General features: G+C 50.4%; 33 protein-coding genes, 1 tRNA gene and 1 pseudogene (1 of these 35 cut by a window edge). 19 read left to right on the forward strand and 16 right to left on the reverse strand.

The window, feature by feature from the left end:
• Both JJD41_RS11235 and JJD41_RS11240 read right to left on the reverse strand, forming a co-directional pair.
• Positions 1–114, reverse strand: partial view of an RNA-guided endonuclease InsQ/TnpB family protein gene (locus tag JJD41_RS11235; RefSeq protein ID WP_234488593.1) — the 5' end (the start) only. Its footprint begins 1101 nt before the window's first position; 114 of the gene's 1215 nt are visible here — the first part of the coding sequence; it begins with the start codon at positions 112–114; its stop codon lies beyond the left edge, outside the window.
• A 218-nt stretch (positions 115–332) separates the two neighbouring features.
• On the reverse strand, positions 333–1406 hold the full coding sequence (locus JJD41_RS11240) for a tocopherol cyclase family protein (protein ID WP_200665990.1): 1074 nt from the start codon (positions 1404–1406) through the stop codon (positions 333–335).
• A gap of 237 nt (positions 1407–1643) precedes the next feature.
• On the opposite strand from JJD41_RS11240, the gene JJD41_RS11245 reads away from it, so the two are divergent.
• On the forward strand, positions 1644–3338 hold the full coding sequence (locus JJD41_RS11245; RefSeq protein ID WP_200665991.1) for an NAD(P)H-quinone oxidoreductase subunit 4: 1695 nt from the start codon (positions 1644–1646) through the stop codon (positions 3336–3338).
• Positions 3339–3617: 279 nt separating this feature from the next.
• Here JJD41_RS11245 and JJD41_RS11250 read toward each other — a convergent pair whose 3' ends face one another.
• Together JJD41_RS11250 and JJD41_RS11255 are read right to left on the reverse strand one after the other, a co-directional pair.
• Positions 3618–4562 carry a hypothetical protein gene (locus tag JJD41_RS11250; protein ID WP_200665992.1) on the reverse strand — a complete coding sequence of 315 codons (945 nt, stop codon included), beginning with the start codon at positions 4560–4562 and terminating at the stop codon, positions 3618–3620.
• Positions 4563–4640: 78 nt separating this feature from the next.
• The gene (locus JJD41_RS11255) at positions 4641–4814 is read right to left on the reverse strand and encodes a CHAT domain-containing protein (protein ID WP_200665993.1); all 174 of its coding nucleotides are present in this window, start codon (positions 4812–4814) and stop codon (positions 4641–4643) included.
• A 142-nt stretch (positions 4815–4956) separates the two neighbouring features.
• On the opposite strand from JJD41_RS11255, the gene JJD41_RS11260 reads away from it, so the two are divergent.
• The 4 genes from JJD41_RS11260 to JJD41_RS11270 all read left to right on the forward strand — a co-directional run bounded on the left by JJD41_RS11260 (position 4957) and on the right by JJD41_RS11270 (position 11104).
• Positions 4957–5508 (forward strand): GNAT family N-acetyltransferase, encoded by a 552-nt coding sequence (locus tag JJD41_RS11260; RefSeq protein ID WP_200665994.1) that lies wholly within the window; start codon positions 4957–4959, stop codon positions 5506–5508.
• Positions 5509–5545: 37 nt separating this feature from the next.
• A complete protein-coding gene (locus JJD41_RS24780; protein WP_234488594.1) occupies positions 5546–5698 on the forward strand; it encodes a hypothetical protein in 153 nt (50 codons plus the stop codon).
• Between the two features lie 723 nt (positions 5699–6421).
• The gene (nifJ, locus tag JJD41_RS11265; RefSeq protein ID WP_200665995.1) at positions 6422–9985 is read left to right on the forward strand and encodes a pyruvate:ferredoxin (flavodoxin) oxidoreductase; all 3564 of its coding nucleotides are present in this window, start codon (positions 6422–6424) and stop codon (positions 9983–9985) included.
• A gap of 102 nt (positions 9986–10087) precedes the next feature.
• Entirely contained in the window at positions 10088–11104 is a 1017-nt protein-coding gene (locus JJD41_RS11270) for a dihydroorotate dehydrogenase-like protein (protein WP_200665996.1), read from the forward strand.
• Between the two features lie 318 nt (positions 11105–11422).
• On the opposite strand, the gene JJD41_RS11275 is transcribed toward JJD41_RS11270, so the two are convergent.
• Positions 11423–12307: a sugar kinase gene (locus tag JJD41_RS11275; RefSeq protein WP_200665997.1), complete on the reverse strand. Its 885-nt coding sequence runs from the start codon at positions 12305–12307 to the stop codon at positions 11423–11425.
• 36 nt (positions 12308–12343) lie between these two features.
• Between JJD41_RS11275 and rsmI the strand changes: the two genes are divergently transcribed.
• The 4 genes from rsmI to JJD41_RS11295 all read left to right on the forward strand — a co-directional run bounded on the left by rsmI (position 12344) and on the right by JJD41_RS11295 (position 19604).
• Positions 12344–13198: a 16S rRNA (cytidine(1402)-2'-O)-methyltransferase gene (rsmI, locus tag JJD41_RS11280; RefSeq protein WP_200665998.1), complete on the forward strand. Its 855-nt coding sequence runs from the start codon at positions 12344–12346 to the stop codon at positions 13196–13198.
• A gap of 150 nt (positions 13199–13348) precedes the next feature.
• Complete coding sequence (locus tag JJD41_RS11285) at positions 13349–18499, forward strand: CHAT domain-containing protein (protein WP_200665999.1); 5151 nt, start codon at positions 13349–13351, stop codon at positions 18497–18499.
• Positions 18500–18728: 229 nt separating this feature from the next.
• Entirely contained in the window at positions 18729–19289 is a 561-nt protein-coding gene (locus JJD41_RS11290) for a hypothetical protein (RefSeq protein ID WP_200666000.1), read from the forward strand.
• 135 nt (positions 19290–19424) lie between these two features.
• On the forward strand, positions 19425–19604 hold the full coding sequence (locus tag JJD41_RS11295) for a hypothetical protein (protein ID WP_200666001.1): 180 nt from the start codon (positions 19425–19427) through the stop codon (positions 19602–19604).
• 348 nt (positions 19605–19952) lie between these two features.
• Here JJD41_RS11295 and JJD41_RS11300 read toward each other — a convergent pair.
• A tRNA-Arg gene (locus JJD41_RS11300) sits at positions 19953–20026 on the reverse strand.
• Positions 20027–20577: 551 nt separating this feature from the next.
• Between JJD41_RS11300 and JJD41_RS11305 the strand changes: the two genes are divergently transcribed.
• The 3 genes from JJD41_RS11305 (at position 20578) to JJD41_RS11315 (ending at position 23505) form a co-directional block, all read left to right on the forward strand.
• Positions 20578–21246 (forward strand): Npun_F0813 family protein, encoded by a 669-nt coding sequence (locus JJD41_RS11305; protein WP_168568721.1) that lies wholly within the window; start codon positions 20578–20580, stop codon positions 21244–21246.
• A gap of 130 nt (positions 21247–21376) precedes the next feature.
• Positions 21377–22345 (forward strand): hypothetical protein, encoded by a 969-nt coding sequence (locus JJD41_RS11310; protein WP_200666002.1) that lies wholly within the window; start codon positions 21377–21379, stop codon positions 22343–22345.
• A 242-nt stretch (positions 22346–22587) separates the two neighbouring features.
• Complete coding sequence (locus tag JJD41_RS11315; protein ID WP_200666003.1) at positions 22588–23505, forward strand: helix-turn-helix domain-containing protein; 918 nt, start codon at positions 22588–22590, stop codon at positions 23503–23505.
• Between the two features lie 94 nt (positions 23506–23599).
• On the opposite strand, the gene JJD41_RS11320 is transcribed toward JJD41_RS11315, so the two are convergent.
• Entirely contained in the window at positions 23600–27421 is a 3822-nt protein-coding gene (locus JJD41_RS11320; RefSeq protein WP_200666004.1) for a DUF2225 domain-containing protein, read from the reverse strand.
• Between the two features lie 1152 nt (positions 27422–28573).
• Here JJD41_RS11320 and JJD41_RS11325 point away from each other — a divergent pair.
• Positions 28574–29161: a gamma-glutamylcyclotransferase gene (locus tag JJD41_RS11325; RefSeq protein WP_200666005.1), complete on the forward strand. Its 588-nt coding sequence runs from the start codon at positions 28574–28576 to the stop codon at positions 29159–29161.
• Between the two features lie 75 nt (positions 29162–29236).
• On the opposite strand, the gene JJD41_RS11330 is transcribed toward JJD41_RS11325, so the two are convergent.
• Together JJD41_RS11330 and JJD41_RS11335 are read right to left on the reverse strand one after the other, a co-directional pair.
• Positions 29237–30022: an MBL fold metallo-hydrolase gene (locus JJD41_RS11330; RefSeq protein ID WP_200666006.1), complete on the reverse strand. Its 786-nt coding sequence runs from the start codon at positions 30020–30022 to the stop codon at positions 29237–29239.
• 297 nt (positions 30023–30319) lie between these two features.
• The gene (locus tag JJD41_RS11335; protein WP_200666007.1) at positions 30320–31000 is read right to left on the reverse strand and encodes a phosphatase PAP2 family protein; all 681 of its coding nucleotides are present in this window, start codon (positions 30998–31000) and stop codon (positions 30320–30322) included.
• A 384-nt stretch (positions 31001–31384) separates the two neighbouring features.
• On the opposite strand from JJD41_RS11335, the gene JJD41_RS11340 reads away from it, so the two are divergent.
• Positions 31385–32443: a M23 family metallopeptidase gene (locus tag JJD41_RS11340; protein WP_200666008.1), complete on the forward strand. Its 1059-nt coding sequence runs from the start codon at positions 31385–31387 to the stop codon at positions 32441–32443.
• 96 nt (positions 32444–32539) lie between these two features.
• Here the strand turns inward: JJD41_RS11340 and JJD41_RS11345 are convergent, their stop codons facing one another.
• On the reverse strand, positions 32540–33457 hold the full coding sequence (locus tag JJD41_RS11345) for a cytochrome P450 (RefSeq protein ID WP_234488595.1): 918 nt from the start codon (positions 33455–33457) through the stop codon (positions 32540–32542).
• 102 nt (positions 33458–33559) lie between these two features.
• On the opposite strand from JJD41_RS11345, the gene JJD41_RS11350 reads away from it, so the two are divergent.
• Entirely contained in the window at positions 33560–34756 is a 1197-nt protein-coding gene (locus JJD41_RS11350) for an RNA-guided endonuclease InsQ/TnpB family protein (RefSeq protein ID WP_200666009.1), read from the forward strand.
• 1 nt (position 34757) lies between these two features.
• On the opposite strand, the gene JJD41_RS11355 is transcribed toward JJD41_RS11350, so the two are convergent.
• A complete protein-coding gene (locus tag JJD41_RS11355) occupies positions 34758–35228 on the reverse strand; it encodes a cytochrome P450 (protein WP_168570416.1) in 471 nt (156 codons plus the stop codon).
• Positions 35229–35507: 279 nt separating this feature from the next.
• Between JJD41_RS11355 and JJD41_RS11360 the strand changes: the two genes are divergently transcribed.
• Positions 35508–37721, forward strand: coding sequence for a phosphoketolase family protein (locus JJD41_RS11360; protein ID WP_200666010.1), 2214 nt, complete (start codon positions 35508–35510; stop codon positions 37719–37721).
• Between the two features lie 233 nt (positions 37722–37954).
• Here the strand turns inward: JJD41_RS11360 and JJD41_RS11365 are convergent, their stop codons facing one another.
• On the reverse strand, positions 37955–40399 hold the full coding sequence (locus tag JJD41_RS11365; protein WP_200666011.1) for an inositol phosphate phosphatase SopB: 2445 nt from the start codon (positions 40397–40399) through the stop codon (positions 37955–37957).
• Between the two features lie 453 nt (positions 40400–40852).
• Here JJD41_RS11365 and JJD41_RS11370 point away from each other — a divergent pair, with 453 nt between their 5' ends.
• Positions 40853–41257 (forward strand): nuclease A inhibitor family protein, encoded by a 405-nt coding sequence (locus JJD41_RS11370; protein ID WP_200666012.1) that lies wholly within the window; start codon positions 40853–40855, stop codon positions 41255–41257.
• A 79-nt stretch (positions 41258–41336) separates the two neighbouring features.
• Here the strand turns inward: JJD41_RS11370 and JJD41_RS11375 are convergent, their stop codons facing one another.
• From JJD41_RS11375 to JJD41_RS11390, 4 genes are all read right to left on the reverse strand, one after another.
• Positions 41337–42308 (reverse strand): DNA/RNA non-specific endonuclease, encoded by a 972-nt coding sequence (locus JJD41_RS11375; protein ID WP_234488596.1) that lies wholly within the window; start codon positions 42306–42308, stop codon positions 41337–41339.
• A gap of 503 nt (positions 42309–42811) precedes the next feature.
• Entirely contained in the window at positions 42812–43891 is a 1080-nt protein-coding gene (gene psbA / locus JJD41_RS11380; protein WP_200666013.1) for a photosystem II q(b) protein, read from the reverse strand.
• Positions 43892–44108: 217 nt separating this feature from the next.
• The gene (locus JJD41_RS11385; RefSeq protein ID WP_200666014.1) at positions 44109–45773 is read right to left on the reverse strand and encodes a hypothetical protein; all 1665 of its coding nucleotides are present in this window, start codon (positions 45771–45773) and stop codon (positions 44109–44111) included.
• Positions 45774–45943: 170 nt separating this feature from the next.
• Positions 45944–46704, reverse strand: a protein-coding gene (locus JJD41_RS11390) for an IS5 family transposase (protein WP_200664346.1) whose coding sequence is annotated in 2 segments (ribosomal slippage) — positions 45944–46278 and positions 46278–46704 — 762 coding nt in all. Because the reading frame shifts where the segments join, the coding sequence is not laid out codon by codon here.
• 510 nt (positions 46705–47214) lie between these two features.
• Between JJD41_RS11390 and JJD41_RS11395 the strand changes: the two genes are divergently transcribed.
• Entirely contained in the window at positions 47215–47397 is a 183-nt protein-coding gene (locus JJD41_RS11395; RefSeq protein ID WP_234488597.1) for a hypothetical protein, read from the forward strand.
• Between the two features lie 212 nt (positions 47398–47609).
• Positions 47610–47731: pseudogene (locus tag JJD41_RS11400) on the forward strand (IS5/IS1182 family transposase); the annotation flags it as partial.

Raw genomic sequence — 47731 nt, forward strand, 5'->3', positions numbered from 1 at the left:
TAAACACAACCCGTGACCCCAATTGTAAGCATGACGCGCCACTCCCGCATGACGAGCGAGTTTTTGTCGTTGGGTAAGATTAACTTTAAGTTGTGTTTTAAACCCTAATAACATGGAGTTAAATGCTCTACGCTACCAATGGCGCCTAACTAGAGCTAATTTTACCACCACTGATGACTTTATTAACAATTCAGTTTCTAGAAATATTGGTCAATGCTCCGGGAATTTCTCACGATTTGAGTAAGATTGAGTAAGATTGGGTAAGTTTTCGGCTTCTGTAGTTAACCCTTGAACAGTATAAGAAGCTCGGCTGATTCTCGCCGTTCGCCCCGTCAGCCGATCCAGGTGTCCGTCCACGGTCCGCCGCCGACTTCTACGCCACAGGAGGAACTCGTCGCTTCGAGCAAGATGGTTCCGTCAAGGCGCGATCGCATTTCCAAGCGCAACTGACCCGCCATCGTATCGCGACAGACGTAGACCAAGCCTTCCCGCGTGGGCGCCCTTAATGGGGTTCCCGGTCGTGTGGTGGTGCCGACTAGTTTAACTTCGAGGTCGTCGTTGCACGCGGTCACGATCCATTTTCCCCACGGTTCTACGCGCCAATGGACGCGCGCGTTCCACGGTGCAAATTCGTAAAAGCGATCGCGATAATGAATCCCCACCAAGGCGACGGACTCCATCCACCACAAGACGCCGCGCCTTCCCCCGCCTGCGGTTAAGGCTAAATCGGGTTCGCCGTCGAAGCTATTGCAGTTGAGCCAAAACCATTTTTCCGGGAACGACCCCCCCCAATTTTTTTCGCCGTAAGCGGGGGCTTTGTCAAAGGTGTAACGCTTGTCATTCCATTCAATCCACCCGGTGGCCCAACCGTGAGCCATCAAAATTTGCCATCCGGGTTCAAAAATGGGCAAAAATGAGAGCAATCCGCCACTCGATCTCTGGACGTCGTCGCGATCGCCCCAGCCGTATATTGGCGCGATCGCATATTGCCAGCGACAAGATTTTCCCGTTCCGGGATCTTCGAGTTTACCTTGGTGCCAGGTTGCGGTTGCTTGATAGCCTTCGCGGACGTGGCGATCGAAGGTTTCCGGTTCTAACCATTGCGGTGTCAGGCTGCTGTCGTGGGCTTTCCAATGACCCAACCCCAAAGGATCCGCCGTCGCCCAAAATGATCCGACATCGGCAAAGGTCCGACAGAGATAGCCGTCATCGGGTCCGAGGATTTGGGCGCCGCCGCCACTGTAGGGCGACCCTCCGCCGGGATCTTCGATGGAGTACATGAAGGCGAAGGTCTGGTTAATGTCGGGAAGGGTTACCCGATAATACCAGCCTTCAAAAAAACGGCGATCGCTCCCGTCCCAGTGATAGCCGCTATGGGGGGTTTGCACTGTTTTCCAGTCAGACATGATTGAGGTTATTTCGATTTCTAAGCTGTTTCTCTTTTAAAATGCATGGTCGTCGTAAAATGCATCGTCGTCGGCAAATTTCACTAGGGTGGGCAATATTGCCCACCCTAGTAATTACTTTTCCGTGGCGGTCACAAAATTAATTTGGCGATCGCACGTTTAAGAAAACATAAAAACATGGATAATAGCTTCAAGGTTTTTTAAACCCGCCCATTGAATAACTCATACCTCATCCTAATGTTTGCGGATTCATTTCCTTGGTTAACCACCATTTTCGCCATTCCTCTCATTGCCGCCTGCGCGATCCCGATAATCCCCGATCGCGATGGCAAGGTACTGCGCTGGTACGCCTGTGGCGTGGCGATCGCCGATTTCGCCCTCATGTGCCTCGTTTTTTGGCAAAATTACGACCCCTTACTCTCCAGCTTTCAAATTGTCGAGAAATATAGCTGGATTCCCCAACTCGGGATTAACTGGGCCGTCTCCGTCGATGGAATCTCCATGCCTCTGGTTCTCCTCGCCGGATTCGTCACCAGTATGTCCCTGCTGTCTGCGTGGCAATTAGACCGCAAGCCGCGCATGTTCTACTTCCTCATGTTGGTGTTATACGCCGCACAAGTCGGGGTCTTCATCGCCCAAGACTTGCTGCTGTTCTTCATCATGTGGGAACTCGAACTCGTCCCGGTCTACCTACTCGTCTGCATTTGGGGCGGCCCCAAACGGCAGTACGCCGCGACTAAATTCTTACTCTACACTGCCGCCGCCTCGATCTTCATCCTGATCGCCGCCCTCGGTTTAGCCCTCTCCGGTGGCGGTCCGATCACCTTTGACATCGCCGAACTGGGGCTGCGCAACTTTCCCCTCGCCCTCGAAATTCCGCTCTATCTCGGGTTGGTGGTCGCTTTCGGCGTCAAACTCGCCGCTTTCCCTTTCCATACTTGGCTTCCTGACGCCCACGGCGAAGCTTCTGCCCCGGTTTCGACGATTTTGGCCGGAGTGCTGCTCAAGATGGGTGCCTACGGCTTGCTGCGTTTCAATATGGGCCTACTTGCCGACGCCCACGTGTATTTTGCGCCCGTGTTAGTCACCCTCGGCGCGGTCAATATCGTCTATGGGGCTTTAAGTTCGTTTGCTCAAACCAATATGAAACGGCGTTTGGCTTATTCGTCGGTTTCTCATATGGGATTCGTGTTGATCGGGATCGGTTCGTTCACCGATTTGGGGGTGAATGGGGCGATGCTGCAAATGCTGTCTCACGGTTTAATTGCGTCGGTGTTATTCTTCCTGACTGGGGTCACCTACGATCGCACCCAAACGATGACGATGAAAGATATGGGTGGGATCGGTTTGCTGATGCCGAAAGTTTTCGCCCTCTACAGTATGGGCGCGATGGCGTCGGTGGCGCTGCCGGGATTGAGCGGTTTTGCGAGTGAAGTGGCAGTGTTTATCGGGATTGCTACCAGCGATTTCTACAGTGTTAGCTTCCGAATGGCGATCGTGTTCCTCGGTGCAGTCGGGGTGATTCTCACGCCGATTTACATGCTTTCGATGGTTCGCCAGGTCTTTTACGGTTCTTTCTACGGGTCTCAGGAAATCCCCTCGTGCGATTTGACCGATCCCGAGTTACGCAAAGATTTCATGGAAAACCAAGCGGCGGTTTGTTTCGGGACGAATTGCGTTTTACCGGGAGAAGCCGGATTCGGAGACAGTCGCCCCCGCGAGGTGGCGATCGCCGTATGTTTCTTGGTGTTGAGTTTGGGGATCGGTTGTTATCCGAAGTTAGCTATGCAAGTGTACGATACGACGACCGTCGCGATTAACGGGCAAGTGACCCAAGCTTATACGGAATTCCGCCAGCAATCGGCGATCGCGATCGGCGATTCGTCCACGGCGCCATCGTTGAAAAAAGTGGCAGAATTCACCCTCGATTAAGGGTGTTTTTGTAAGCGTCATTCCCCCAGATTCTCCGTTATTTGTCCCGCGATATCGAGGACGAGGTTAGAGAATCCGGGGGTTTTTTTTGACGGCGATCCATGTTGAATTGCACCACAAAATCCCAATTCCAAACTGAATCGCAACAAAGCGGTTGAATTTCAGGGTGGAATTGGTAAATTAATTATGTATGAAAAGGCGATCGCCGTTCAATCAAGAAAATTGGCCGCACTACGGTCAATTCTTTGGGAACTGAAGATTAAAAGAGATCGCCAACAGCTAATTCAATAGTTCTGCATAAATTTCACCAATTTCTTGCTTGGTTAAATATCGCCCAAGTTGAGCCATTTTACGGCTAGCAATCATTTCGACTTTTTGTTGTAGGGATACCTTGACGTTTTTGTTATTATTGTTTTGTGCATACGTAAATAAGTCCATATTTTTGACCATGTTTAAAAAAGAATCATTAGCCGCTTGTCCTTCTTTACTGTGTGACAAAGTTTGAAAATCTGATTGAAACGCATAGCCTAATTGATTACTTTGAACAGCACTACTGATATCACCAGATTCAATCAAATTTCTTTGTGTCTCTCGATAACTTGATGAATTAAAGCCGGAGTCATCAAGTGTATTACTATTGCCCGTACCGATATGATTGCGGTGAGATGATTTAATTTCTTGATAGGCAGGTGCTTGATTTTCTAGTTCTTTCGCTCGACCTGCCGTACCTCTTTTGAGTCCAGAAGTTTGATTGAGAGGTTCAAAACCAATAGTATGTTCAGATTCATGGCTATCTCCAGAAATTTTTATATTGTAAAGGGAAGAAAGTCGTTTTTGTTCGGATTTTTTAGCTCCATGCATTCCGATTTTATATTTTTTCGTTTTTTGCGGTTTAGATATTTTTGGTTTCTTAACTCCATTATTAGTGGTTGAATTGACTAAACCAACCTGCTTTTTCGAGCGTTTTTGTTGAGATTTCTTTGGTTTGCTATGATTTCTTTGAATAATTGAGCTGGGACAAGTATCGATCTTTGTTTGTAGCGAATTAGTAGTCGAAGGCGGTGCAAAGGAAATCTGTTCGAGTTGATGTCCTTTGGATTCGACGTTTGCCCCCGGTTCGGTCTCATTGTGGGTGTCGGTTGGCGGGGGGAAAGGACGCGATCGCAATTGATTGGCGGGTGGTTGGAATGCGGCGGACGGGCGGGATAAAAATTCTCTCGGCATCGTGTTTTCCTCGGCTGAACTATCTTCATTTAAAGGTAACCGTTCTGCTCGTCAATGGCGATAGTGAAATTTGCTCACTTATTGCGCCTCACCAATCAAAGTGAAGCCCGCCCAAGCATAAGGATTCGGATATTTTTGCTGCGTTGTCAACATCGCGGTTTGCAAGGCTTGCGCTCGATCGCGGGATTGTTGCCAATTTCGATCGAACTCGCGCATCAAAATTGTCGTGGAATCGTCGGGAACGGATCGCATTCTCTTTATAAACTCTCGTTATAAGTTGAAGGATCCTCGATGGCAAATTCCCGGCAAATTTTGACCGCCGACTGGGAAATTACTTTTAAAATAAAAATGCTAGATTTTAAAGATACTTATTCGCTGGAGAAATCACTAATTTATGATGACCTTTAGGGAGGCGATCGCCGCCGATCGCGCGGCGATTATCGAGATTCACAATCAGAATGTGCGCGATCGCTACGGCGGGAACGATCGCGGTTTCCTGTTGACGACGATTAGTGAAGCGGAACTTTTAACCAAGATCGATGGCGGTACTCGCTATTTTACGGCGATTGACGAGGGCGATCGCGCGGTGGGCTTTTTAGCCCTTTCTCAACCGCAGATCCCCATTGAATTTTTAGAAGAAGTGCTTGAGGATAGCGCTTATCAAACCCCTATTCTCAGCGACAGGCATTTTTATATTCAAACGGTTGCGACGCGCATCGATAGGATGGGACGAGGAATCGGTCAATTTATTTATCAATCTCTTTACCGAGAATTTCCCCATGCTTTTTTCACGGCGTTTATTGTCACTAAACCGATGAGTAACGATCGCTCGATCGCGTTTCACCAGAAACAAGGATTTCAGCCAATTGGTTCTCTTCGGCGCGATCGTTTTCTGGATTGGGAAAACTACGAAAGTCTTCTCATGTTTAAAGCGATTGCCGAATAGAATAGGCTGAGGGAGGCGATCGCGCGATTTCTCACTTATGCTTATTTTTTGTGACTCAATGCGATCGCCGCTACTCCGTTGGAGTCGCTACGCGAACGCCCGCGCCCCGGAAAGCCAGCACGATGAGTTGGCGATCGCGATTCTTTACTCTATTTTTGAATTATTGGTACGACAATTAAACAAAATTTAAACAAGTTTTAAAGATTTTTTAAAAGATTGGTAACGATGACTCTGGTAGATGAGATGCATTATTTCAGACATAAAATTTTCTCTTTTCCCGCGATCGCCCGGGAAACGAAATAGAGATCGATCGCGACTTTCGCAACATAAAAGTTGAGTTAATATTTTCTTAAGAAAAACCCCGATCGATGAGGGGGCGAACAACTCCCTACGTATTATTACTGGTTGCCAAAAATTCCTCTAGCGATGGCTAATTATCCTTAAACTCTTTGCATGGCAAGGGTTTGAGGTGTTGCACTCTGAATTTAGCACAGTAGAAAAATCGAGAACGTGAAAGCCCTCAAGATCGTTAGCCTTAGCAAGGTTTACAGCGAGACAATCCGTTTTTTTGATGGCCGACCGGGGGCGATCGTTTGAATGTAATCCAGGTTACCTGAGTGGAGATGAAGTTAAGAAAGAATAAAAAAACTTCAGTCAAACGGACAATGGACTAAATTATAAATAGGCAGAAGCAACGGCTCGTTTATTCCTCAATAAATCAGTGTCATTACCAACGAGCTGAAGACGGTTGTAAAAACAACAAAGGAGTTGTTTAAATCGGCAAAGATTGCCTTGAAGTAATTGTTACTGAAACATCCAGCAGGTTTCGATCTGCATCCAAACCTGAGATTAAAGAATTTTGTCTTGCGTCCCTAAGCAAACAAGATGCAGCCACCGATAAAGGTTTACAGATATGTCTAAAAGAACCTTCGCAACGTTAGACGGAAACGAAGCCGTCGCCCGCGTTGCCTACAAGCTCAACGAAGCGATCGCCATCTATCCGATTACACCCTCCTCGCCGATGGGAGAATGGGCCGACGCTTGGATGTCCGAAGGACGTCCGAACCTGTGGGGAACGGTTCCCAGCGTCGTCGAAATGCAAAGTGAAGGGGGTGCGGCAGGAGCCATTCACGGAGCATTACAAGCCGGGTCGTTAACCACGACTTTTACCGCCTCACAAGGCTTGTTATTGATGATCCCCAACTTGTACAAGATCGCCGGGGAACTCACCTGCGCGGTTCTGCACGTAGCGGCGCGATCGGTCGCCGCCCAAGCCCTCTCCATTTTCGGGGATCACAGCGACGTGATGGCGACCCGCGCCACCGGATGCGGCTTGTTATGTTCCGCGTCGGTCCAGGAAGCCCACGATTTCGCTCTGATCGCCCAATCGGCGAGCTTAGAAGCGCGGGTGCCGTTCATTCACTTTTTCGACGGGTTCCGGACCTCTCACGAAGTCCAAAAGATCGAACTACTCGAAGAAAGTGACTTGCGATCGCTCATCAACGACGATCGCGTGTTAGAACACCGCCAACGGGGCTTAACGCCCGATCGCCCGGTCCTGCGCGGTACCGCCCAAAACCCCGACGTGTTCTTCCAAGCCCGGGAAAGCGTCAATCCCTTCTATAGTCAATGCCCGGATCTCGTCCAGGCGGCGATGGACAAATTCGCCGAACTCACCGGGCGTCGCTACCAACTGTTTGAATATCACGGCGCCCCCGATGCCGAGCGCGTCGTCATCCTGATGGGATCGGGCTGCGAAACGACCCACGAAACCATCGAAGCGCTCAACGCCGCCGGGGAAAAAGTCGGCGTGGTTAAAGTGCGCCTCTACCGTCCTCTCGACATGAAACGGCTGGTCGCCGCCCTACCGAAGACGGTCAAGGCGATCGCCGTTCTCGATCGCACTAAAGAACCCGGATCCAGTGGCGAACCGTTGTATCTCGACGTGATTACCGCCTTACACGAAGAATGGACCGGGGAGACCCTGCCGAAAGTGGTCGGCGGACGCTACGGCTTGTCCTCGAAAGAGTTCAACCCGGCCATGGTCAAAGGGGTCCTCGACAACCTCAGCCAAGCCAAACCGAAAAACCACTTCACCATCGGCATCAACGACGACCTCACCCAGACCTCCTTACCCTACGATCCGGCCTTTTCGACCGAACCGGATAACGTGGTGCGCGCCATGTTCTACGGGTTGGGGGCCGATGGTACCGTCGGTGCGAACAAAAACTCGATCAAAATTATCGGCGAAGATACGGACAACTACGCCCAAGGATATTTTGTTTACGACTCCAAAAAATCCGGCGCGGTCACCGTCTCTCACCTGCGTTTCGGCCCGCAGTTGATTCGGTCCACCTACTTGATCGATCGCGCGAACTTCGTCGGCTGTCACCAGTGGACGTTCTTAGAAAAACTCGACGTGCTCAAAGCCGCAGCCGAGGGCGCGACCTTCCTGCTCAACAGTCCTTACGGACCGGAGGAAGTCTGGGATCGACTGCCGATCGAAATTCAAGAAACGATCGTCCGCAAAGGCTTAAAATTCTACGTCATCGACGCGACCAAAGTAGCGCGCGAAAGCGGCATGGGCGGGCGGATCAACACGATCATGCAAGTCTGTTTCTTCGCCCTAGCGGGGGTTTTGGAGAAAGACGAGGCGATCGCCCATATCAAGAAGGCGATCGAGAAAACCTACGGCAAGAAAGGTAAAGAAGTGGTTCGCATGAACCTCAAAGCCGTAGACAACACCCTCGACAACCTCTTTGAAGTCAAAGTCGGTCAAGCCAACAGCCCGATTCACCGCCTCCCCGCAATCCCGCCGGAAGCGCCCCCATTCGTGCGCGACGTCGAAGGGAAAATGCTCGTCAAAGAAGGCGACGTCCTCCCGGTCAGCGTCCTGCCGTGCGATGGGACTTATCCCACCGGAACCTCGCAATGGGAAAAACGCAACGTGGCGATGGATATCCCGATTTGGGATCCGGACGTTTGCGTGCAGTGCGGCAAATGTATCGCCGTCTGTCCTCACGCGACGATCCGAGGCAAAGTCTACGATCCCTCGGCGTTGGACGGCGCCCCGGAAGGGTTCCCGTCGGCGCAGACGAAAGATAAAGCCTTTAGCGGCACTCAATTTACGATTCAAGTCGCCCCGGAAGATTGTACCGGATGCGGGGTTTGCGTCGATGTCTGTCCGGCGAAAAATAAATCGATGCCCTCGCGCAAAGCGATCAATATGGAACCCCAACCCGCTTTACGGGAACGGGAACGCGATCGCTGGAACTTCTTCTCTCACTTGCCGAGTCCCGATCGGCGATCGCTCGACTCGGAACGCCTGCGCCAACAACAGTTACAAGAACCCCTGTTCGAGTTCTCCGGCGCTTGTGCGGGTTGCGGCGAAACGCCCTACCTGAAAATGCTCAGCCAGTTATTCGGCGATCGCTCCTTAATCGCCAACGCTACCGGATGTTCCTCCATTTACGGCGGCAACTTACCCACCACCCCGTGGGCGCAAAACGCCGACGGTCGCGGTCCGGCGTGGTCGAACAGCTTGTTTGAAGACAACGCCGAATTCGGTCTCGGCTTCCGGATCTCGATCGACAAACACGCCCAATTCGCCCTCGAATTAGTGCAGAAATTGACCCCGGAAATCGGCGAAGACCTGGCGCGGGCGATCGTCACCGCCGAACAAAAAGACGAAGCCGACATCTGGGAACAACGGGAACGAGTCGCCCAGTTGAAACAAAAACTGCAAGGGAACGACTCTCCCGACGCCAAACAACTGCTTTCCCTCGCCGACTATTTAGTTAAAAAATGCGTCTGGATTGTCGGCGGTGACGGTTGGGCTTACGATATCGGCTACGGCGGCTTAGATCACGTCATTGCAAGCGGTCGCAACGTCAATATCTTGGTCATGGATACCGAGGTGTATTCCAACACGGGCGGTCAGTCGTCGAAAGCCACCCCACGCGGTGCCGTCGCTAAATTCGCGGCAGGCGGTAAACCCGCACCCAAGAAAGACCTCGGCTTGATGGCGATGACCTACGGTAACGTCTACGTCGCCAGCGTCGCCATGGGCGCCCGGGACGAACACACCCTCAAAGCCTTCTTGGAAGCGGAAGCGTATGACGGACCGTCGTTAATTATCGCCTATTCTCACTGTATCGCCCACGGCATCAACATGAGTACGGCGATGACTCACCAGAAAAATATGGTGGAAGCCGGACGGTGGTTGTTATACCGTTACAATCCCGATGCGGTGAAAGAAGGGCAAAATCCCTTACATCTGGATATGCGATCGCCCAAGAAAACTGTCGAGGCGTCGATGTATGCAGAAAACCGCTTCAAGATGCTCACTAAAACTAAACCTGCGGATGCCAAACGCTTGTTAGCAGAAGCGCAAGACGATGTGAGCAAACGCTGGGCAATGTACGAGTATCTCGCCTCCCGTCCAGTGAACGGCAATGGCGCCCATCAGGAGGAATAGGGAATCGGGAATTGGGGAACTTCAGTGCTTCCCCATTCCCTACTCTCTGACTGGCGGGCCTCTTGCCCGCACTACGGAGGCTTATACTAAGGACAATTAACAATGGATCTGACCACCACATATTTAGGCTTGACGCTGCGATCGCCTCTCGTTCCTTCCGCAGCCGCTCCTTTAACGGAACATATCGATAATGTCAAAAAAATGGAGGATGCGGGGGCAGGCGCGATCGTCCTTCATTCCCTCTTTGAAGAACAACTTCTGCGCGAAAAATTCGAGCTTCACCACCACTTAACTTACGGAACTGAAAGTTTTGCCGAAGCGTTAACCTATTTCCCCGAACCGGACGAGTTTCACGTCGGCCCGGAACTCTATTTAGAGCATATTCGCGAAGCCAAAAGTGCCGTTTCTATTCCGATTATTGCCAGTTTGAACGGTTACAGTCCGGGCGGTTGGGTGGAATACGCCCAATTGATGCAAGAAGCGGGAGCTGATGCGTTAGAACTCAATGTTTATTACGTTCCCACCGATCTGAATATGTCCGGCGCCGAAGTCGAGCAGAATTATCTCAATATTTTGAGGGAAGTTAAAGCCGAAGTTTCGATTCCCGTTGCCGTAAAACTCGGGCCGTATTTTAGCAATATGGCCAATATGGCCAAACAACTCGACGATACCGGAGCCAATGGGTTAGTTTTATTTAACCGTTTCATGCAGCCGGATATTAATTTAGACGAGCTGGAAGTCGAACCTCACGTGTTGCTGAGTACGCCCCAAGCAATGCGCTTGCCGATGCGTTGGATCGCTATTTTATACGGCCATCTCCAAGCCGATCTCGCCTCTACAGGTGGCGTCGGTAAAGGTCACGATGCCATTAAAATGTTGATGGTCGGTGCGAAAGCGGTGCAGATTTGTTCGGTGTTATTGCGTCACGGTATCGAACATATTAGCGTTCTCGAAAACGAAATCAAACATTGGATGGAAGAGAACGAATACGAGTCCGTCGCGCAAATGCAAGGGGCGATGTCTCAACGTCACTGTCCCGACCCGAGTGCATTCGAGCGATCGCAGTACATGAAAGCGATTGAAAACTATCATTACGAACCGCATAAGGCGATCGTTTGATTTTGTTTTTCGATTGGTTTTCTTAAGTTTGGTTTTCTTAAGTGTTGCATCGGAAATCCGGTTTCTTTTACCAGAGCATGGGATGAGAAGCCGGGTTTCTGTTATGGTATTTCTACAGCATTTTCCTCAGCTATGCAAGACATTTAGATCCCCCTAAATCCCCCTCGCCAGGTAGGGGTTTGGTTACCCAACCCCTACTTTCCTCGTTCCCCCCGAAATCCCCCCAACCCCCCTTTCAAAGGGGGGTTGGGGGGATAGGGGGATCGGCACTGTACCTCATCGGACGCCCGAGTGCTGTATGATATTTCTATGGTATTTCTAGGTTCCCCATTGTCGATAAGCCGCGATCGCGCGATCGATGCGATCCTCGCCAAAAAATCGGCACGCTTGCGCTGCAATTTGCGCCGCCGAGGTCAAGGCTTCGATAAATTGTTCTCGCAAGATAAAGAAATAAAAGGCTCCGTGAAAAATATCGCCTGCCCCCAAAGTATTGATGGCGTCCACGGTCGGAACCGGGATTAAACCGCGTTTTCCTTCACTCAGATATTGAATGGCTTTCCCCCCGTGAGTGATGGCAATGTGGGGAATTTTAAAGCTAGAAAGATACTCGAAAACTTGTTCGTGAGTGCTACAATCCGGCGGAAAAAAGTTAGCGGAACAAATGGCATAATTGACATGGGGTAAAACGTTTTCAAATCCCGGTTTCCAACTGCCCCCATCGATCGCCACCGGGATGTTTTTAGGGTTGGCGATCGCCGCCAGTTTAGCACTGAGTGCCATTTGGTGACCGTCGATCGCTAGTAAATTTATTTTATCTAAATCTGCCTCGGAAACGCGATCGCTCGCGATCGTCGTCTTCGTCGCATTAATCGAAATGACCGCGCGATCGCCCGTTGCTTCTGTCACCACAATTGAGGACACTGGGGGCGATTCCGTGCGATCGCCGTCCAAATCGTGCAGATCGACGCCGTAACGCTCTAAATCCGCCCGAATTAAGGCTGTTATCGGGTGTTTTCCCACGACGGAGAGCAGTTTGGCGCGATCGCCCAACCGGGTAAAGGCGATCGCCGCATTCGTGACCGGACCGCCGGGGGCGATCGTGGATTCTGACGCCACAACTTTCTGATTTCGTGACGGATAACGGGGGGTTAAATAGAGCAGATCGATCGTCGTCAGTCCGACAAATAAACCCTGATATTGCATAAAATAAACTCAATCCATTTGCGTCAATTTATTCCGATGCCTACTGAATGCACAGCCAGTACCCTTTATCTCGTCGGCACCCCGATCGGCAATTTAGAAGATATCACCTTTCGGGCGATTCGCATCCTCAAATCCGTGGATCTCATTGCCGCAGAAGATACCCGACATACGGGAAAATTATTGCACCATTTTGATATTAAAACTCCACAAGTTAGCTATTACGAACATAACCAACAACAACGCATTCCCGAATTATTAAACAAACTCGAACAGGGGCGATCGATCGCCCTCGTCACCGATGCGGGAATGCCGGGAATTTCCGATCCGGGATACGAATTAGTGAAAGCTTGCATCGATCGCAGCTTCGATGTCGTGCCGATTCCGGGGGTGAGCGCCTGCGTCACCGCCGTGAGTGCGTCGGGACTCCCCAGCGATCGCTTCGTATTTGAAGGCTTTTTACCCGCAAAAGGCCAAGACAGACAAAACCGCCTGGAAGCTTTGGTCGTGGAAACCCGGGCGATCGTCTTGTACGAGTCGCCGCACCGCTTGCGCGAAACCTTGCAGGATTTAGCAAAAACTCTCGGCGGCGATCGCGCGGCGGTGTTGGGGAGAGAGTTGACGAAATTACACGAGCAATTTTGGCGGGGGACCTTAAATGAGGCGATCGCCTATTACGAGTCAGAAGTGCAACCGCAAGGAGAATTTACCCTCGTGATTGCCCCGGGCGATCGCGAGGAACCGATTTTATCTCCCGAGGCCATTAAAGCAGAATTACAAGCCTTATTGCATCAGGGAATTTCGCGATCGCAAGCGAGCCGTCAACTAGCAAAAAATACCGCTTTATCTCGGCGAGATATCTATCAAATTGCCTTGAGTTTAGAAACCGATTGAGAAGAAGTTGCCCCCGATTTACAGGCATAAATCATGATGAGATCGCTTTGAAAACGAGATCGTATTATTGAGTATTTTAACCCTGGACAAACTGCGGCGATCTCGTTTATTAAAGAAAGAGAACGATCGCCTCGATGGGGAGTTGGAATTTTGGGCAATTTAATCGCGAAAGGGCAACTTTTTCCCCTCTTCCTAGGAGTGGCGATCGCCGGATCGGCAATGGCGAGTGATTCCCGCGTCAACATTGCCCCCGATTCCCCACTCGGACCGCCATTAACGGCGATCGCCCAAACCCAAACCCCCTCGGAGACGCCGACCGAGGAACCGCGCGTTTTAGTCTCGGAGGTCGTCGTCGAAGGCGCGGACGGCGACCTCGCACAATTGGTATACGACACGATCGAACTCAAACCCCAGGGAATTACGACGAGATCGGGATTGCAAGACGATATCAACGCGGTGTTTGCCACCGGGTTTTTCGCGAATGTGAGAGCCGTTCCGGAAGATACGCCCGTAGGGGTACGGGTCACTTTCATCGTCGAACCCAATCCGATTCTGAAAACAGTGCGAGTCGAAGGAACCCAAGTGCTACCCCAAGCCGTCATCGAGGAAATTTTTGCGCCTCAATACGGCAAAATCGTCAATTCTAAAAAGTTGCAAGAGTCTATTGTTCGCCTGAGCCAATGGTATCAAGAACGGGGTTATGCGTTGGCACAAATTAACTTCTCGGAACTGTCGCCGGATGGGGTCTTCAGCTTAGTTGCGGCGGAAGGGGCGATCGAAACGGTACGAGTTCGCGTGGTAGACGACCTCAATCCAGACAGCAATATTGACGAATTTATTACCTTAGAAAGCTTAATTGACAATCCAGAAACGAGAGCGGGTTCTGTATTTAATAAAGAGACGGTGACGCGGGATCTTGAGCGATTGGAGAACTTAGAAGATTTCGATCTGGCAACTATCAAGTTAAGCCCAGGAAACAATCCGGCGCAAGCGATCGTAACCTTTGAGGTGAAACGCATCGAAAATGACGTACTCGCTTTAGTCAAAGCTGCCGATCGCGAAGTTAAAGAAGCTCCATTTTCCGAAAGTGAATTATTGAGACAACAAGTTCTTCCTAAATACGAAAGAGCGGCTAATTTATACGCAAACAATGGGGAATTTCTCAAACAAGCTGCTGTCTTGAGACGGATGGGCAATCTGTTTTCAAAAGCAGTAGAAAATTGGCTCGACCAAAAGCCCAAAGCACCTCCCCTATCGCCTTTAGTTAATGTATCCAAACAGCCGGACGACATTCTCGGGTTGAGCGAGCTTTTTAAGGAACCGGATAGTTCGGAGTGGGAAGCAGAAAAGCTAAAAAAGGAAGAGGAAGCACTCGCCTATTTTAAGGGGGCGATCGCCATTTATAAAGAGCTGGGAGATGAGTGGGGCAAGGTTCAAGAAGAGTATCATCTCGGGAGACAATACCGACTGTGGGAAGAACCACAACAGGCGATCGCCCAATTCGAGAAAGTAGTGGAAGCGTGCGATCGTCTCGATGTGGCTGGATGTGGTTGGCTGCAAGTGGCGAGCTTCAATGAATTAGCTGCAATCTATCAAGAATTAGGAGAGGTTGAAGGGGCGATCGCCGCCTATAAAAATACGATCGCCCGTATTGGAAATTTAAACCCGGAAGACATTCCTAAAGGTAACCTGGGGTTCTCGCTCGGTTGGAATAAAAAAAGTTATGAAATTCAACCGACATTCAAATACGAATTCAATATAGAAGTTCGGGGAGAAGATGGGGGATTGCAAGATGAGATCGATCCGGAGAATGAAACATCGATCGACTCGAAAGAAGAAGCGAGACAGTCCCTCAAACCTTTTGTTTTGGGAATGTCTTTAGGGAAACTGGGGCAATTATATCGCACCTTGGGGAACAGTCGCGCCCGGGAAGAAGCGTTAACGAGTGCGATCTCCCTCCTCGAACGGGAAATCGAACTCAGTCGCGCGGACGATCGCACCTTTTATTCGGAAGCGGTGTTTATGGGTGCAGCCGCCCTGGCGTATGTAGAAGCGGGGGATTATACAAGTGCGATCGCCAAACTCGAAAGTGGACTCGAACTGGCGAACCGTTTGGAAAAACCGGAATGGGGGGTTTCCTTCCTGCTGGGTAGCGCCTGGGCGGCTTATTCCTTCGGCGAGGGCGATCGCACCCGAGAACTGCTCGATCGCGCGGACGAGGCGATCGAAGGGGTGAAAGTCCCGGAAGCCTCGGCTGGCTTGCGTTTGGTCGCTGGATGGTTGGCTTACAAACTCGATCGAGACGATCGCGCCACGGCGAAGGTCGCCAGTGCGTTTTCTCAAGTCGAAGCGTTGCCCGACGATCGAATCAAAGTGCTACTATTGCTCGCTGCGGGATTGGTCTTTGACGATCTCGACGATCGCGACCGCACGTTCGGCGCGGTAGGTAAAGCATTCGAGCAGATCCGTCAAGGTATCACGCTAGAGCAGAAACAAAGTGTTCTCTCTTTTCTCCCTTTGGTGCCTGAAGTGTTGCAGATGTTCGATAAACCCAACTTGGCGATCCCCGTTTACGAACAACTCGGCGAATTTTACGAGCAAGAAACAGACGATCGATCGCAAGCGGCCAATTTTGCCCTCAAAACCGCTCAACTCTATGGCAGTCAAGGGAAACGGGAAACCGCGATCGCCAAATTCGAGCGGGCGCGATCGCTGTATCGCGAAGCGGGCGATCGATCGGGAGAAGGCAACGTCTTGCTCGAACTCGGGGACTTTTACCGACAGTGGGGAGAATACCAAAGGGCGATCGAAGCGTTGCAACAGGCGACTCGGCAATTAGAACAGTCCGATCGCCCGGAATTGGCGACCTTAGCCCTCAACGGGATCGCCCAACTCTACGACACCCTCGCCGAACCCCAACAAGCCCTCGACGCTTACGATCGGGCGATCGCCTTAGCCCGTAAAATCGACGATCGCGACCGCGAAATTACCCTATCGATCAATTTAGGGCAATTTCACCGCGCTTGGGGCAATTACGAACAGGCGATCGAAGCTTATACAAATGCTCGAACCGTCCTCAAAAAAGCTACCGATTCCGAAACCAGTCAAGAACAGCTCGAACGGGCGCAAACGGCGATCTCGTCTCTGCTGTCTCAGGAAGGATTTTCGGAATTTTTGCAGACGTTCGTGCAAAGCGAATCGGAAGCGGTGATTTTGGCGAAAATGAGCTTAGTTTATGTAGATATGGGGCGTAAAAATGAGGCGATCGCCGCGTTTCGAGAAGCGGTAGAACTGGCGAGCGCCCAAAAAGCGATCGATGTCAAACAGCGATTGTTTTTACAAGGAGCGATTCTCTACGAAGCTCTCGGCGAGTGGGAACAAGCGATTTTCTACTTAGAACAAGCCCGACAAGGAGCCAGTGGCAATAACGCCGCGAACGCCAAAGATCGGCTCGCCGAAACCGATATTTTGTTATTTTTAGGGCGCTTGCGGGCGCGCGGCGATCGCCCCGCCGAAGCCCTCGAAAACCTCGGCCAAGCGTTAGATCTAGCCCGAGAACTGGGTCGACCGTCAACGGAAATCGAGACCCTGTACGAAATTGCAAAGATCGAGCGCGATCGCGGTAACTTAAGTGAGGCGCGCGATCGCGTGGAACGGGCGATCGGCATTTTAGAATCGTTACGCAGCAAAGTCGTCAGCCAGCAATTGCGAACCTCCTTTTTCGCCTCGAAACAAAGTTACTACGAATTTTATATCGACCTGTTGATGCAGTTGCACCGCGAGCAACCGGACGCCGGGTATGACGCCCAAGCCCTCGCCGCCAGTGAAGCCGCCCGCGCCCGGTCTTTGATCGAACTGCTCGCCGAATCGGGGACGGAGATTCGCAAAGATGTAGACCCGGCACTGGTCGAACGGGAGCGCACCTTGCAAGAACAAATCGATCTCACTGCAAGCCAGCAAATCGAGTTACTCTCCGGGCAACATACCCCCGAACAAGCTGCCGCGATCGCCGAGAATCTCGATAACCTGTTGCGCGAGTATGAAGACGTGCAAGCCCAAATCCGCGCTCAGTCCCCGCGTTACGCGGCGTTGACCCAACCGCAACCCCTCGATTTTGCTCAAATCCAGCAACGAGTTCTCGAAGAAGGAACCTTATTGCTGGAATATTATTTCGGCGCGGAACGCAGTTATTTGTGGGTTGCCTCTCACGACAGTCTCACAAGTTACGAGTTGCCCCCCCGGGAGGCGATCGAAAAAGCCGCCCGAAATTTCCGCGACGCGATGACCGATCCGAAAATTCGCTACAATGAAGTCCGCGTTGCCGGGGCTGCGCGCATTCTCAGCGACATGATTTTAGGCCCGGCGGCCCCTCTACTCGAAGACCGTCGCTTACTCGTGGTTGGCGATGGCGCCTTGCAATATATCCCGTTTGCGGCCCTGCCAATTCCCGAAGATACGCCGGACGACGATCCCCGAGGAACGCCACTGGTGGTCAAACACGAAATTGTCAACTTACCCTCGGCTTCGACGTTAGCTATCTTACGTGAGGAAAATCGCGACCGCCCGGGGGGTAAAACCCGGGTCGCCGTCCTCGCCGATCCGGTGTTCGCCGCCGATGACGGGCGTTTGACGGGACAACCTGCCGCATCAATTTCCGAAAAGGCGTCCGATCTGCGCGATGCGGTATCGAGATCGGCGGGGGAAGTCGGCGTCGCCATTCCACCCAGTCGATTGCCATTTACCCGCCAAGAAGCCGAGCAAATTTTAGCCTTAGTTCCCGAGGAAAATCGCTACATTGCTTTGGATTTTGAAGCCAATCGTCAAACAATTTTAGGCGATCGCCTCAAAGATTACGCGATCGTTCATTTGGCAACTCACGGCTTTCTCAACAGTGTCAACCCAGAATTATCCGGTTTAGTGCTTTCCCTGGTCGATGAAAACGGAAAAACCCAAGATGGATTCTTGCGGTTGCACGAAATTTACAATCTCAATTTACCTGCAGAATTAATCGTCCTCAGTGCTTGTCAAACGGGTTTGGGCGCGGAAATTCGAGGGGAAGGTCTGGTCGGATTGACCCGAGGGTTTATGTATAGTGGCGCGCGTCGGGTTCTCGTTTCTTTATGGAATGTTAACGATAAAGGAACGTCAATTTTAATGACGAAGTTTTACAAAAAGATGCTGCAAGATAATTTAACGCCCACTGCCGCTTTGCGTGCGGCACAATTGGAAATGTGGGAAAGCGAAGAGTGGAAATCTCCTTACTATTGGGGGGCATTCGTGTTGCAAGGGGAATGGCAGTAGGGGGATTTTTGATGGTTGATGGTTGATTTTTGATTTTCGATCGAGAGATGATTGAGAATGAATGACGATCGCGGGTCAAGCTGCCACCGATCGTCCATTCTTTCTCATTATTTATTTCCAATTAAGTAGGAATAAGTACGAATAATCGATTAAACATCTAAAATAGTTTCCAAAAATGCTATAACAACAGCGATCGCCTCTTTTATACTCAGGGAAATTCAGTAGGGTTATGGAAAAGAAAACACCATCAATTCATTGGCTTTTATTGATTTATCTGTGTTTGCCGTTTAAAAGTCCGATCTTGACTCAAATTATTTTATGTCAGATTCAGGGGAGTTTTTTCGTGCATCGGGCGACGAAAAAACTCCAATCGGAGGATCGTGAGTTTGAAGAATTGTTTCCCGACTTGTGGCGATCGCTATGGTTCGATCCTAATAATAATGCCGCTACTGCCTATTGGGGAATGATGAAACTCGCTCCAATTTTTATCACTTACCAAACAGGCGATCGCCTTTCCACTCCTGGATTTACTTTGATTGGTAAAGCCGTTCCCGAGGTAGCCGTTCGTTTGACTATTGAAGGGAAACTCTCTCGCTATCATTTCTTTTCACCTGCGATCGTCTTATTTCAAGGAATCCTTATGACCGACGAATCGGGAGAATTCAGACTGGAATTTAGACCAGAACCGAACCAATTACCGATCGCTACTTATGAAATAAGCGGTTTAATCGAAACAGAAACCTATACGAGCGAAATTGGTCAAATCAAGCTCATTCAAGGGTCAAATTAAAGAATGAACGAAAAAACTCCTGCTGAAACTCGCTCAAATCCCTCTAGATCTGGGGATATATTTTAAAGTCGTCGTCGAACAAACAGGCGCCGATATTGTTCTATTTTTCTCTGCTTATCCGACTTAGACCGTCAAATGATTGCCGTATCGGACAGTTCCAACTCTCTCGAAAGGAAAGAACCAATTTCGGAAATTACCGACAAAGAAGGGGTTTATATCATCGAAATTCATCCCTTCGATATCGTCGAATTCGACGCCGAATTTAACTACACGATCTCGATCGCGCGGTTGTCGAAGCAGAACGGGTCTTTATGAAAAGGATAAGAGCTTTTCTACCGCCGCATGAATTGACCGTTCAATCCTGTTTAAGGTGGAATAGACCGATGGCTGCTGTGCTATCTACCCAGTATCGCACAATAGCTCGTCAACGAGCCATTCTGTTACGAGGGGGGGACTGGAAACTTTGCCCTCCAATTGGGAGAATCTCACAGCCACCGTAGAGAATGCTTGTTATCGAGATCGTCCGTCCTCTATTGCCCATCCTATGCGAACTCTTCGCGGAAGGGCGATCGCCGATTAAGTCAAGATAGCATCACCTGTTTTTAACCCTTCTCGCCTTTGCACAGAGGGGTTTTAGTAATCTTGGCGATCGCGGTGGTTTAACGGGTGCGGCAGGACTCGAACCTGCGACCAACGAATTAGAAGTTCGCTACTCTATCCAACTGAGTTACGCACCCAGGCTCCCACAGGGAGAGGGGTAGTGACGCTTAGCGCGGGGCGAAAAACCCGGCTCGACCCCTAAAAGAAATAAGGGGGTGACTAAACGCCAGTCTATCGTAGCAAAAAATTGAGTGAATCTACCAGTCCAATTTAAGCGAATTTTGCAACGATCGCCCCTTGGGGGCAGACAACAGCTAACCTCCCCCGATCGAAATCGAATCGGACGTCAGTCAGAACCCTGGGCCGTCCAAATGCTGGCGGCAAAATTTTTTAGAAAAGTCAGCAAATCAAGGCGCAGACCGGATAACAGTTAGGGAAGTCCGAGGTTTTGGAGCAGCATCCTCTTGATACAGTAAGATAGGGTGTTAATCAGCGCGTTAGATAGGTGGTCAAAAAAAGGCGCTTCGCTCATCGCGAAGTCGTTGACAGCGCGACTCAGCCAACGAACTGCGCGATCGCGGCTCGACCTAACTCTAACCCCATCCGGCTGATGTCGAGACTCTCGCCTAAGTCATTCTGTATTTAGCCGACAGTACCCCCAGGCCACGAGGACTCAATTGGCAGTGTCATGTTTATTCTGAAACGGCAGGACGTTGAAATCTCTGGAATCGTACACCCGAAAACGGGTCAACAGATTCCAATCCTTAATTATCAGGGTCAGACCTTTCGCCTGATTAACGTGTTTAGCGCACAGCAGGCGGAAGAAGCTAGAGCTTTCTGGAGAGATCTGACAGATAACCGTGGCAAAGCTTGCGTGCTACTCGAAGAACCCGATCGATATAGTGTTTGGGGCAAAATTCGTTTAGATCAAGCCGACGATCCTCAAAATAGTGGTGTTGCCGCTTCCCCTTTATATACCCAAGCCTGTCTGCTGCTGTTGCAGGCGGTTTATTTCGATATTGAAGATTTACTCGGAACTCGACAGGCGGGGTCATTTGAGAAAGAGATCGGTCAGGTCTTTCAAAAATGGCGCTTTCCTCAAGCCGACTCTACGGCAAGCGTCAATAATTTACTCAATATGGATCCTCTGGGGGGGGCGCAGGTGCCTTCTTGGCAAGAACACCATCTCAATACGCTGTTACAAGAACTCCACCGTCTCGGTAAAGAGTATTTTGGGAACGAAAGCTTTACCGAACGCGCGATCGATGTCCTGCAAGACATGCCGGATAACGAGCGCAAGCAATTCACCGAATGGCTCAATCAGTCGCCATTAGGCCAGCTTTGGTCAACGTCGTGAGCGACAATCGCAACGGGTTCCCCCATCGGTGATTCAGACCGGGGAGAACCTGCAGCCCTCGGAGCCGTTGTATTTTTAAGCGTATCCTTGACGGATTATTCAATGCCCAGTTACCTGTTTGGCTACTGCTATGCGCACGACATCAGATAAGCTCTCAACTTCTCAATTTTTGCTTTCCGCTCAAAACCTCGTTGTAGGTTCGATTTCATGGGCGGTTTTTGCCCTTTTGTTTTTTCTATTGTTTAGCGTTCCTCAAGAAGCCAAGGCGGGCTTACCCTTGTGGTACTCGATTGGCACCTTGATTTTTGAACTGGCGGCCTTTTCGATCGCAGGTCTACTCTGTTTTAGAAATTGGCGTTCCAATCAAATTGTAAGCGGACGCAACGTTTGGCTGGCGATCGGGATTGGCATGATCGCCTATTTCCTCGGCAGCGTCATGTTTGGGTTGTGGGAACTGTACTGGCAACTCGAACCGGACGTGTCTCTGGGTGATTTATTCTACGCCGTCACCTATGTCGCCTTGACCGTCGGCATGGTTCTGGCGGTGTCGTCTCGCAAGCTGAATTTAGAACCGTGGCAGTGGGGCGTCCTTTTGGGGATCGCCGTTTTCGGCGTCGCTTTTGCGGTTTGGTTGTCTTCTCCGGCAGACTTGTTCTCGTTCCCCGGAACCGAATCGGCTCCGGCGACGGCGGAAGTGGCCGCAACCGCCGCAGAAACTGCCGTAGATACCAATGCCCCCCCATTTATTGTGGCAATTGACGACTTTCTCAAGCCCTTTAGCAATTACGTCAGCCTGTTTTACGTGGTGATGGACGTGGTTTTGCTGATTTTGGCAACGGCATTGCTGCTGGCGTTCTGGGGCGGTCGTTTTTCTCAGTCTTGGCGGATGATTGCTGCAGCTACGTTTTCGCTCTACATCGCGGATATGTGGTTCAAATATGCAGAAACCCGAGTCATGGACTACCAAAGCGGTAGTTTGTTGGAAGTCTTTTGGGTATTTAGCGGGGTATTATTCGGAATTGGAGCGGTGTTGGAATACGATATTTCGACCCGATCGCGATCGCGCGGACGCCGACGCGGTGGGGGAGGGGGCGACTAATTCCCCCCTCGGAGGAGTACGAACTTTTTGTCAACTCCACCAATTCCAGCACGCTCACAGTAGTATGGGTACAGGGCCTGTTTCGATCTGAGGTTCTGTACCCTTTGCGATCGCGGCTGAGAATTAAATGGTATCTTTATCGAGCGGTGTCCGATTGTCAATTGAGGAAAACGTCAGCGCTTTTCCCGGTCGGATTTCGCCCAATCGCTCTCGATCTCTAACCACAGCATCCTTCGTGCGGCATGACTTCTCGAAAACTTTCTGATTCTGACAAACAGGATATCCTCGAACTCTACCGACAACCGGGGGAGACCACCTTGACGTTGGCCAGTCGTTACGGGGTCAGCAGTTCGACGATCAGCCGCATTCTCAAAAGCAATTTGTCACAGAAAGAATACGAAGCGCTCATCCAGCAAAAACGTTCCGGGCGCTCTTCTCAAAATAATGCGGCCAGTTCGAGTGAAGGGACGAGCCGGGAAATGCCTACTTCTAGCCCGACACGCCGGGGGTCGAGTCCGTCTCTACGCAAGGACGCCCCTATCGATCGACGCATCCGCAAACGCACGACGGTCGGCGCGGAGGAGTCCGACGACGATCGCCATTTGGGAACCCAATTAGAACTCGATAGTCTGTGGAGCGATCGCGATGATGACGAATCCATCGATCGCTATTCCGACAGCGAAACCAGTACCCTCAAAGAAATGCTCGGGGAAGACGTTCTCGATGACGACGATCTCGACGACGACGACGACGACGATCTCGACGACGACGACGATGACGACGAGGATTTAGAGGAGGATTACGCGGAAGAACTCCGCTTGCGTCAACGACACGATCGCCCGCGCAATGCGTTTGTCGAAGTCATCCCCCTCGCGGAAGCCCAATTGCCGAAAATTTGCTATCTCGTGATCGATCGCGGCGCCGAGTTGATTACCCGACCGTTGAAAGATTTTTCCGAATTGGGCAATATCCCCGCCCAGGAGGTACAAGAAAAAACCCTCCCGGTATTCGACAATCACCGTGTCGCCCGTCGCTTTTCCGCCCGCAACCAACGGGTGATTAAGGTTCCCGACGGTAAGATGCTGCAAAAAACGAGCAGTTATTTGCAAGAAAAGGGAATCACCCGCTTGTTATTTGACGGACAGGTTTATTCTCTGTGAACGATCGCGGCGCGATCGCACTGAAAGTAGGGGCAATTCATAAATCGCCCCTAGTGAAACATCTAAACTCTAAACTCTCAAGTCTCAAATCCCCTCACTGCCATTCTCCTTGCAACACGAACGCCGCCCAGTAAAAGGGCGATCGCCATTGTCCGTCATTCCACATTTCCAATTGAGCGGCCCGTAACGCTGCTGCCGGAGCGAGCTTGTCGGCAAGCATTTTTTGATAGAATTTCCCCATTAAAACGGAGGTGCCTTCGTCGTTGACACTCCACAACGAGACGACGACACGCTGCGCCCCCGCATACATAAACCCTCGGGTCAAACCGACCATCCCTTCCCCGCGAATATCTTGCCCCAATCCCGTCTCGCAAGCGCTCAACACCACCATTTCTACAGGCCAGTTGAGATTGTAAACATCGTGCAAGCGCAAAAAACCATTCTCCGGTTCTCCCTCGGGGTTGACCAGAGACAGGATCAGCCCGGATAACTCGGGATTGACACTGTTGAGAAAACCGTGGGTAGCTAGATGAATGATACGATAGTCGGCGAGGCGATCGCTGGCGACGGTCTCCCGGTTCGCTTCAAAATCTAACGCCTGATAGCTTTCCGATTCCGGGATCAGTGAAAGTATCTTGTTAACTTCGTCTCTTGTATAAATCAAACGGGACGGGGGGAGACTGATGCCGACCCCATTCGCCGATCGCGTCAGTACGGCGAGATCGGCGCTGGCTAGGGTCTCGCTCTCTTCTTCGGCGGTCAGGGTCTCCGGGTTTAAGCGTGCGTCGTCTAATGCAAACACCGGATCGGCGATCGCGGCGATCGTCTTCGTCGGACGGGGGCGATCGCCCGCCTCCCGGCGCAAAATCGAGAGGGTAGATGCCGAAGGCAAATTGACGATTTCATGTTCCACCAGTAACGGCGTCCAGTTCGGCGGATCGATCGCCCGTCCCGGAATCGGCAATGCTGCGAAAGGCACGTATTGCAAAGCTCCGTCGGCGACGACGAGCAAGCGTTGTCCCTCCAGTTCGGCGGCGATCGGGCCGAGAACGATCTCACTAAGCTCTAAAGCAGCTCCCGCGACCCGGGCCTCGTTGTGCCGAATTTTAGGATCGATCGCCGCTTTGCGGAACTCCCGTGCTGCCTCTTCAATCTCGTTCCGAGAGGGTAATATATAAGTTTTTAATTCGGTTTTGCTCACAACCCACAGATAACTGCGTTCGGTACCGAGGGCATATTCTAATAACAAGGTCTCCTCATCGAGGATGTCGCGCTGGATTTGTTCGAGGGTCAGGGTTTCCGGTTGGGTAAGGTCGGCGTAACGCGGACTGGTCGCGCGGATTTGCGCTTGTAGGTCTTTGTATTCTTGAACCAGCCGATCGAGTTCGGCGGCGATCGCGGCGGCTTGTTCGCGGGTATGTTCCCCGGAAAGTAACTCGACTTGAGTTTGCGCGGTGAGATCGATCTGGGATTGTAACTCTCGCTCGCGATCGAGCAATTGCGGATCGACCCCTTGGCGGATATCCGTGTTCGCTTCCGCCAGCAGCTCGATCAACGATCGCGCCCGGGCCGCTTCGCTGATGGCGAGGGCTTGGGCGTCGTATCCCGCCTCCGGTTGCTGGCGGTGCAGTTGCATCAAAACGTCGATATATAATTCATAATATATTTGCTGCGAGGAAAAGAACGTGGTTCGTAAATCCTCCGAGGCGATCGTGGCACGACGATTTTCGATGAGGGCGATCGCCTCTTCAATCGAAGTTAACCCTTGTTGGAATTGACCCCGTTGCAGTTCTAAAGAAGCTAAATTATATAATGCTACTCCTTGACCGGAATCGACCCCCGTTTGACGGTAAAGGGCTAAAGCTTCTTGGTGGTATTGAATGGCGCGATCGAAGTCTTTGAGGTAAACATTATGAATATAGCCAAGGTTATTCAAGATCGTGGCTTCGCTGTAGAGATCGCTCGTTTCCCGGGCTAACGATAGCGATTCTTCGTAAACCGCCAACGCTTTCTCCCAATCGCCTAACCCATCGTAGACCGCCGCGATATTATTCAACGTTGCGGCTCGATGCTCACGGGATCCATCGCTCGCCAAAGATTGATGGTAATATTCGAGGGCTTTTTCGTATTCTTGCAAATCGGAATAGACTTTACCGATCCCGTGCAGCGCTAACGATTCGATGTCGGAATAGTTGTGGCTCCGGGCGATCGGCAGCGATCGCTCGTAGTATTCTAGAGCCTGTTCGTGGGCTCCCAAATCCGAATAAACGGCGCCGATTCCGTGTAGAGTCAGGGCTTGGGTGAAAAAATCTCCTGCGGCTTCGGAGAGGGGAAGCGCTTCAGTGAAATAGTCCAGGGCCGTTTGTGAATCGTCTAAATGAGAGTAGGCATTTCCAATATAGTATAAACTGAGCGCTTCGGCTTTCCCGTCTTCTAATTCGCGGTAAATCTCTAAAGCTTGATTAAACTCTTCAAGCGCCCGTTCGTATTGAGTAGAAGACGAGTAAGCGGAACCGAGATTGTTTAAAACCAGCGCTTGCGAACGTCGATTGCCTAATTCTCGGTAAAGGTCTAAGGCTTGGGTGTAAAAGGCGATCGCGCGATCTCCTGTTTTTAAATCCCCTGCTGCTAAATCCCCTGGTTCTACATGGTAATAAATATCACCAATCCGATTGAGTAACAAAGCTTCCCAATCGCGATTGTCCAAGTTTTTAGCGATCTCTAAGGCGTCATTATACGCGACGAGCGCCGCTTCGGGTTCTAAAGCATCACGGTAAGCGTCACCTAAATTTCCCAAAATAATCGATTGTCCCTTAAGATTTTCTGATAGACGCTCGATCTCTAATGCTTGTTGATAATAAGCGATCGCTTGGCGATAGTCTTTCGAGCCAGCATAAGCTAAAGCGGCATTATTCAGGGCGATCGATTGTTGTTGGGACTCGCCAATTTCTTGAAAGATCGCGATCGCTGTCTCGTAACGCTCGATTGCCCCTTCGTAATCTTTTAATTGCCTGAACGTATCGCCGAGATAGCGCAAGGTCAAGGCTTCTGACGCGCGATCGCCCACTTTTTGCCATAAATCTAGAGCATTTTGATAGCTTGAAATAACTTCGGAATAGTTTTCTTGCTGTTCGTACATCCAAGCCAGACGGGAGAGTAAATCGGCTTGCTCTTCGATCCGATTGAGTTGTTGGTAAATTGATAGAGAGGCTTGATAGCGCTCGATCGCTTCGTTGACTTCCCCTAAGTTATCGTGGCGATCGCCGATTAACTGCAACAAAAACGCGGCGGTTTCGTAATCTTCAATCTCTCGATAAACAGTTAATGCTTTTTCCCATTGCGCGATCGCCTCTCGCTGAGAGGTTTCATCCGCTTCGAGATGCAGTTGATTCCCTTTCATAAAAGCCCGTTCTGCTTCGACAACTGCGCGATCGCGATCGGTCGCCGTTCGGTAAGCTTCGAGGGCGATCGTGTAGTTAAAATCGGCATCGGATTCGACGACATCGAAGGGATGAATTTCGATAATATAAACGCCTTTTTTGTCTGCAATTCCCGAGATCGGTTCTTTTCCTTCGAGATAGTTGGGACTGTCCGATACGGCAATAATTGAACGTTCTAAATCGGATAGGTAGAGAACAACATCGGCGCCTTGTTGTTCGACGACGACTTTAAAATACATCCCCGGATCGAGCCGGATTTGATAGGCGTGAATTTCATTCCCTGCAAGACAATCAGCGATCGCTTCACCCAGCTTGAGCACTTGACTTTCGGGGATGACTAAATCGCGAGGATTAGGGTTATTGTTAGTATTTTCGGGACAACGGGCTACCGCAGGAAGGGAGATCGATGCAGATGTGGCGATCGCGAGTAATCCTTGAGCCGATTTAAGTAGGAGTTTCTTAACTGTTTCGTTCATTTGTCAATTTGGCTTTCTAGCCTGAGCATGATAAATTCTTAAGAGAAATGTCAGTTTAGTCAGACTCTTTCTCTAAAGCTATTAAAGTTTTTTAGCCCACCCGCTTGTCTTTTGATTAACTCGATCTGGTCGATTCCCCCCAATACTCTATTGTTGTTTGTTTGTCAAAATAAGTCAATGTTTTATCTATCGGTTAATTATTTGGCAACTTTTAGGTGGAATTTATAGGCTTTTTCTGTCCAATCTAGTATTTGTCCAATCTAGTATTCATAAAATGCTTGATAGCGTTTCTCAATTAGATATACGACTAAGGCGGTATCCCCGTGTCCGCCGCTACTGGGGCAAGCACGGGGGGATTGCCCTTACGGGGTTTTCATGAATTAATTAATGTAGGATACACTATATTGTATAAACATTTAAATAAAGAAGAGCTTTAAAGCGATCGATAACTTTCTCAAAATCGATCGCTTTTGTATAACACTTTCCTCTGCTATGCAAGACATTTAGATCCCCCTAAATTCCCCTCGCCAGGTAGGGGTTTGGTAACCAAACCCCTACTTTCCTCGTTCCCCCCGAAATCCCCCCAACCCCCCTTTGAAAGGGGGGCAAAGGGGGGTTAGGGGGGATCGGCGTTCCCTCCTTGGTAAGGGGGGATAGGGGGATCGGCGCTGTACCTCATTAAATCGCCCGAGTGCTGTCATCAAATGAAGTAAGTAATGAATTAGATGGTATTTTATTGATTCTCCGATTTTGGGTGCGATTTTTTGATTTTATTTCTATAACAATAAAGATTACCTAACCCTTTTCAAAAAAGAAATTCCAGCATTCTGTATTGAAAAAGAACTTGATAAAATACCATTTTTATGTATTAATCTAACATGAACACTCTGGAAGAGCCACAAAAAAACTTGTATGGATTTAGCTTAGTTTTGGCAATTTTGGACTCGGTCAAGGAAGGAGATTTTACTATGTTTGGGGAGTCAATGTACCCCAACGCTCAACTGAAAATTTTTGAGGGGTGACTTATGGCTCCCCAAATCCATCAAAAAGTTAAAGATTTTATTAATCTACGGTTTATCGGTCGGGATTGTGTTGTATTATCGGAGCGATCCTGTTACAATCCTCTTCGTTAGATAACACGACTCAGCCGTTATGAAGGTTCACGCCGGACAGTTTCACGCTCTACGGACTCAACAGACTCAGCGCGATGCGCATTTGGGAACCTTACGCGCCGTTGCGAATCCCGAACCGACATTTTTATATTTTGCTTACGGATCGTGCATGTGTCCGGTAGATTTGAAGCGATCGCTCGGCGAGAGAACCCACGCTTACGCGATCGGTCCGGCGACCTTGAAAGGTTATCGTCTGGCGTTCTACGCTTATTCCTCGTTGAGAAATTGCGGCGTTCTCGATGTGGTCAAAGACCCGAATGCTGCCGTGGAAGGGGTGCTTTACCAGTTACCCTGGCGGTTGAGCGATCGCCTCGACGAACGCGAGATCGGTTATCATCACGAAACCGTAGAGGTGCGATCGCGGGGTAAAGTCTACCCTAATGTCAGAACTTATACGGCGATCGACAAACTCCCCGAAGAACTCGCCCCCAACGACTGGTATTTTAACGTCGTCCTGCGCGGTGCCATTACCTGCGGACTGCCGGAACAGTATTGCTGGCGGCTGTTCGACCACATGCACCAATTGCAACAACGCCAGTTACAGCCTTGGGAACGGCGATCGGCATGAGGAAATTGTAGATTGTAGATTGTAGATTGAGAGCTACGATGAGGGAATCGGCAACCGCTCCCCTCATCGTAGCTCTCACACGGCATTGGTGCGGCGATCGGCCAAAGGAATTTCAAGGCGCGCACCGGGTTTAACTTCGATTAACTGAGTGGAAAGCTCGTTTTTTGCCAACATCGAGCGAAAGTCTTCCGCACTCCCACTGGCGCGCAATGCCGCATTTAACATCCCCTCAAACACCACGTCGCCTCCCGCCGCCGTCGGTAACATCACCTGCGGTCGCAACCAACGCGCCACGTCCAACGCCGTTTGTTTGCCTTGAATAATCGGACCGAGAATCGGTAACGTTAAATCGACGATCGGGGTAATCGCCACATCCACCGGGGCGATCTCTTTCAACGAGGGCGACGGATAGCCGTGGGGTTCGTAATACAAACTCGTCCCCGTTTCTAAATCTTTGAGAACGTAAGCATTTTCCGTTAACAAAGGGCCGATGGGCGCCCCGGGAAAGGCTTGAATTTCTAATCGAGCGTCCAGATTGAAAGTTTGAGAGTGGGGAAGTTCGCGCACCTGCTCGAATCCGAGATCGCGCGCTACCCGCGCCGCATTGACCGAAGCGACCACCGGGAGGGCGCGATCGAGTAGTTTGAGGGTTGGAGGATGGGCGTGATCTTCTAACCCTTGGGAGAGTAGAATTAAATCGATATTTTCCGGAATCGGGCGATCGCCGCCGTGGCGTTCTCCTTTAAATAACCACGGTAAATTACCGAAGACCAACGGACCGACCAACCACGGATCGAGGAGTATCCGCTTTCCCGCCAGTTCGATCAGCCAGGAATTACTATCAAACCAAGTTAAATGCATCGAATGTGTTGAGGATAACGCCTCACCCTATTTTAAAAGCCGATCGCCCTACTTCTATCGCGAGGTTGAGAAGATCCCGGGACTTCAGAGACTGTTTATCAAGAAAATATAAAAAAATTATGTAGGGGTTTGGTTGCCAAACCCCCACTTCTCTAGGGTTTGGCAACCAAACCCCTACAGGGCAACATAGAAACGCTCAGAGAGTTGGGGTAAGCCGATGGCCGCCCTGTGTCTTTGATGCTGCGGCGATGGCTTCCTGGCAAACAGGGCTGTTAATGTTTATTTTATAAACAGTCTCTACAAGTTCAACTCCTGCGAACTCGCTTTAGCGCTGCGATAGATCCGCCAGACTTGTAAGCTGAGGATGCAGGTCACCAGCCAAACGATGCCCGCCGTATATCCTGCAATCACGTCCGTGGGCCAGTGAACGCCTAAATAGAGCCGACTCAGACCGATCGCGCCGACTAGAACGATCGTCAATAGGGCGATCGCGACGCGCCACTTGGGAAAGCGAGTCGCCATCAAATAACCGAGAATGCCGTACATGACCAGGGAAACCATCGCATGACCGCTTGGAAAACTGTAGTAACCGACATCGACGATGCGATCCCACAAGGCAGGTCGGCTGCGGCTGAAAATACTTTTGAGAATGTAATTTAACAGTGCGGATCCTCCGGCGGCGATCGCGATCGTCGTCGCCTCGGCCCGTCGTCCTTGCTTCCACAAGATCCCCCCAAACAGCAAGCATAAACTAAGAATCGAGATCGGTTCCCCGAGAAAGGTAATTCCGGTCATGATTTGGTCGAGTAGGGGACTGTGTAAGTTTTTGAGCGCGAGTAAGATTTGAGTGTCTAAGGTCGTTGTTTCTTGTTCGAGAACTTCATCGGCAATTTCGGCAAATAACCAAATTGAGAAAGCGGCGGCACACAATCCGAGCAGGCGAATGGTTGAAAGTAAGGAGAGTAGTTTGGATCTCATTAGGATGGAAAAATTAATGTATGTAGCAAAGTCAATTGAAGCTTGACTGACAACGATCGCCCCCCATTGTTCGATCGCCCCCGATCGATGTTTTATTTTATCCGAACGGCGATCGGCTTTTCTCCCAACCGAGTTTTTCTCCCTTGATTTTTCAAGCTCGCTCACTTGAAGCGTCGCTTTTTAAAAGTCTTTTGTATTTACAAAAATAATGTCTTTCTCTTTCTGAAATAACTAAGATAGTACGCACTTAATTTTTGAAAAAACACTAAACTAGATAGAAAAAATACGATGTTTCTTGGGCGATCGCCCGTCATTTGACGAAACTGCGATCGCCACTTTTGCGTCTGAGATTATATTGCAACCCCCACAAATTCTACGATCGCCATGCACCGCAAATATTTAATCCCCTTTCTGCTGACCTTGATGCTGGTGAGCATTCCCAGTTATTTACGTTCGGAACAAAACCTCGATACCGAACCGCAAAAAATCGAACAAACAGGGGCGATCGCGACCAACTTTAGCGACAATCCCCGCTTTGCACAGCCGATAGATTGCACCCTCGGCGAAGATTGCTTTATTCTGCTCTATCCCGATCGCGACCCCGGCCCGCAAGCCGTCGATTTCGGCTGCGGACGCCAAACCTACGACGGACATAAAGGCACCGATTTCGGCATTGCCGACGAAGTGACGATGGCGCAAGGGGTCAACGTCCTCGCTGCCGCGCCGGGAACGGTTTTGCGCGCCCGCGATGGGGTGGGCGATCGCCGCATTACCGACCTCGAACAGCGCGAACAAGTCGAAGGCATCGAATGCGGTAACGGTTTAGTCATCGACCACGGCGGCGGATGGGAAACCCAATACTGTCACCTCCGTCAAGGGAGTCTCGCCGTCGAGTCGGGCACCGAAGTTAAAACCGGGACGGTCTTAGGTCAGGTCGGCACCTCCGGCGCCGCCTCCTTCCCCCACGTTCATCTCAGCGTCCGCTACAACGGTGAAGTGGTCGATCCCTTTGTCGGCCCCGATGCCGGATCCGGTTGCCAAGTCGATCGCGAACCGATTTGGGCCGAATCTTGGGAGTACACCCCCACCGGACCGATCCGCGCCGGATTTTCCGTGCAAGGCCCGACGATGGACGATTTGTGGGACGGTAAATTTAGAGAAACGACCTTTTCCGAACAGGTTCCCGCCTTGCTATTTTGGGTGCAAACTTACGGCGTTCTCGCCGGGGATGTCGGTCACTTCAAGTTAACCGGACCCGATGGCAAAGTTTATGCGGAACACGAACAGGCGATCGAACAACCCAGCAAAACCTGGATGGGTTATGTCGGCAAGCGCAACACGGAAGAACGCCCCATTTTGCCGGGGGTCTGGCGCGGCGAATATCGGTTGAGTCGAGGCGATCGCACGTTATTTGAAATGAACCGCGAGGTAGAAGTGAGGTAAAGCGTAGCTTTGCAAAAACCCGGTTTCCGAGGGGTCTGGAAATCGGGTTTTTTGGATGGAACGGGCGATCGGCGATCGCCCCCACTGTACTCTCAATTACACCGGAGTTGGAACCGAAGCCGATCGCGATCGTTCTCCTTTCACCCGCATCGCAATCCCCCCTTTCGGCGCCAGCAACACCCCGCGCCGTTGCGGGACGACCGGATCTTCTTCGGCGATTTCGAGTTCCCAGCGAGACAAAATTGTTGCTAACACTAGCTTCATCTCGTAGTTCGCTAACGCCAGACCGATACAGCGACGGCTTCCCCCGCCAAAGGGGATGAACTCGTAAGGGGAAAATTGACGCTCTAAAAAGCGTTCGGGTTTGAATAAGTGCGGTTCCGGGTAAAGATCTTGGCGCTGGTGAGTGAGATAGACGCAACCGAGGACAACCGTTCCCGGTTCTAAGGTTTGTCCTCCCAGTTCCACGGGACGTTCGACCACACGCGGAAACGTTAACATGGCGGGGGAGCCGATCCGCAAGCTTTCTTGAGCCACGGCGGTGAGGTAAGGTAAGCGGAAAATCTCCATCGGATCGGGGTTTTCGCCGAGTCCGTCGAGTTCGGCGAGCAGTTTTTGGCGCACGTCCGGACATTGGTGGATCCAGTATAATGCCCAGGCTAAAGCGGTGGCGGTGGTTTCGTGTCCGGCAAACAGAAGGGTGACTAATTCGTCGCGCAATTCGGTATCGCTCAACCCTTCGCCGTTCTCGTCGCGGGTGGAGAGTAAAAGGTTGAGAATATCGACGCGATCGCTGTCAAAATGGGTACGGCGATCGCGAATTAATTCGTAGATGGCCTCGTCCATGTGCCGTTGTTTTTGCATAATCCGACCCCACGGACTCCACGGTCCCCAGTCTTTCTGCAAAAAGCGTAGGAACAGAAAAATGGCTCCGAAGGGATTGGCACTGGTCATTTCGATGCGATCGACCAAACGGCGTTTCAGTTCTTCGAGGCGCGTACCTTCATTTAACAATGGGAGCGGGAATTCCCCGATTCTACCGAAGGTGAATCGTGGGATGAAAGCGACTCTTCGGCAAATCAGTTATAATCCGATCGTCTGGCTATATCGGCGATAATGTTCAAGGCGTACAAATACCGCATCTATCCAACCCCCGAGCAACAAGCGACTTTAGCCAAGAGCTTTGGTTGCTGTCGTTGGTATTGGAACTATGCGTTAAATTTGTGCCAAGAGACTTATCGATCGACCGGAAAAGGTCGATCGAGGGGTTATCTTCAGGGATTATTACCTACCCTCAAAAAGGAATACCCTTGGCTTAAAGAAGATGTCTATTCCCAATGCTTGCAAGTCGTGGCGTTGAACTTATCAACCGCTTATCGAAACTTCTTTGAGAACCGGGCAAAATTACCCCGATTCAAATCCAAGCAGGGAAGGCAATCTATCAGTTATCCTCAAAATGTTAAGGTTGAGGGAAACTACATCAAACTGCCTAAAGTTGGGTTAGTGCGTTGTCGTCAGCATCGAAGTTTTGAGGGAAAAATCAAAACTGTAACCCTCTCCAAAAATCCAGATGGTAAATATTATGCTTCAGTTTTGGTAGAGGGTAAAAAAGAACCTCCCCTTCTCTCAACTGAAGGAAAAGCAATTGGCATTGATTTAGGGTTGACCGATTTTGCGATTACCAGTGAGGGGTCGAAATATAATAATCCCAAGCATTTTGATAAACACGCGCGAAACCTAAAAAGAAAACAGCAAAAACACGCTCGAAAAAGGAAAGGCAGCAACAACCGCAATAAATCGCGGGTAAAAGTTGCCAAGATTCACGCCAAAATAAGTCGCTGTCGTGAAGATTTTCTCCACAAGCTATCCCGTAAGATAGTGAACGAAAACCAAGTGATTGTGGTTGAGAATCTCAATGTTAAAGGCATGGTTCGGAATCACCAACTCGCCAAAGCGATTAGTGATGTCGGTTGGGGGATGTTTTGTACGATGTTAAAGTACAAGGCCGAATCAGAAGGAAAAGTTTATCTAGAAGTCGATCGATTTTTTCCTTCCTCTAAAACCTGCCATGTATGCCTCAATCAAATCAAAAGCCTGTCTCTTGATGTGAGGAGCTGGACTTGCGAACATTGCCAAACCCATCATGACAGGGATATCAATGCCGCCATCAATCTCAAAAATGAAGGCTTACGGATATTAGAGTTAGGAACTCGCTCTACTGCCCTTGGAGGGGATGTAAGACGATGTGGTAGAACTTCAGTTCTATCTAGCGCAGTCCCCAGTGAAGAGGGAAGCCGCTATTGTAATCTTTGATTCAATAGCGGTAGTTCACGCCAAACACGACTTGCAAAATGACATCTAAGGTGATGTCTTGCATGAGATCCCGGGCAAGAAAAGCGGTATTCTGATTCCAAGAATAGGTAATTTTATCGGCAATGTTGGCGATCGTCTCTCCATAATTTCGCATTCGTTCGCCGTGGAAAGGAGGCATCAGTAATTTACGGCGCTTTTTGTGGCGATCGCCCCCCAATAAAATGACCGAATTGTCTCCAAGTAAAGGACGGACAATATCGTTGACTTCTCCGGGGGCGCCGATTTCAGGCGCGGCGAGCATTGTTTCTAAATCTTTGGGATTGCTCACCATCACAAAGGTTCTCGCACCGAAGCGCGCGGTAAACAAATCACCGTAATTGTTAACAGATTTGTGTAAGTATCCCAACGGATCGCCAATCCATTGAAAAAGCTGAATCCAGGGAGACTCTTTCGGACCTGCAGGCAGTGGCATAATTGTAAATTCTTATCGTTAGTTAAAGTTTAAACAATGATTGAGGCGTTTAGAGTTTAGAGTTTAGAGTTTAGAGTTTAGATTTTAGATGGACCGATTGGGCGTTGGAATATCGCTGAGATTGTGGATTTCACTCGTGCAAGATCCGATCGCGTCGGGGGTGGACAACCGACCCGCACTCCTGAATTGCTGCTTACTAAAACAACCCTCAAGTTGCATAAGTTCTAAAATAATTGTTAAATCGATCTAGTAGTAAACTCAATCCGGTGGAGAACACGCATGACCCCAACCAGCCCAGTTGCTCCCGCAAAAGCGCCCGATTTTTGCGAAGGCATTCAATATTTTGGCGAGCTGTGGCCGGAGTTTGCCAGCCATGGTCAAGAAGCGGCGATCGCCCCCGGAAAAACCGCGATCGTCTCCCCTTCCGATCCGTCTGCCGTCTTCCAAACCCTCCTCGCCGCCGACGCCCTGCGTTACCTCACCCTGCAAGTCACTGCCAGTAAAGCATCTGGGCATCCCGGCGGGTTTGCCAGCATTGCCGAGGCGATCGCCTCCTTAGTCATGCTCGGCCACAAAAACATCCTCACCGAAGTCGGACACCACGCCCCCGGCTTCTACAGCAGCATGTTCCTCGATCGCTCCCTCGAAGACATGGGCATCCATACCGTGCAGCAAATGCGCGAAAGGTTCCGCGAACACCAAGGACTGCTCGGCCACCTCTCCGGCCAAATTCCCGGACTGCTCAACCCCGCCGGACCCCTCGGACAAGGGCAACACTTCGCCATGTCCGGCGCCCTTCTCCACCGCGATACCCTCTTCCCCGTCACCATCGGCGATGGCGGCATCGGCGAACCCTACGTCATGAGCAGCATGGCGCACTTCCACACCGCCTATCCCGAAGTCACCAACTTCCTCCCCATCCTCGTCTGGAACGGCTATTCCCAAGAACACCACAGCATGGTGTCAACCAAACCCAACGAGGAAATGATCGAATATTGGGAAGGCAACGGCTTCCAAGAAGTCATCCTCGTCAACGCCAAAGACTTCGACGACACCAACCAAAGCGGCGATTACGTCGATAGCACCGCCTTCTCCCTCAAACAGCGTCTCGCCTTTACCCAAGCCGTCCTCGAAGCCACCGACAAAGCCGCCAAATCCGCCCTCAGTGGCAAATTGACCGTTTTAATCGTCAAACAACTCAAAGGCGCGGGCGTCCACGATCGCGGCGCCAAATCTCACAACCTCTACGGCTACCACACCCTCGATAACGAGGCGATCGTCAGCGCCCTCCAAGAACGCGCCCTCCCCGCCGAAGGGTGGCAACTAGTCCGCACCAACTTCGAGCGCGCTGCAGGCGGTCCGGCGTCCCACCACGTCGTCACCGAAAAAGAACGCCCTCTCCCCGAACTCGGTGCGCTTCCCTTAAACGAATACCCCATCCACGGCGAGAAGCAAGTCGCCACGACCGCAATGGGAGAATTAATCGCCCACGTCGGCCAAAAAGACCCTCAATTTATCCTCACCAACGCCGACGGGAACGCCGCCTCGGGGATTAACAACGTCAACCAAGCCCTCAAAATCGTCCACCCCACCCCTGACGACCTCTATTTCCAAGGGCCGCAAGGGCAAGTTTACGAACCCTTGAGCGAGGATGCCTGCGCCGGACTCGCCGCCGGATTGGCCTTATTCGGCGCCCGTACCTTGTGGTGTTCTTACGAATCATTCGCCATCAACGGCTTGCCGATTTGGCAGACCGTCACCCAAGCAATGGCCGAACTGCGCCGTCCCACCCCCTCCACGATTACCCTGTTTACCGCAGGAGCTCTCGAACAAGGGCGCAACGGCTGGACTCACCAACGTCCGGAAATTGAAAACTATTTCGCCGCGATGATGCGAAATGGCAATATCTTCCCCTTGTTCCCCACCGACGCCAACAGCATACAAGTGTGCTACGACTGGGCGCTGACGACGAAAAATAAAGGGATTACAATTACCGCGAGTAAGTCGCCGTTGCCGATTCGCACCACCTTCGAGCAAACGAAACAAGCCCTCAAAGATGGCGGCGTCGTCATCCACGAAAGCGAAGGAAAACAAAAAGTCGTGTTTGCCGTGATTGGCGACATGACCTTAATTCCGGTGTTCGATGCGGCAGTGCGCCTCGAAGACGAAGGCATCGGCGTGCGGATTGTCTCCGTGGTCAGCCCCCGCCGCCTCTACCGTCCTGACGATACCGCCTGGGAGAGCTGCGCTCAACCGGACAGTCACTTCCTCGACGATGCAGGTTTCGATCGCCTCTTCGGCGGCGATGCCTTAATCGGGGTCACCGGGGGTTCCTCGGCAATGCTCGAACCGTTGATGTTGCGTTCTACACTCAAGCGCGATCTGTTCGCCTGGAAACGCGGCGAAACCGCATCTAGTGCAGGTCAAATCATGGCCCTCAACGGATTGACCGCCGAAGCCTTATCGACCCGCGCCGAACAATTACTCGCCTAGCGTTCGTGGCTTCATGCCAATACTCCGTAGGGACACAGCACTGCTGTGTCCTTTCCTATGTTTCGAGACTTTGTTAAGCTCTTGCGGGCCAGCCTGGCCGTTAACTTCAGATCGAATAAGTTCTATAATTTTTCCAATTTTCTAGATCGTTTCAGCGCAACTCTTGACATACTCCCCCGTTTAAAAAAACGGGAGATTCTCCGGTCAAACAGCAACCACAGGCACCACCCGTTTTACTTCGCCTCCCGGTTCGGCGGGTACATTTGTTTTACATCAGTATAGTCTGCCGCTAATCCTCGCGCTTGATTCAAAACATCTTCTCCTAATCGTTTTGCCAGGTTTGGTGTTTTGACTTTATATCCTGCAAAACCAGTATTGTATTTTTGAACCTCTAAATTGCCACTTTCAAAGACCATCGTTTTTAATGTCTTTTTATCCTCTTTACTTAACGAATCTGTATAGTGAGGGACAAGCTGCCGATCGCCTTTTTTGGCTCGATCTTCCATTTGATAGGCTAAGAATTTAGTTTCAACATCCGCCATTCCCGTCCGATCCTTTCCACTTTTACAGTTATAATGAACCATGGAACCGATTAAAAAAGCTAGATTCGAGATTAAGGCTGGCATCTCGTAATCTACATCACCCCCTCCTAACTTTCCTCTTTCCTGAATCCGTTTCCAGAGCTGCTCTATTTTTTTAATATCTTTTTCGATTTTGGTGAATTGTTGAGAGTATGTTTTTATTAAGTCGGAACATATTTGTGGATCTTCATTTATATTTCCCTTTTGAATCAATGACAATTTAGTTTGAGCGCCACTGATATACCGCATTAAATTTTTCTGTTCAAATTCCATATCCCGGACTGCTTCTTTTTTGGCCTCCTTTAATCGATCTAAGCTCTCAGAGTTGAGTTTACGCCATTGCGTATATTTGCCAAATTTTGCATTTTGATTGACTCCATAGTTAAAAGCGATAATATTAAACTCCACACTGATAGGCTGTAAACAGTGGTTTACATTTATTTTTCTTCTGTTATTTTTGAATTCATTGTTAGCATCTTTTAAAGCTTGAATATGCCTATCTAGTTTCCCTGCCTCATCCGCTCCTTTATCTGTAGCGACGGGGGTCAGCAAGGCTGTCGTTACTAATGGAATGCTGACCTTGTAGTTAGCATTTTCCAATTCATCATTTGTTTTTTTGCTTAGGTATTTAATGGCGATCGCAGTTAAAAGTTGTGCTGCTTTTTCCTTATTTGCTTCCCGCCGTTTCTTCGGATCTTTAATACCGTAGTCATCTAAAACGCCACTTCGGAAAGCTGAAAAAAGCGCTTCATCACTATTCTCTGCTTTGAATTCGGTATACCATGCATTCGTCGTTCGATTACGTTCCGGTTCCGTATCTTTCTCAGAGTCTTCCGTTAAGCGGGGAGACATACTGGACAATCCCGTGCTTCCGTAAGATTTAAAATGCTGGGAATCGAATTCTTGATTGAGAGGTGTAAAACTACTGGTATAGGTATCGCCACCAATTTGCATTGATTTAGAAATCGTTTTCCATTCAACCTCTTTATTTAAATTCTGAATGTAGAGATCCTTGAGTTGAGTTCTAATCTCTCCCCAGGTTATTTTTGATTTTGAATTTGATGTTTTTAAAGCATCAAAAATGCAAAGCGACAGCCAATCCGGGAGCTCTTTGTCTAAATACTCTTTTAAAGCTCCTTTTCCTTGCTTGAGTTTTTTAAAGATATTGGGGTCATTGGTTTCTATTTTATCCCTTATTTCGTCTTTTTTTAAGTTTAATTTTATTCTTAATTGGTTTATTTCTTCTCCAGTTACAAGATTCCATGCAAGCTGCTCGGCTACATTAAACCACCGGGTTGCTCCTTCCAATAAAGCATCAGAAGTTAGCGTATTTGGTGATTGATTTCCAGGAGCCTGGTTTTGTCGAGCTGCATTCGTGTTATTGATAGCATTATTATTCGACCGCGATGCAGTCGGCGGACGAATAATAATGGTTTTTTGTGTTCCTGTCGGAGTGAAACCAGATCGAGGTCGTGTCGTCCTTGGAATAGGTCTATTTTGGGAGCCTGTTTCGGTTGTTGATGAGCTTCCCGGAATCGGTGGAAGAGGTCGATTGGGAGGGCCGCCTCGTGAGGTTGTCGCCGTTGTTGATGAGCTTCCCGGAATCGGTGGAAGAGGTCGATTGGGAGGGCCGCCTCGTGAGGTTGTCGAACGGGTAGAAAGATCTCCCGTCTCCTTCTCTCCTGACTTATCCTCGTTCTCATTTACACGCTGGACAAGCGTTTCTCCTTCACCATCGATCTTACGCGGTACGCTCGAACTAGCATCGGCTTCTTGCTGGTAGTTGTCGTTGGGTCGAATTGCCAATTTGGGTTGGAAAGAGGTCGAAGGGGTTATGAGGGGAGCTTCCGAGTTCGGTTGTAACAAAGGGGACGAATTCCATGAAGAAGGTGGCGGCGGTCGAGTATCGGGATCGAAGATCGAAATATCGGCAAAGTTGTAACTGGAGGTTTTTTGACCTTCCGGTTGTGGCTGTAACTGTGGCGTCTCATCCGGTTGGGGGGTCGGTGCGAACGGATGCATCTGAAGTGGTGATGCGATTGGGGTCGCTGAAGACTTCTTCGACGTTGGCTTGCGGTCAAATTTACGATTACCCATCGTTTGACTCCCTCAACGTAGTTTTTTCAGGGTAGGCGATCGCCAATTGTTTGGTGATTAGACAAAAGTCTAGATCGCGTTTAGGGAGTAAAGAAAGGCAACAAGAGAATATACCTCGATCGCCTGGAAGTAATCCGTCAGGGAAATAGGGCTGAAGGCTTAGTAGTATCGAGTCCCTTTTCTAGGACTACAAATCGGTGGTTTTTGACTGATTGTGTTGTCGTCTGCTTTCGGTCTGGGTTCTGGGTACCTTGCCGATCTTGCTGACTCTGGTCTTGATGTTTAATGGTCAAGCAGAGGGTCTCAACTGGTATAATTAAGGGGGTTTGAGCTTTCTGCAATTGAGATTGGGCGAGCTTGAGTGTCGCTTCGATCTTGAGTTAAGTTATTCTCAGTTATAGTGATTTTCATCGAAAATGACTATAACTCAATCGATCGCCCCCCAATTTAATCATGAGTGACCTTTCTTTGACCGAAATCGTAGACCAACTGCGCGAGTTAACCCGAGATTTGTACTGGTTCAGCGAATCAGATTATGCTTGGGAAGTCAGGATCTGGCCTGAAGCAACGATCGCCACGGAAACGGTGAGGGAACAATCGCAAAAACCTGCAAATGCCGAGATCGAAACTGTCGAGTTCGCTCGCTTCTTCCAACGCGCCGTAGAGGAAAAAGATTGGTATGGCGATCGCGAACGTGAAACCGTCGGACGTTATCGCCAATTGGTACAATTTCTACAAGAAAATTTACACGATCTCATCGTTTATCGGGTCGGCGCGATCGAGGTCGAAATCTTCGTCTTCGGCAAAACAAATACCGGGGCAGTTGTCGGTTTAAATACGATTTCTGTTGAAACTTAAGGGAATTCTAGATTGTAGATTCTAGATAGGCAGCCTCTTCTCGGGAGGCGGACAAGCTGCCCGCCCCACTGAAGAAGTCTCACAAGCGATCGACCCCGGCTTCGATCGCGTCCTGGGTGGATTTGGACACGTTCGAGAGAAAGTCAAATCCGGTGAGTTTTTCCAAAGCATCGATCGAAACTCGATACTGTCGCCAGTCGCGATTGGCAACACTTTCGTCATTGGGGATGCGGACGGCGATCGCCCGCGTGGTCGGTTTGATGCCGCTCAAACCCGTACCGGGGCGATCGAGAACGACGATAATTTTCCAAGTATATCTCGGAACGGTCACTTTGCCTTCGGAGATCGTTTTCACCCGTCCTTGCGGTCCGGCAATGATATAAAGTTCTTTTCCTTGTCTGACCAAACGGCGGGCGTATTCTTCCAACTCGCGCCAAATTTCCCGGTTATTCGCGGGAGACTGGGGCATCATGTTGGTCATGACAAAGGTGCTGCTGTTGTCACTTTTAGACCGGGTGCGATCGGCTGAAGGGACGATGTGGCCGCGATCGTAGCCCGTTCGCGTGTAATCGGTGGGTTTGACTTGATAAAAGCCGTCGGGTAAGGTGTCGTCCGGTCTGAAGTCATCTTGGCGATCGACATTGCCTAACCAGGAGGAATTTAACTGCCAACTTGCCCAGTTGGCCGTCCCTTTGCTGCGGTTGTAAGACAATGTATACTGACTTTTCTCGATCAGATAATTGTCTGCATTGCCGGGATTGCTGGTGGCGCGGCTGGGATTGCCTAACAGTAAGGCGCCACCGGAGGAACCGCCCGTGCGATCGCTGACGTAACATAGGGGGCGATCGCCCCCACCTCGGGCATAGGCCGATCGCCCGCCACACTCGGCCCCACTACTGGTTAAATCGTAAGGACATTCACAGGTTCCGGTTTTGGGCGATCGCAACGGCGTATCCGGCGCCAATGCAGGACACCCTGCCAAGGTAAAGCCCAGAAAAGCAGCAAACAGTCCTTTGAAAACGGGGATCGGCGAGTGATAGGTCAGTTTCATGAACAATTCAGGTGATGTGAGTGACGGCTGGCAGGATTGCGGGCGCGTGCTACCTGTCCAGCTCTACCAAATTTTAGGAACGATCGGGAAGTTATACAATATTCAAGCCAAATTTCAGGCTAAAATTTCAGGTTAAAATTTCAGGTTAAAATTTACCCCAAAATCGCGATCGCCTATCCCATGAATTCAGATTTACCCGCCTTTCTCGCCGGAATTGCCTTCTTAATTGTCTATCTCGTTTTTTCTGCGAAAACTGAAATGGGGACTAAATGGCCTTGGAAAAAATAGATGGCAAAGGGAATCACAGAATACCTTGACATTAGCCGTTGGCAAATCGAGTCAGATATGCTAGACTCCGCCTCAAGAGAAAGCAAAAGTCCTACTCCAAGCAGTGGCGATCGCGACCGAGCGAGACACGGGAAAAACCCGACCTCTAGCGGGCCATGCTAGAAATCGGGTTAAGCTCTGATATAGAGGAGCGTTTGACGGTTTACGCGATCGTTTTATCCTTCAATCGTGGGGGCGATCGTCGCTACCGGAGTAGCTTCAGTCGAGGCCAAATCTAACGGGAAGTTGTGGGCGTTGCGCTCGTGAATCACCTCAATTCCCAAGTTTGCTCGGTTTAGAATATCCGCCCAAGTATTAATCGCACGACCTTGAGAATCCACAATCGACTGGTTGAAGTTAAACCCGTTGAGGTTAAACGCCATCGTCGAAATACCCAGGGACGTAAACCAGATCCCAATCACGGGCCAAGCTGCGAGGAAGAAGTGCAAGCTGCGGCTGTTGTTGAACGAGGCATATTGGAAGATTAACCGACCGAAGTAACCGTGAGCGGCAACAATATTGTAGGTTTCTTCTTCCTGACCGAATTTATAGCCTTCATTCGCGGACTGGTTTTCCGTGGTTTCGCGAACCAAGCTCGACGTTACCAGAGAACCGTGCATCGCGGCAAACAAGGCACCGCCGAAGACACCAATCACGCCGAGTTGGTGGAAGGGGTGCATCAAAATATTATGTTCGGCTTGGAACACGATCATGAAGTTGAAGGTTCCACTGACGCCGAGCATCAAACCATCGGAGAAACTGCCTTGACCGATGGGATAAATCAGCAACACCGCCGTCGCCGCCGCTACGGGAGCGGAGAAGGCTACGGGAATCCAAGGACGCATTCCCAGGCGGTAACTCAATTCCCACTCACGACCGAGGTAAGCGTAAATACCAATTAAAAAGTGCAGGACGATCAGTTGGTACGGACCGCCGTTGTAAAGCCATTCGTCCAAGGTGGCGGCTTCCCACAAGGGATAAATATGGAGACCGATGGCGGCAGAAGTCGGAACGATGGTCGCGGTCATGATGTTGTTGCCGTAGAGCAACGAACCGGAGACGGGTTCGCGAATTCCGTCGAGGTCTACCGGAGGAGCCGCAATAAAGGCGAGAACGAAGACAATCGTCGCGGTCAAGATGGTCGGAAACATCAAGACACCGAACCAACCAATATACAGGCGATTTTCGGTGCTGGTTACCCAGTCGCAAAACCGGGACCAGAGGCTTTGTGTCGGTTGAGCAAAAGTGGTTGTCATTGGAACAACGATACTACTCCTAACAACGTGACGGTTGGGGTCAATGCGTTCGGCAGTGACGTCGCAACCGACGTATTTATTGATAACTTTAAAGCTATAAAGTTGTCAAGTAGTTTTGTTGGTTTTTGTCGGACGATCGCCTTCACGCCTTGCAAAAAAAGGGTTTTGAGCTACAGCGAGCCACCCTCCCATCGGTGGGAGGGCGATCGAAACCGTTTCAGGAGAGACGTCCGGAAATACCGAGACGCTGACGATTGGTGTTGCCCGGAATGGCTCCATCTCCACCCGGATCGACGGGAGTACCGGGAGGATCGGGGTCCGGGTCGGGGTCGGGATTGGGGTCTGGATCTGGGTCTGGGTCTGGGTCTGGGTCTGGGTCTGGGTCGGGTTCCCCGCAGGTCGCAGAAGTTCCTAGATTAGACACTTTGCAGATCGCATAAGCCCAGGCTTGCTGCGCCCGTTGGAAATGTTCGCCCAACCATTCCCCTTTCGCTTCCGGGTCGTTTTCCGCCACCGCTTCTACACCGTCTTTATAGTGGTCGCGATCGAGAATTTCCTCAGCTTCGTCGCGGGTTGGTTCGTCGAGGCGTTCGAGGGTGGTTTGCGCTTTATCCGCTTTTGCTTTCGCATCTTGATAGCGTTCGATCGCCTCCTGAGTGTCGATGCGGTGGCGTTGCGCGACCTGAGCCACATTTTTCGTTGCAGCGATGGTTCCGTCGAACCCTTGGGAAAAACGAGCCTCTCCCGTTGTTGGAGTTCCCACAAACGTCCAACCGCGATCGCGCACTTCGATCGTACGCTCCGGACTGACCAAGCGAACCGCACTGAAATAATAAATGTTCATCTCCGGTTCCCCCGCCACGGGAATCGCTCCCACATCGTCGTCATAGTCAGTTTCAAGGCGGTAACCATCGCCGTAATCAATCGCCGTAATGCGATCGCGATCGTCGCGAACCACCGTCGCCGGACGAGGAACTAACGCCTCCATCCGGGTTCGACGATATCCCGAAGGAAAATAACGCACGAAATAGCCATCGGGATGCAACGACCATCGCCCCTCCGGAATCTCGCGACTTCCTTCCCCTCGGGAAACCGCCCCAGTTAAAACCGCAATATTTTCTAACTCCTCATACGTCGCATTCGCTTCACTGAGGCGCTCTCGGATTTCAGCTTTCGCATCGAGGATTTGCCGAACTTGAGGGGGCAAGTTCGCAAACAGTTCGCGCCGCACCTCATCGGGAATCAGACCCAACGCACCGCCATTAATTTCCGCAATTTCCTCATCGCTTAGCAGTTGTCGCGCCACAGATTGGATATTCTCATCCATATCGCTCACCCGCGTTTGCGCGATAATCCCCCACAGCAACACCTGAATTTGTCGCTGGGGAATCTCGGGATAGTTTGCAGATTCCCGTAAAATCTTAGTGATAATCCCGGCGCGCGGTCCTTCCAGTGGCGCGTAGGCGTAACCGTCACCGCCGCCGGGAGCGTGGGTTCCAGCGCGCAGACAGTAACTTTGCAAAATTGCTTCGTACAATCCCGGTGCAGCGATATATCCTCCCCGGGCGCCCCGTTCGAGACTCGCGAGGGATTGAGGTTCGCCGAAGTTTTCCCCGTCGAGGAGTGGGGTTTCCCGCCGAACGTCTTCCAAACTCGTAGTCAGAGGTGGATCTTCTTCGAGGAGGTCGGAGAGTTCCGGGAGCGGAAGGGAATCCGGAAGATCTGGGGTGACATCAGGCAAACCAAACTGAGCTAAGTGAGTTGGTTTGGGAGTGGGTGGGGAAGCACTGACGTGGCGATCGCCGATCGTCGCGATCGCACTCAAGCCCCCAGCGACTACTGTTAATCCCACGACGCTCAGGGTTTGTCGCAAAAAGCGCATAAAAAATGTTCTCCGCTTGCATCTTCAGTGAGGCGCGTCTAAGTCTCTTTTTCCAGACGATCGCCTGTTCGATTGAGGAGGTTTTCGCTGTACAACTATTCCTAGGGCGTGTCATCAATTATGTAGGTTGACAAAAGTGACCAAATGTGGAGGAAAGCGCCTGCGGACATTTAAGCCAGCCAAATCACGGATGCAGCCAGGTAAATGCCACCCAGGAAGTTCACCGAGCGCTTGTCATAACGAGTGGCAATCCCTCGATACTGTTTGAGCTTGGCAAAGAAGTTTTCCACCAGATGTCGGGTTTGATACAAGAATCGATCGTAATCGTGGGCTTGTTTTCGATTCTTTTTCGAGGGAATGACGACTTCAATCCCTCGCTCGTGCAACGGTTGTCTGACTCGTTCGTCGGCATCGTAAGCTTTATCCGCTAGCAGTGCCTGGACTTCCACTGATGGTAGCAACCGCTCGGCACCGACTAGATCGCTGGCCTGACCGGGAGTTAAAAAAAAGATATGGGATTCCCCAAAGCATCCACCACCGCATGAATTTTCGTACTCAACCCGCCTCGGCTACGACCGATATTTTCCTCTTCGGCTGAACTCCCTGATGCTCCAGCACTGTGCTGATGCGCTCGCACAATGGTGGAATCGATGGCAGCATATTCGTTATCGGCTTCCTCGCAGAGGACTTGGAAAACGCGCTCCCACACCCCAGTTTTTGACCAGCGAGTGAAGCGTGTGTGGACGACTCGAAAATCCCCAAAGCGTTCGGGAAGATCTCGCCAAGGAATCCCTGCTCGAAAGCGATACAACACGGCTTCGACGAATAAACGGTTATCTTTAGCTGTGACCCCAACTGTACCCGGACGACCCGGAAGCAGGTGTTCAATGCGTTGCCATTGGTCGTCTCGTAAAGCGTAACGCCGTTTCATCCCGGTTTTGAGCTATCTTGAGTGAACGGGTAGCAGGCTACACACATTTCACTATTTTTGTCAATTTTCTTAATTGATGACAGACCCTAGGGTAACGCAGGCAATTTCATCTCCGAGCAAATAACGAGATCGAGTAATTGATTCTGGTTTTTCTCTCAGCACGCTGTTTCTCAGATGAGAACCCGGTCTGCAACGGTACGATTTGCGTTTCTGAAACATACCCGAACCCAACTGTTCTCTGTTAATTCCGCTACACCTCGATCGAGGGAGAAACAGTAGATTGTGGAAATTTTTGCAAATTCCCGACCGAATCCCCAATCGTTGAAAACCTTAAAATCATCAAAATCGAACTTGGGTTTAAAAATTCTTTGACGGCTCAATATAAACTTTTGAATCTCGTATAAAATTTGACTGAATTTCAAACCAACTTTGCCAAAATTTAAGGGTCATCGAGGTTCAACCCGGTGTTAACTGTCCAACTGAATGAGGAGTGAGTTTATGCGGGGACAAATGACATGGAAATCCGAAGGAGGAATCGACAAAGTTTTATATTTACGCGCCCAACCCCACGATCCTTGGAAATGTTATAACGAATTTCCCCAATATTATAAGCCCGATCTCGGCGGAAGATCGCCGGGGTACGCAACTTTCTTGACTTTACTGCGCCAAGGGTGGCAGATGGTGCATACTTAAAGGATTTTAATCTTTTAAGTATCCCGTTTGTTGTAAAAACTGCTCGACTCGATCGAAGAATTGAGCGCGATCGCTGGCCGAATAAAAGGCTTCTACTTTTTCCCAGCCCTGAGTTGAAGTTCCTAGGGTCTGTCATCAATTAAGAAAATTGACAAAAATAGTGAAATGTGTGTAGCCTGCTACCCGTTCACTCAAGATAGCTCAAAACCGGGATGAAACGGCGTTACGCTTTACGAGACGACCAATGGCAACGCATTGAACACCTGCTTCCGGGTCGTCCGGGTACAGTTGGGGTCACAGCTAAAGATAACCGTTTATTCGTCGAAGCCGTGTT

The organism is Oxynema mangrovii CENA135, assembly GCF_016632315.1.
Lineage (GTDB): Bacteria > Cyanobacteriota > Cyanobacteriia > Cyanobacteriales > Laspinemataceae > Oxynema > Oxynema aestuarii.

Excerpts from the sequence above, each read along its gene's own strand:
- JJD41_RS11240 (WP_200665990.1), bottom strand. The coding sequence starts at position 1,406 with ATGTCTGACTGGAAAACAGTGCAAACCCCCCATAGCGGCTATCACTGG.
- JJD41_RS11245 (WP_200665991.1), top strand. The coding sequence starts at position 1,644 with ATGTTTGCGGATTCATTTCCTTGGTTAACCACCATTTTCGCCATTCCT.
- JJD41_RS11250 (WP_200665992.1), bottom strand. The coding sequence starts at position 4,562 with ATGCCGAGAGAATTTTTATCCCGCCCGTCCGCCGCATTCCAACCACCC.
- JJD41_RS11255 (WP_200665993.1), bottom strand. The coding sequence starts at position 4,814 with ATGCGATCCGTTCCCGACGATTCCACGACAATTTTGATGCGCGAGTTC.
- JJD41_RS11260 (WP_200665994.1), top strand. The coding sequence starts at position 4,957 with ATGATGACCTTTAGGGAGGCGATCGCCGCCGATCGCGCGGCGATTATC.
- JJD41_RS24780 (WP_234488594.1), top strand. The coding sequence starts at position 5,546 with ATGCTTATTTTTTGTGACTCAATGCGATCGCCGCTACTCCGTTGGAGT.
- nifJ (WP_200665995.1), top strand. The coding sequence starts at position 6,422 with ATGTCTAAAAGAACCTTCGCAACGTTAGACGGAAACGAAGCCGTCGCC.
- JJD41_RS11270 (WP_200665996.1), top strand. The coding sequence starts at position 10,088 with ATGGATCTGACCACCACATATTTAGGCTTGACGCTGCGATCGCCTCTC.
- JJD41_RS11275 (WP_200665997.1), bottom strand. The coding sequence starts at position 12,307 with ATGCAATATCAGGGTTTATTTGTCGGACTGACGACGATCGATCTGCTC.
- rsmI (WP_200665998.1), top strand. The coding sequence starts at position 12,344 with ATGCCTACTGAATGCACAGCCAGTACCCTTTATCTCGTCGGCACCCCG.
- JJD41_RS11290 (WP_200666000.1), top strand. The coding sequence starts at position 18,729 with ATGGAAAAGAAAACACCATCAATTCATTGGCTTTTATTGATTTATCTG.
- JJD41_RS11295 (WP_200666001.1), top strand. The coding sequence starts at position 19,425 with ATGATTGCCGTATCGGACAGTTCCAACTCTCTCGAAAGGAAAGAACCA.
- JJD41_RS11305 (WP_168568721.1), top strand. The coding sequence starts at position 20,578 with ATGTTTATTCTGAAACGGCAGGACGTTGAAATCTCTGGAATCGTACAC.
- JJD41_RS11310 (WP_200666002.1), top strand. The coding sequence starts at position 21,377 with ATGCGCACGACATCAGATAAGCTCTCAACTTCTCAATTTTTGCTTTCC.
- JJD41_RS11315 (WP_200666003.1), top strand. The coding sequence starts at position 22,588 with ATGACTTCTCGAAAACTTTCTGATTCTGACAAACAGGATATCCTCGAA.
- JJD41_RS11320 (WP_200666004.1), bottom strand. The coding sequence starts at position 27,421 with ATGAACGAAACAGTTAAGAAACTCCTACTTAAATCGGCTCAAGGATTA.
- JJD41_RS11325 (WP_200666005.1), top strand. The coding sequence starts at position 28,574 with ATGAAGGTTCACGCCGGACAGTTTCACGCTCTACGGACTCAACAGACT.
- JJD41_RS11330 (WP_200666006.1), bottom strand. The coding sequence starts at position 30,022 with ATGCATTTAACTTGGTTTGATAGTAATTCCTGGCTGATCGAACTGGCG.
- JJD41_RS11335 (WP_200666007.1), bottom strand. The coding sequence starts at position 31,000 with ATGAGATCCAAACTACTCTCCTTACTTTCAACCATTCGCCTGCTCGGA.
- JJD41_RS11340 (WP_200666008.1), top strand. The coding sequence starts at position 31,385 with ATGCACCGCAAATATTTAATCCCCTTTCTGCTGACCTTGATGCTGGTG.
- JJD41_RS11350 (WP_200666009.1), top strand. The coding sequence starts at position 33,560 with ATGTTCAAGGCGTACAAATACCGCATCTATCCAACCCCCGAGCAACAA.
- JJD41_RS11355 (WP_168570416.1), bottom strand. The coding sequence starts at position 35,228 with ATGCCACTGCCTGCAGGTCCGAAAGAGTCTCCCTGGATTCAGCTTTTT.
- JJD41_RS11360 (WP_200666010.1), top strand. The coding sequence starts at position 35,508 with ATGACCCCAACCAGCCCAGTTGCTCCCGCAAAAGCGCCCGATTTTTGC.
- JJD41_RS11365 (WP_200666011.1), bottom strand. The coding sequence starts at position 40,399 with ATGGGTAATCGTAAATTTGACCGCAAGCCAACGTCGAAGAAGTCTTCA.
- JJD41_RS11370 (WP_200666012.1), top strand. The coding sequence starts at position 40,853 with ATGAGTGACCTTTCTTTGACCGAAATCGTAGACCAACTGCGCGAGTTA.
- JJD41_RS11375 (WP_234488596.1), bottom strand. The coding sequence starts at position 42,308 with ATGAAACTGACCTATCACTCGCCGATCCCCGTTTTCAAAGGACTGTTT.
- psbA (WP_200666013.1), bottom strand. The coding sequence starts at position 43,891 with ATGACAACCACTTTTGCTCAACCGACACAAAGCCTCTGGTCCCGGTTT.
- JJD41_RS11385 (WP_200666014.1), bottom strand. The coding sequence starts at position 45,773 with ATGCGCTTTTTGCGACAAACCCTGAGCGTCGTGGGATTAACAGTAGTC.
- JJD41_RS11395 (WP_234488597.1), top strand. The coding sequence starts at position 47,215 with ATGACATGGAAATCCGAAGGAGGAATCGACAAAGTTTTATATTTACGC.